The sequence below is a fragment of the Litoribacillus peritrichatus genome, assembly GCF_039537985.1.
Classification (GTDB): Bacteria; Pseudomonadota; Gammaproteobacteria; order Pseudomonadales; family Litoribrevibacteraceae; genus Litoribacillus; species Litoribacillus peritrichatus.
In genome coordinates this window covers 1-57,671 of the sequence record NZ_BAABBN010000006.1, presented here as the reverse complement: position 1 = coordinate 57,671, position 57,671 = coordinate 1, and the positions used below count along the sequence as shown (strand labels likewise).

The window sequence follows — 57,671 nt, the reverse complement described above, 5'->3', positions numbered from 1 at the left end:
TGATTCCTGAGCTGCAGAATAACCCCAGAGGTCGTTTGCGCATTGAAGCGCCTGGTGAGTTTGGCATCTATTTTATGGGCAGCGTGATTGGTGAATTTTCCATGCTGTATCCGGATATTGATATTCATTGCGAAACGGTGTTTGAAGAAGGCAACATCATCGAAGATAAAATTGATCTTGCCATCCGTGCGAGTCTTGGAAATTTACCTGACAGCAGTTTTATTGCCCGTAAAATTTCAGAACCGACCCGAGGCTTGTACGCGTCGCCACATTACTTGAACCGCCACGGGACCCCTAAAACGGTGGAAGATCTGGCGGATCACGATTTGATTGAAAATGCACAGGGGCCCACCTGGCGATTTGAAGGGGAAAATGGCCCCTTTGATATTCAGCTGAATTCCAGAATCCGCAGTAACAGTGTCACCATGAAGCGGGATGCCATGATCGCGGGTGCAGGCATCAGTATTCTTCCGGATTTAATGGCGCGCGAAGCGGTGCAGCTGGGGCAACTGGTTAAGGTGGAACTGGATTATAAACCCGTACGCAGTGAAATTTATGTCATTTATACCAGTCGTAGGCACATGCCGGTTAAGTTAAGGCTATTCTTGGATTTCTTTGCGAAAAAGATGGCTTCGGACAAACGGCTTTCTATTCCGAGTTTGGCCAGTTAGCCGCAAGCTGATTCACACTGGCGGTGCATGGGTCTTTATCAAGGTTGGTGGGTGGGTCTAGGTCTAGACGTTGATGGCTACTCTTTGGTGTTCCTCAGTAGCCGTTGAATGTGTTGCAGGCCTTGGTTGATCTGAGGTTCGTAAAGCTCGTACTTGGTTGAGCTTTGGTTCATAAGCCGCTCAAACAAACGGGTGGTTTGTTGCAGGTGTTTTTCAATTTCATCCATCAGGAGGCCGACTTCTTCGATTTCCCGAAAGACACCGGATACTTTTTCTTTCTGCACGTGCTGCAACCATCGGGCGTAGTTTTCATCTAAAAAGCCGGAACTGTAGGCGGAGCCGAGGATGTGCACGTAGGTCTGTTTAATGGTCAGCAGGCTACGGTCTTCTTGTTCATTCGCAAACGCCATGATCATTTCATCAATGTGCTGTATCCACTCTCTGAGTAATTGGTTTTTGGTTAAGATGCGGTCAATGTAAGCATCAATGGTGTGTTCACTGATTTGAGTAACGTGTGCATGCGCCCACTGACGACAGAGAATGGACGTCGTTTCGTAAACTTCGTATTTGTGTACCAGAGCATTCACCTGCAACGCGGGCAGCATATCGGCCAGGTGTTTCTGTTGGTGTGGTTCGTCTGGCATTTGATGATGAATCACCAGGCTGGCCATGGCGATGATCTGGCCGGTAATGCCCAGTTCATCCCGAAACTTACCGTAAGGAAAACCAGAACCATCACACCGCTCATGATGTTCCAGTACCGCTTTGGCGATCGCAGGGTCGAGCGTGTCAATGGTACTTAGGATCTGCCAGCTTAATATCGGGTGGTTGTCGGTTGCTTGAACGTTGCCATGCGTTTCTTCGTCTTGGATTGATGCCTGAGGGAGATGGAGGTAGCCAATGTCCATCGTTAAACCTGCGATAAAAGCAGACATTTGTTGGTGTTGACTTCGTTCTTGTCGGAGGGCAATGACCATCGATAACCAGCTGACAGCGATAGAAAACTCAAATCGTTGCGGCATGCGCAGCATTAAAACGGTGAGCTTTTGCGCAATCAGTGGATGTTGCAGCGTCTGAGCGACCATGGATTGCAGCGCGTCATCAAGCTCGAAGCCGCCATGCATTCGTTTAAATTGGGGGAACACCTCCAGAAAATACCGGTAATGCGCCAATAATGCCGGCTCGGTGAGTTCATTTTCGAGAGCAATGCAGTGATCAAGCGGAATAAGCAGTGGCTGTTGAGACAAGGCAGACAGCAGTGTTGATTTTGAACTCGGATCAATGTGGGCGTTCTGTTCCAGCAGCCGCGTTTTATGTTGGTCAAAAATATCCTGAGTAGCTCGAACGGTTTGCACCGGATGAATACTCACCAAGTGATCCAGATAAGGAATGTCATCCGGGTAGGGACGTTCTTTAGAAAATTTCTTTTCGAACATGATCTAAATACAGCCGCTCAGGGTTAAAAATCAGAGGGTGGGTTTATCTGATAAGTCTAGACAAAGATTTTTAAGGCAGAGGGGTTTTCTCAGGATGAACACAGCGTACCATGGGTGCGAGGAAGGTTTACGGTCAAAAAAGGTACACGGCTGAAAGGGGGAATCAGCGACCCTTATGGTGGCTCGCTGATTGATTTTGTTTATTCGTGGTTTTGATTCCAGTCGATGCACTCGTCGAGAGTGATGCCCTTGCCGCCAAAAATATCCAAGGCACTGCCGATGGTGAGGTCCACGTTGCCATTGGACAATTGATGCACCAGTTTCAAATCTTCCAGAGATCGCGCTCCGCCGGCGTACGTCACGGGAATGGAGGCAATACTGCCCAACAGCGTGACTAACTCCTGATCAATGCCGGCTTGCAGCCCTTCCACATCCGCAGCATGAATTAAGAATTCAGAGCAGTGACCGGCCAGCTCTGTCAGAGTGGCTTGGTCGATGTGGGTATTGGTGATGGTCTGCCAGCGGTCGGTGGCGATGCTCCATCCTGCATGGGTACGACGACAACTTAAATCCAGCACCAGGTGTTCGGAACCTGTTTCGCGTTTGATGGCTTCTAAACGGTCGGAAGACAGTTCGCCATGTTCAAACAAATAAGAGGTGACGATGACGTGGGATGCTCCGGCTTCGAGGAACTCAGCCGCGTTTTCCCGGTTAACTCCGCCGCCGAACTGAAGCCCTTTTGGCCAGGCATTCAAAGCTTTTAAGGCTTCTTCTTTATTGCCTGGGCCTAACGCAATGACATGACCGCCTTTAAGGTGGTTATCCCGGTACAGTTCGGCGTAATAGCGGGCATCGTATGGGCTGATGAAATTGGTATCGGCGCCATCGTCATTCAGGCTTCCGCCAACAATCTGTTTCACTTTACCTTGGTGCAGGTCAATGCACGGACGGAACTGAGTCAAAGAACACCTCATAAGCTAGCGTAAAAAATAAGCGGGCATTATAACTCAATGTGAATTTATGCACAGTAAGTGGTGTTGCCTGAGTGCAGCGGATCACGGAACTCTTTGCAATGGATTACGGATCTCTTTGCAATGGATCACGGATCTCTGTGCAAGAAGATGCCCGTTTCGGGCAGAACATCAAAAATGGCTGAACGTAGGGTTTCATAAATAAGGCGATGAACGGTATGTTCAAAGGATTTTCCAGCAGAATGATGATGTTATGATCATTGATCTGATGTTGATGGAGGGCAGTGTGAAAGAACACGGATCTTACAGTTTTGAATGGCGGGAAGACTTACTTATTTTGTCTTTGAGTGGCGCATTTAATGACATTGCTATTCGTACTTTTTTCAAGCAGGTTTTGGCATCGGTGGTGGGTTCCGGACGAACTCGGTGGGTATTGTTAAGCCGTCTGGACCGAAAGATGATCGGCACGCCTGCGGTGTTTGACATCATTAAAAACGCGTATTGTTGGGGCGAAGAAAACGGCTGTGTCGGCGCGGCCATTTCCGGTGCGAACGTGGTGGTGGATCGTATGTTTTCAGAGTTCTTTAAGGGGATTTCTTACCCAACGCAATTATTTGATTTTGAGCAGGATGCAATTCATTGGCTGAACGGGGTCTATGAAAATAATTTGGACACCGATCTGTTTGTAGAATAATGTTGTTCTGTCTAAATGGGAGTTAATCTCAAAAAAATCGCTCAATTCCTGTCTAAACCGTCATTTTATTGATTTATCTCAATCTTATTCCTCATTCTGAGAGTAGAGTGTCGCCCTTCATTTTGTATGGTTATTCGGTTAAGGAATAGCCCACTTATCATGGCAGGGATAGAGTATGAGTGTGTTTAAGTCTGGTTGCATCAGATTAACTGCGGCGTTCATTGGGTTGTTTGCTTTTACTGTTCAGGCGGATGTAAACAAACAATATCAGCTGTTGGATAAAATTCAGCAGGACGATCAATTGATCTCGTCTGCAATGAACAGTGGTGAAGCCCGCTCAGGGTTGTGCGGACGTTGTCATGGCTCGGATGGCAACAGCAAACGCAACTTTATTCCGAACCTTGCCAGTCAAAATGCCAAGTACCTGATTAACCAGTTTGAACAGTTTGCTAATGGTACTCGTAAAAACTACGTCATGAGTCAATTGGCAGGTAGCTTATCGTTGGAAGACCGGGTGAATCTTGCGGTTTTTTATTCCAACCAGACAGCCAAGCCATTTGTGGGCCGAAAGCCAAGAGAAATGAAACAAACCGACATCGATTTGGGCCAGGCAGAGTTTCAGGCGAAGTGTCAGATGTGTCATGGAGAAGAAGCACAAGGGTGGGATCAGTTACCGCGCTTGGCCAGTCAACCGGCTAACTATTTGGCAACCACCCTCAAGAAGTTCAAGAGCGATCATCGAGACCGTAACCAAACGCCAATGAGCGCCATTGCCAAACAACTGAGCGATGATCAGATTGACAACATCGCAATGTATTTGTCTACCTTAGACTAGCCGCTCTATTGATGAACGGAGAGCGGCTCTAAGGCTTCGTTTTCGCTGTGTATCCTAATATTAGTATTTCGCCATATAGGTTTCCATTAAGACGCTGTCGGTACGGACGGCGGTTAATGCATCCCAGATTTCATTACGGCTGGCTTCGTCCGTTGGCCTCTTTTTCGAAAAGGCCATGAAATAAGATTTAGACTTGTAGGCTCTTTTTTGAGTTTTGATTTTGCCTTTGAATAACCGGTGTTGTTCAAAGTGCTTTGCTACGGTGGCCAGGGTTACAACGCTGCCATTTTTCTCGCTGATTAAACGCAACAGCGTGCCGTGGTCGCCTTTGGATTTGGTGTTGACGTCACTGATGCCTTCATTTTTTAAGTCGTCTGCAACGGAATAGCCTCTTGGCACCCGAACCGGTTGTGGCAAGGTTGTTACGTTGCCATCAAACACGTAAGGTGAACTGGCGTTGTTGACGACCACATATTCCACCTGAGTCAGGCGCAAATCAGAGAACTTCTTAGTCTTAGCGTCAGCCGGGTACTCAAGGTATTCAGCACGTTTGTCTTTGTAAGAAACGCCGATGATGCCGTCGACTTTACCCGCACGGGCTTTGCGCAGACATTTTTTCCAGTCCATCGGACGAATGCTGACTTTCATATCCAAGCGGTCAGCGGCGTCGTTAAGCATATCAATATAAAGCCCTTTGGCTTCATAACCTTCGGTGAATACAAAGGGATACCAGTAACCTTTATCGGCACACACTACGAGCTTTTCAGGCGCGGCCTGGCTGATGGAAGATAAACTAAACAGCGTCAGGCTGAGCAGGATTGATAGTAGTTGAGTTGCGGATCTTATTGTTAGTTTAATCATAATATTTTGAGTATTCATAATCCCTTGAATGTCACAAAGTAACGTTTGCTGAATACGTTAGGCGGTCAGGTGTTCAACAAACATGCGTGATGAAATCATACTTTATTACTTGTTAAATGCTAGTACAGCGGTCAGCTTTTGCGTCAAAATTGTGAGGTAAGCGTTGTTTCAGAACACAGTTGTTTTAATTCGGCACGGTTTTTTCTGTGACAGTGAGTCGTCTTTTGATGCACATCAATGAAGTTTGTTTTGCTCATATTTTCACCTATCTATTTCTCTCTTAATAAATAGAATGCGAACTATTATCAATATCGATTACAAATGCAATGCATTTGTTAACGGATGATCTATGCAGTAATTGCCCATAGTGGTGGTTGGGGATAATGGATTCGGAGAATGTATGAAAAAGACAATGTTTAAGAATACCTTAAGTGTGGCGATATCCGCAGCGGTGCTTTCGTCGGCCGTGCTGTCGTCTGCAGTTCAGGCACAAGCTCAGGTTGATGTGTTGGATAAAACCCATTATCCGGCCGATAATTTTTTGGCATACACCGAGTTTGAATTGTCGGGTGAGCCCTTGGCCGAAGCGCTGGGGCTGGACTTGGATGTGCTGGACCCGGATCAGGTGAACTATCCTACCTTATTTGATTATGCCGCCGGTATTGAGAGTTATGAGTATTCGGAAGAAGCCATGTTTGCTCTTAATTATCAATCCGGAATGGGGCCGAATTTGGTTAATGGCCCGGTCAATGAGATGCGCGGTGGTACCCCAGAGAAACTGCAGCAACGTCTGAAAAGCCTGGCCGATGCGGTGGGTATGGATCAGGCTCGGATTAAATCCAATATGTATTTGATCTCCATGCCTTACGTGTCCGGATCGCCGGAATTTGGACAAGCGCCGGACATCTCCACCGAGCAAGGCGGTCGTGTCGAGCTGTTTACCTTTAAAGACGAAGCCAAGATTGTTCAGACGCTTAAACCCGGTTACAAAACGGATTTCTCAACCTTGCGTTGGAGTGCGGCATCGTTTGATAAAACCTTCAACCCCGCAGCCACCGGCGGCATCTTATTGAAAGAAGTGATGTGGGCGCAGGACTTTTTAGGCGGGATGCATGTGACGGAAAGCGATGAAGAGGTTGAGGCGGCTTCTTCGGTGATGGATCAGGATGGCAAACACAGCCTGGGTGTGTCGGCCACCGATGGCTTTAATGGCATGATGCTGACCGAACTGTCTGTGGATAAATTGCTGATCATGCAGCGCACTATGGGTTTTGATGGCAAAACGTTGGGTGTGGCTTTTGGCCCGGATTATAACCCTAAAAATGGCGCGGTCTGGTTTCCTCATCGGTTGGCGGTGAAGGAAGGCCAAAAGCATAACGTCACAAGTATTAAGGCATTGAAAGTCACGGACGGCAGCTCTTCATTAAGAGACACTTGGCAAATGTTATGGCCATTGGCGGAGCTTTTCGCGATGACCGACCAACGTGATGCCAATACTGCGCAGAACCCGGCATTCCGTGCGGTATTTGATGGTGCGCCATTTGCTGCGGCACCGAAAGCGAATATTGACGACTCGCTCACCAACGATGTCGTTGCGGATGATGCCTTCTCTTTGGCGAATAACTTGTCGAATCTGGTGTTTAAAAACCTGGAAGCCCTGCACTTTAATGAACAGGCCGGTACCTTTGTTACGGAATACGCCTTGAACGAAAAAGGCAAAGGGGTGCAAGGGAATCAAGTTTCCACCTTCGATGCAAATTACTCGATGGTTGCCTTATCCATTTATCAGCGTGCGAAAGATGCCTTGCCTGTGGGTTACGCTTCAGCAGAGGGCGGTGATGTGAATTTACAGAGTGCCGAAGGTAAAACTGCGTTGAAACTGATCACGCGACAGGCCGATTTTATTATTAATCACTTAATTAATAAGCAGGGCTTAGTGGTGGACGGTGCGACACTGAAAGGCACTGGCAATTTTGAATTGGTGTCAAACACCTCTTTGGATGCGCAATTCTCCACCATTCGTGGTTTAGTGGCGGCGTTCCTGGCGACCAAAGATGCCAAGTATCAGCAGGCTGCCCGCAACATTTATTTAGCGGTTGAAAAGCACATGTTTGATAAATCCATCGAAACTTGGGCACAAACACCGGGTAAAGCGACGATTCATACTCCGCATACCGCTGCCGCCATTTCGGGTGGGCTGCGTGAAGCCATGTTGCACTTAAAGAATGAGGAGGGTGAAAATCACCCGTCACTTGAGCTGGAAACCTTGACCCACCGCTACGAGCGTTGGTTCCGAACTGTGATCAATGGCGGCATGCAAATGGCTGAAGCATTGGGTGACAGCGGCGAACATGTGGTCAAAGGGCAAAAGGATGCGGACAATGATCAGGATGGCGTGCCTCAGGTAACTGCGGCGGGAGGCCCGTTTGGAACGTCGCAAGTGATGGCGGCGAAAGTTCGGGTGAAATAGCGTTCACAGAGTAAATAACGTTCCTAAAGAAAATAACTTCTGGTTCGTTTTTAAATTAAGGCCGCGTTTGCGGCCTTTTTTGTCTCAAGTCAGAAATAGCATCAACAATTTTCATTATCATTCGCATATTCTTTTGATTCATGAGGCGGCAGGCATGTCCGTGCCAATGACAGACACCGATGAAACCTCTTCTTTGACGGAACGACTCCATAAGCGTTGGTTCAGTATGGCTTTTCGTCATACCAAAGCGGAAAAGCTGATGTACATAATGTTTGTCAGTGGCCTGCTGCTTTGGGAACCGTTGCAATTGATCTGGCAAGTAAACCGTTGGGTTTTATTGATGCACATGGTAGTTGGAGCCACCGTGTTTACCGTGATCGTGGGTGCGTTTTGGTCGTCTCATCGCAGGCTGGTGGCGAAAGCCAAAAAGCCGTTTTTACGTTACACAGGCCAAGCCATTGAATGGTTGTTGTTGGCGTGTTCCATCAGTGGCTTTTATTTACTTTTTTTTGGTGTCACCGGCGATGACCAAAGTGTGTTGATTCAAAATGTGCATTTTTATTCGTCATGGTTGTTAGCGCCCTTGGTGTTTCGTCATGCATTCCGTTGGAGTGTGCTGAATGTAAAACAGCGCTTTCAACGCCGTAAAAAGTCGGCTTAGGGGCTGTGCTCAAGTCGCAGTAATCAGTTGTTGGAAATAAGGTGTGAGCGCAACGTGAAAAATCCGGTGCTGTGGTTATTGTCATTTGGTTTTGGGGTCATGAGTATCGTCATGGCTTCCGTGGTGAGTGCGGCAGATAAAAGTGCTTCATTGGTGTTCAGTGCGGATCAATCCCGTTTATACAGCGCGAATTTTGATGGTGGCAGTGTCAGTGTGATAGACAGGGCGTTGGGCGCATTATTAAACGAAGTAGTCATCGGTCGGGACATACGCCGAATTGCTTTGGGTCTTGATTCAGATAACGCAGACAAGATTCGGATACTTGCTACAGATTACTTGTCTGATCAGCTGATTCTATTAGAAGGGACGCGACAGGGTGCACCAACTCTGAAAGAGATTGAACGCATAGATGTGCCTTCCCGGCCGTTCGGTGTGGTGTTTGATGAACGTCATCAACAGTTTTATGTGACCAGTTTTGAGCGGGATAAACTGTTGGTGGTGAGCTTTGATGGTGACATCATTCAGGAACTGGCGACGGCATCGACGCCACGTGGGCTGGCTTTAACGGACGATGGTCGTTTGTTGGTGACTCATGCACTGACCGGTGAAATATCTGTTTACGATGTGGCTCAAGCCATTCCTCAGTTAATAAAAACCATTCAGCTGGAGGATACGCCGTTTGATGAAAAACAAACCACCCCGCAAGGTAAGCCACGTTTGCTGGATAATATCGCCATCGCGCCGGACGGAAAAACCGCCTGGTTGCCACACCTGCTTTGGTCGTTTGGTCATGACTTTCAGTTTCAGTCGACGGTATTTCCTGCTGTTTCCATCATTGATTTAACACCGGGTAATGAGCACGAACGGGTGGATGAGCGTAAGCAGTTATTCAAACAAATCAACGTGGTTGAAAGTGGCAATAAAACCCGGATTGTTTCCAACCCCCACGACATAACGTTTACCGAAGACGGCAACAAAGTCATCGTGACTTTGGCAGGCTCTGAAGACTTAATGGTGTTTGATTTATCTCGGGGCCAAGGCCGGAAAGTGAATAAGAAACGCCATCGTCGCAAAAAATTTCAGGGGGGCGCGAAAGTCACCCAGATTTACCGCAATGTACCGGGCAATAACCCTAAGGGGCTGGTTGTTGTTGGCCGGGATCTGTATGTGCAAAATGCCATGAGCCTTAATCTAGTGAAGCTTGATATTGGCAAACCCGGTCCGTTTTCGAAGGTGAAATTGGCGGAGGCCGAATTTGCTCGGTTAGTTCATCAGGACCCTTTATCACCGCAAATGCGTCTGGGTAAAACCTTATTTAATAACGCCAATGAAGCGGATTACCCCGGCTTGTCGATGGCCGGTGATTTTTGGATGAGTTGCAATTCGTGTCACCTGGATGGTTTTAATTTTACTAACCGTCAATTGATGGAAGACGGCAAGAAAGATCGTTTTGACAATGCCGTCACCGGTCACGTGGACACCCATAAGATGATCGCCGGTGATCCGGTGGTGGCTTACCTTGATATCATTCAGAAAACCCAAGGTGGTATGCCGGGCGTGTCGTTGGATCAACCGCCATTGGACGCGGTAAAAATGATGACTGCATTAAATGAATACGTTCGCGCCCCGGAAAATTTACCCTATTTGTCCACCTGGCTTCGGTTGGACGACGACAAACGATATACCCACCCGGAGGAATGGATCAATTCGGCCAAGTGCGGCGATTGCCATACCACGATTTATGATCAATGGGCGGATTCCAACCACGGCATGAACATGGATCATCCGTTTTATCGTTTTCATGAAGACGTGGCGGCGAAAGAAGAAGGTGAAGAATTCCGTGTGCTGTGTCGAGGTTGTCATGCCCCTCAGGCAATCATAAATAAGACATCCGGCGCCTTTACTGACTATGGCGACATGTATGAGCAACAGGGCGCGTCACTGAAGCATGCGTTGGCGAGCAATCAAGCGGTGAACGAACGTGGAACCGGGTGTTTGTTTTGTCATCGGATCACCAAGGCGGAAAATGCCGGCGGCAACACCGACCTTACCGTCAACTTAAAAGACCGGCAGCAGTACGTCTTTGAAGACGTTGCAAACCCAGTTACCCAATGGATGGCGGACCGTCAAATTAATGCCCAACCTCAGGCCCATAAAGATTCGTACTCGAACCCGGACTTGTACCAAAGTTCCTTGTATTGCGCGACCTGCCATAACGAATTCACCACCGGCATGGGTGCCAATATTAACGACAACTTTGGTGAATGGCTGGCGTCTCCGTTTAACCGGCCGGATGATCCGTCTCAGCATAAAACGTGCATAGATTGTCACATGACCCCGGATGCTACCAACTTTACGGCGGTAGCCGGTCAATCGACGGACGATGGGCCGACAAAGGCGAATATGCGTTCTCATCACTTTGCGGGTGGCAATTATTATTTTACGGGCATGAGAAACCCGGAACATAAAAAGTTAAGCATTGATATTTTAAAAACGGCGCTTACGTTAGACGTTGAAAAAGAGGGTGATCAATTCATCGCCAAAGTGACCAATCAGAATTCAGGCCATGACATGCCCGGTGGGGCCCGACGTCAGGTTTGGCTGGAAGTGATTGCCACAGACGCAGCCGGTAAACGAGTGTTTGAAAGCGGGGTGATGAAGAACGGTGTGATTCCGTCCGGCAGCCGAAGATTCATAAAGATCGGGGTGGATAAAGAAGGCGTACCCGTTGGTTTAAGGTTCTGGCGTTACGTTAAAATTGGTCAGGACACCCGAATTAAATCGGGCCAAACTCGGGAAGAGGTATTTGAACTGCCTGAAGATATTCAATACCCGCTGACCGTCTCCACGCGGGTACTGTATCAGGTGTTTGCTAAAAAACTGACGGATCAGGTGCGGGCGGCTTATCCAGAAGAAAGTATCCCGGAACCGGAAGTGATTGAGTTAACTACACAGCTTGTGCGTTACGAAGCGCAATAGTGACTTGGTTTCGGCCATTGTGCTTGGCTTGGTACAAGGCTTTATCGGCCTCTGCCAGGAAATGCTCAAGCCCGCCGATGTGTTCCGGCACTACGGTGTGCAGGCCAATGCTGGCGGTGATGGAAATTACCTGACCGTCCGGCAAGGCAATTTGTTTGGCTTGCAGTGCCCGGCGAAAACGGTCTGCCACCTGAACGGCCGCTTTGCCATCGGTATTGGGCAGAATGGCTAAAAACTCTTCGCCGCCATAACGGCCCACCAGATCCGTTTCCCTCAGGGTCTCTTTTAAGGTATCTGCTGCACTTTTCAGTGCTTCATCGCCTGACTGATGGCCATAGGCATCATTCACTTGTTTGAAGTGATCCAAATCCACTAAAAAAATGGAAATGGGCTGTTTGCTGCGCGCGGCTCGCAGATATTCCATTTTGAACAGATCCATCAACTGACGACGGTTTGAAATCTGGGTGAGCGGGTCGGTGGTGGATAAGAAGGTCACTTCCGCTTCTCGTTTTTTCCATCGTGAAATCGATGCGTTGCCGACCAATACCAGTAGGGCTAAGTGGGCACCCACAAACGCCATCATAGTGACCAGCCAAACCGGGTCGTGATAGGTCAGTTCTTTATCCATCACGATGGGCGCATAATCGAGCTGCTTCATTTGGATAAACACCGAAAACACCAACAAAATGAAGAGGCCACTGAACAAGCTGGAGAAAATCATACGACGGTTAAAAATGATCAGGCCGATGATGGGAGCGCCCGCTAATGCGATGCCGGTGCCGATGGAGAATACCCCGATGTAAAATAAGATGATGGCATTCACAATGACGTAGCTGTAGAGGCAAACCTGAGGATACCAGCGGTTGTTGGCCGACCGAATGTAATTCCCGACCATAAACAGGATCAGGCAATACAGCGAACTGATGCTCGAAATCTCAAGCAGCTCCTGATACCCCTGACGATCCATTGAGCCAGTGTTGCTGTCGGTGATTAATAGCGTACAAGACAACAAAATTGAGAAGCAGGCCGTCGCAAGCGCAATCAATACAAAGATGCACTGAGATTTCTCAACGTAGGAGCCTTCAAAAATTTTGGTACTTAAATGACGAACTATTTTAGTGATTTGATGCATTACAGCTTTTTAGTGTTATTTTTTTGATCAGTCTATCGTTTCTGACTTAGTTTGTATCGGCCAAATTATGAAAATATCCAGATAATGATGTAAGTGCTTGCTTATTCTAAAATAATTAATTTTTGTGCTAATGTAGTTCCCATTGAATAACGGAAATCACGTAATAAGGACATTGCTATGTCAAAGTATACCCGGCCATTCATGGCATCTTTTCTGACCTGTGCAGTTGCTTCTGTGTCGTTGCCTGTCTTGGCCAAAGATCGTTACGACACTAATTTTTCTGAGCTGGATCGCTCGGTGGCTTGCAGTGTTGAGAAGCAAGCTCAATTGATAGAAAGTAACTCGGCTTTAACGGCTTCCAACCAAGGATTAGAGAAAAAGCTGGCCAAGCTTCAGGGACGAGTTGCAGAACTTCAAAAGCGCATCGCTGCGTCAGACAATCAAAACAAAGGCACCTCCGCTCTGGTTGAAGAGAAACAACAACTTCAGGGCCAGTTGACCAAGCTTCAGGATCAAACGCGGGAGTACATCAGCGTATGCCGTGATTACAAAACCCGCCTGGATCAAATCACCGAACAAAACAAAATTCTGAAAGACAGCCTTGCGCTGAAACAGCAATCTTCGAATTCAAACCCGGCTCCGTCGGTCGCTGTGGACTGCCCAACCACGACACCCGTCGTGACGTCTTCTCCGGTCAACTGCCCGGACGTTGGCCCGGTAACGCACACTTCGAACGCAAGTATCCCGGCCATTCAGGCGCACCCGTTCTTGAGCCTGGACGGCGTGTTAAAACTGAATAACGACAAACGTGCCGATGCGGTTTTAAGTATTCGTAAGTTTTTACCCATGCCGTTGGATAAACCAACTTACTTTAAATTGGTGCACGAAGGCATCAGCGATGATAAATGGAACTGGGACGAACGTGCGGAAGTGGTGAAACACCTGATTCGCCATCGCCCACGGGACTTAACCGAAGAAGACCTGAAAACCTTGCTGGTGTCTTCCGTAAACGACAGACGAAATGACATTTTGAAAGCCTTATTGTCCGGTGCTCAATATCCGATTTCCTTCGACGGTGGGCTGGCGCTGATTTCCGGCTTTTATGATCAAACCGATTGGGCACAAGATCGCAAGGTGGAAGCGATCAGTATGCTTTCGTTTTATTTGCCTAGAAACCTGAGCGAAGACCAAGTCTTCCAATTGACCACAGGGTTAACGGGCAAACAACGGACACGCGCACTTCAAAACCTTACCTCAAAAATCCGTACCGATTTCTCCCACGAACAAAAGAAACGTTTACTGGATGGTTTTTATAGCCAATCCGATCACGGTAAGAAACAATGGAATCTGGGCTACGATGCCTTGTCGCCTGAAAAGCGGAGTTTTGTTTTTTAAATTCTCTGTTGACTATAAAAAGGGTTAGGTTTTAAAAATACCTAATCCTATTGTACTTCTATTTGACTCCTGAGGATTGGATGCCAATTTACTGTTTTAAAGCTGCGGTGTTGTTTGCTTCTCTGCTGCTTTCAGGTTGTTTATTGCCTATTCCAACTGGTGACCATGAAACAGTTAGAGTTACAAGGCAGATGCAAGCTTATGACAGGCAATGGTTTTCATATCGGCATGTAGTTAGAAGAGATTATTTTACGCTTGATAGTGATCTGTTTAAGTACTTGAAGTACGACTGGTACATTGAAGCGAAAGGAGGAGATTTTAAAACTCTTATTTCGGATTCAATTTATGTGCTTCAAAAAAGTGGTGAATTTAAGCAATACGTTCCCGAAGCAGGGCCGAGTGGGCATATATCTGTTTATGATGCTAACAATAAAATCTATTTGGTATTAGAGATGCAGAAAGAGTTAGTGACCGATTGTTATGGTTATTTTTCGGAGGTTTCTAACTTTAAAGACAGAAATCGAGTAATTGATTTCGTAGGCGAATATAATCTAAAAACTAGGCGTTTTTATTTAACACACTTCATGCCAAGTAACACCCATTTCAAACATGCATTGAGGGATAAAGGTACTAGTCATCTGGATATAATCAGGGAGATTTTACCCAAGGCATTACCTCTGATATGTTCTGAGGATGTAACAGAAGAGCAACTCAGAAAACAATATGATGCATTGTGGGACTAAGCGATTACTATCTTAATGAGATGGCGTTTAATGACGTCACGGTAGTCATCGCCTACTGGTGCAGTAGGAATTACTGTGGGGGTTGCCGTTCCTATGCCGGGTGTTGATGTTATTGCAGCGAAATCTACTGAAGTAGCTTTTACTTATGTTCTCGATGTCAATACAGCCAAGATACAGCAAGATATGAGCAATCTAGGTCTATCTAGACTGGAGGATGTAGACTTGTCAGATATTTCTATTGGTTTTTAAAATGAAAAATGATTTTGTCAAAAAATATGACATGCCGTTTTTTACATTTATTATGTTTGCATGGCTGCTTCTTCCTTTTTTCATGTCTATAAATATGCTTGTTCCGTCTGAAAGGATCGTAGTTGTATTTGTAATACCTATTTTTTTAATTTTAATTATGGCAACTACTTTATATCTCTTAAGAAAGTTAACTTCGGGAAATATTTCCATGATTGCTATATTAATGGGGTTTCACTTTGTGATCGACCCTGGTTTTTTAGTTAAGCCTTTTGGACTTTATTATCAAAATAAAATAACTACTTTTAATGGAGTTTGTATCGAAAGGTTCGGTGGCAGATTAATGACTGTCACGATAGATGATGTTGAAGGCTATTATAGAACAAGTGTTTCACAAGGTTTATTTATTGAAGATACTTGTAAAGTTGGTGAATTAGTAAAAATAGTTGGCGCCGAAAGTCTAATAGGGTTTCGAGTATTGGAATTAAAATCAATGGGGCCAGAGTAAATAGAAACGGGCATAGGCGCTGGGTTTAAGCTGGTTCATTTTTATTGGGCTCTTGCTCTGACCCCAATTGATTAATGGAGCAACCTATGAAGCCCAATTGTCGTCGGTGCTCAACAAGCTGACTTATCTGATTCTCGAAATTGGATTGATGCTGAAGATATTGGCACACTTCATGGCTTGTCTTTTACTGGATCTTGGGGCTCACAGCTCTGGGGAAAGAGGGAATAAAAAATAGGTCACTGGGTTGTTGTTGATGGGTTGGATGACGCAGGTCGTGTAATGATTCGAGATCCTTGGCAAGCAACTAAGTATAAAATGGATATGACCGAATTTCAGAATACTTAGGCCAGTTATTCAGTGTGGGGCAATAAATTATGAAGTTAACTATTCTGAATTGTGAAACTAAAAAGAAGGGCTCGTATTTATTGTCCTTGAAATATGGTGATCACGAACTGGTAGTTGAGAGTAATGTATGTGAAGGCGTTGTGCCTTATATGGAGTACAGAGATGTACTTCAAGAAATTTTGCATAAAGACGTTGGCGAGGCAAAGAATATGAACAGATTGATGTTCAAGATCTATAGAGAAGAATCTGTAGATTTTCCTGCTGAAGTGGGTGAATTTTAATTTGATAGGTGCCTTAAGCCTGGTTGTTAGCTGGACTTTTTGTTGTTCCATAAAATCAGTGAAGCCCTGGATTTTGCTTTAAACACGAGCGATTTATTTGGTGAAAGATAATGAAGTTATGGCGAAAACTACCTTTTATTGTTTTTGTGCTTATAGGGATAGTAATTGCTATTACTAAATTTAGTGATTCAGTCTTTGTTAACAAAGAGTACTCTCATCAAATTGAAATTAAGATTTACTCAGGGAATCTGAAATATCTTTATGGGATTCTTCAAGAGAAGCAGAATGAAGACTACGTTTCGTTCAATAATAAGAGTAATTATTTGTTAGTTAAACTAAGAAATTATGGAGAAAAAAGGGCTTGGGGAAAATTAAATGTAATGAGTAGTCAAAGGAAATTAGCAGTTATATTAGTGAATTCTTTAGAGGGACTTAGTGATGAATATTTTATTTATTTGGTTCCTATTGCCTCTGCTGATGTTAAGCCTGAAAGCAATATTTCTTTTGAATGGGAAGAGCTTTTTACGAAGTGAAGGGAATCAATGGACTTAGCCATTGATTCCTAAAAGTTGGAATGAAAAATTTCTGATCTAATAACTTATAAAATAGCGTCTTCCTACAGAAACAATTACCAATAAGACAAACAACACCAGACTAAAACTCCCCCCGCCGGCACTGGTGTCATCCCGTTTAACCCCACCAATGGTATTTCCTGTAATTGCAATGGAAGCAGACATTCGCTGATCATATTCCCCATCGATATCTCGCGAGCTGCCGTTGTAGCAGGTGATTTCCATGGTGTTTGGGTCAATCACTTTCCAATCCTCGGTGGGAAGCAGGGCGTATTTGCCGCTGCCTTGGGCTTCGATGCTATAGACCAAGGGTTTTTCTGGCAGTGGGGAAGAGAGGGTAAAGCGCACGGAGACGGCGTCCGAAGGGGGAAGTCCGTCGGGCAGAGAGGCGGTAAAGCTGATGTTTCCTAATGAATACTTTAAGCCTGGGTCTCCGAGCGTTGAGTCTTTATTAACAATGTCGTCTACGTCTTCGATGTTATCCACTTCCAGCTGCATACTGCCGACGGCAACGGCCGTTAGAACCCAATTATTTTCTGTTGATAGCGACAGCTCATCGCCGGAGATCAGTTTGATCCCTTCCGCCAACTGAGGGTTTTGGGCCGCATCGCCGTATTCCAAGGCATCAATAACGCCATCGCCATCAGTGTCTAATGGGTTGTTGAAGTCGTCGCCCAGTTCAATCGTGTCATTGATGCCGTCGCCGTCATTGTCATTGAGTTTAGGGTCCAGCCCCAGTGCTTGTGCTCTTTCGTCGGTCAGCCCGTCGTTGTTGCTGTCTGAACCTTCCAGCGTCGCAAAGCCACGGAAATCCGGTTCAATGGTGAGTGGGAAGACGCCGGGTATCTGAGTGCCGGGTATTCCATCCAATGGGCCTGTTTCGTCGTCCAGAGTAATGATGTCCAGATGATTGTCTGTCTTGGTGATACGGAAGGTGGTTGAGGTATTCGCCATTGGGTTGCCCAACCCTGGGTGGTAAATCTGCAACGCGTAATACAGGGTGTAAGTGCCATCGCCGTTGTCATTAAAGTGAAGCGTGTCGTTGTCCGGGTCGGTGTTGTTGAGGTCGTGTATGGCGTAGTTAAAGCCAACCGAGAGGGTCGTGCCTGACATGGTGGCCGTACCTGCATCAAAATCCCAGTGCCAGGTGACTGTTTGCACGCCTTCACCCAGAATGGCGCCGGTTGGTGCGGCCCGCATGGTAATGCCGTATTCGCCGGAGTAAACGCCGGTCAGGCCAGCGGTGCCTTCCGCCTGAAGTAAGCCAGAAAAGAGCAACAGGCACAGTATCAGCCAGTTTTTGAATCGTTTCTCGAAGTCCATAAGTCGGTAACTCTCATTTAATTAATCTTGGTGCCTGTTTATAAAAAGCCGATGTCATTACCAGCTGACCTTCATTCCGGTGGAGAAGTTAAAGCCTGCGCCTGGGATAAAGGTGGGCAGGTCGGGCGCGCCTTGCCCTCGGATCGCGTAGGAGGTCTGGTAGGTTTCATCGGTCACATTGTTCAGCTCAATAAACACATTGAGCAGATCACTGGGTTTGTAACTGGTTTTTAAACCCAATAGGAAAAACGCGTCCTGTTGAACGGATTCGGTATTCATGTGATCCACCCAGGTTTCTTCCGGTTGCCAACGAACATTGGCCCCTAAGTACCATTGATGGGTCGGTCTGTAGCCGAATTCGGCCTGAATTAGGTGGGTAGGAATGCCGGCGATTCGGTTGCCTTGGTAGGCACCGTCGTCAAATCGGAAGTCACTGTAGTTATAAACCAATTTCCCGATGATCTGGTCACCAGCCATGAATACGGATTCTTCTGCCGCGTTCAACCCGAATTCAATGCCTTGGTGAATGGTTCGACCGTCGTAGTTGATGGTTTTACCGTTGACTGCGAAATCGCCAACCACTGAAATAAGTTCGTCATCTACGAGGGAATAGTAATAAGACAACTCCCAACTCAGTCTCGACCATTGTTGCTGAGTGCCAACTTCAATGGTGTTGGCAGTCTGCATTTTTAAATCGTTGATGAACAGGTAGTTGTTCAGTGGATCATGAGGGGAGGCCGAGACGGTGGCCAGTTGCCAGAAGTTCGGGGCTTCCGAACTGGCGCTGTAGTTTGCGTAGTAACGTTGATCGAGTTCCGGTGACCAGATCAGGCCGACTTTGGGGTTCAGTTCAGAATAGGTGAGTTGGCTGTCCAAAACACCGGGGTTTTTACGGTCTTCAATTTCTCGGTCGTTGTATGCCCATTGAATCGAAGCCAGCGCTTTCCAGTTCAGGCCGATGTCCTGTGTGATCTGGCCGCCCGCGACTATGTTGGATGCCGTTAAGTCCACATCCGCAAATTGCTGCATCAGGCTGCCATTAACGGGGTTAATGGCGTGATACTCTCTGGGCATAGCGCCCTGATTAGCAGAAACAAACAGCAGATAGTTCGTTGCTAAATCACTTTCACTGATATGAGTGTAATCGGTCGAATAATCCAGGCCATAGTTATGCGTTGTGGTGTCGCTCTGGCTGAGTGGATTTCTGAATGTATCCTCTGTTTTTTCTGCGTAGACCCCAAGTGTGTGGGAGGCATTTAAACCGTGGTAGCTGGTTTTATTGGCCAGCCGATATTGCTGGCTGTCGCGGAAGGGTTCGCGAATCGGAATGTTCAGCAGTTCATCCATCGGTGTATCCCCTTCGCCCATGACGGATTCCGGGTTGTTTGTCGCTTCTTCTTTGGTCAACAGGAAGGGGATATCGAATCGGTTGTCGGTGATGTTGATGTAACTGCGGTTTTCCCATTCGAGGTTTTGGTAGCCGATGTTCAGCGCCAGGCTGTCGCGTTCGCCTTCGCTGTGATTGCGAAATCCGTCTTGCTGATAATGGCTGGCATTGAGGTAGTAGTCCCAATTGTTCCATTGATTGCTTAGGTCTAAGGCTGCTTTACGCAAGCCAAAAGATCCCGCTTCCACCTTGAGCGACCGTTCACTGTTGCTTGCATTGCGGGGATGCAAATTGATTGCCCCGCCCAGTGTTGTGGCTCCATAGCGCATGGCGTTAGCGCCCCGGTAAACCGAGATGTATTTGGCTTGTTCGGCGTCCAGTAAACCGATAATAAATGAGCCGTCTGGTTGGTTGAGCGACAGGCCGTCGTACAATAACTGAATGCCCCGGTTGACCGGATTGTCCTGGATGCCAGAGCCTCGGATATTGATTCTTGGCTGGTCGTTGCCACCAAAAAACTCCTGCACCACGATGCCGGGTTCATAATTCAGTACTTTTGCCAGCGAGGCCTGGCTGCCGTTCATCTCATCCAGATCAATGAGATTGGTGCCGCCCGGCACATTGGCCAGTGTTTCTGTGAGGCCGGTGAGTTCAATTTGGTTATTGTCCGTCTCACCGATTACTGTCATCGACTCCTGTACCACTGTTCTGTCATTCTGTGGTGCATCATTCTGTGGCGCATCACTCTGTGGTGCAGTATTCTCTTCGGCGCTGGCCAAGAGAGGCCAAGCCGAAAGAGATAGAGCGGTGCAAATGAGTCTGGTTAAAGCAGAACGCATTAACGACGCTCCTGTTGTTTGATCGACAGTTTTCGTCGGTTCAGAGTCAGCGCAGACAGGGCAAGGATGAACGACCAGCCGAAGCTACCGCCACCGGAGCCTGACCCAGATTTAGATCCGGCTTCTGATGCTGTGCCTGCATTGTCAGGGGTTTCATCCGGGGCGGGTTCTTGAGTGTGGCCAACGATCAGTTGCTTATCGCGAGAAAGCGTCATGTCATGAGGAATGACAAAATCAATGGCGTTCTCATTATTTGCGTTTTGAACCCAGGGAATGCTTGGGTAGCTAATGGTGTGCAGTGGCTGCATGGTTTCCATATCAAACCCGACAGTGAGCAGTTTTTGACTCAACTGCAGGCCTTCCGGGATACCCTCAGAAAACGTCAGGGTGAAGGCTAATTCATTGCCCTCAAACATCTGGCTGTCGGACAGGAAATTGATCATTGAATAGTGAAACGTTTTTCCATCTTCACTTTGAATCGGAGGTTCTTCACCATCAAGCACTTGCACCGCATCAAGCGTCAGATTCAGTGCCGTGACGGTCGAAAATGAAAATGCGATATCATCGCGTGATTCAACGGCGACGGTTTCACCTGTTATTAACTTGATGCCGCCAATGACGTCACTGAGCTCAGAAACGTCACCGGGTTCGTGAATATCAGCAATGCCGTCGTGGTCTGTGTCGGTGGGGCGAACGAAGACGCCGATTTCATCCGCATCGCTGAGGCCGTCGCCGTCGCTATCGAGTGTTGCTGCTTCTAAGCCTAATAAGTTGGCGGCCAGGTCGGTGATGCCGTCGTCATTGCTGTCGGTTCCAAGCTCTAGGTGCATTTCCGTGGAATCAAACTGAGGTTGAACAACGTACGGGAAAACCCCTTCAATTTGGGTGCCGGGCACACCATCCAACTCGCCGTCTTCATGGTCGATGGTGACAATGTCCAGCTTATCATCCGCTGTTTGGGTGATTCGGAACGTGGTGCTGGTTGCTGCCATGGGGTAGTTTTGCATGCTTAAATGAATTTTTTGAGCGTATTCAGCGGTGTAGGTGCCGTCCCCATTGTCGGTGAAGTCCATGGTCACTTCATTGATGTTATTGATGGTGGGGAAGGTTTCAAGGTTGCCTGTTTTGAGTGCGATGGTTTCCTGCGCATACGGCTGATAAGGGGTTTTCACCATGCCCATGGCGAACAGGTTATCTCCGCCCCAGGTGATTCTGTGGTTATCAAAATCCCATTGCCACAAGGCATCGGAGATACTGTTGCCCAGAACGATGTATTCAACGCCGTTCAAGTTCGTGCGAGGTAGCACAAGTGCGTTCATCGCATTCTCATCCATGGTGTTCATGGTGAGTGCGTGTTTTCCAAGATACACCCCGGTGATTCCCGGGGTACCTGCTGCTTGTGGTAGAGGGTCTTGTGCCATCGCAACCCCGATAGGGCTGATGAGCGCAGAAACAAATAAAAGTCGTGGTACAGATGCAGTGTTCATAAGAGTGCCATTAAAGAGTCAGATCATGTGTGAACGTTGAAGCGGTTGAATGACTATCCTGAATAATCAGGTTTCAATCCTCTGTTCTGCAATCTTCGAAAAAGTCTGAATAGCCGACGTCTTCAAAGATTGCGGAATGCTTCAAATCAATTGGTTACGCCAGCCCAGTCCAATTCAATGTCGAATGGGAAAATGCCGATGATCGGCGTTCCGGGTACGCCATTGTTGTTTGTATCCAGCGTCTTAATTTGTAGCCCTGAGCCTGTGTCGGTAATTTCAAAGGTAGTGCTGGTCGCAGCCTTTGGATTGCCGTAGAGGGGGTTATACGCTTGGAATTCGTAATCAGCGGTGTAGGTTCCATCGCCATTGTCAGTCAGCTCGATCGGAGTATGCGCTTTGTATGCCAGAGGGATGATGGAGTGCGGGCTTCTGATATAACCCCCGTCAAACGTGGCCGTTTGCGCATCAAAATCCCAGGTCCAGCTGTAACTCTTGTAGCTGATTGCTTTCAAAGCACCAGAGGTGGTTTTGACTTGTAAGTCATAGTTGCCTGTATGTATGCCTGTTAGTCCCGGCGTTCCTGCAAACGCGGAACCGGCAGAGCAAGCTAAGGCTAGAATGGAGGCTGAAAATATATGTGTTAGTTTCATCGTTACGCTCGTAATAAAGTTGATAGGCCGGTACACATTGGTACCTTCAATACGATAATCACCGACATTCTTAAATCTAAGTGATTATCATTTGTATTAGTCTATCGGAACTTTTTCAAACTCAAATGACATTTATCAAGTTGAGGTGTGAGTGATAAAAATAATGTGAAAACTTATGCGGCTAAGCTTTTGATGCTTACCATTGGATGTAATACATCCCCTTGGCCAGGAAAATAATCGCCAACATATGTGCAAAAACACTGAGGTGGGTGTACTTAAAGCGCTTAGAAGTCATGTCACCGCAGATGGAGTGTTTCATCGCAATAATGAAATGAACGAGCACACTGAGTGCTAGAAGAATCTTGACGGCCAGCAAGGTGCCAAAGCTGCTGTCAAACGGCCAGCCAATATTGCTGTAATGTTGATAGGCCATAGTGATGCCCGAAGCAAATAAGGTCACCACCACCCACGGCATGATTTTACGGCCCCGTAAATGAATGCCTTGTTCTACCAGTGCCATGGTTCTGGCGGGCAGATGAGGGCGTATGCCTTCGAGAATGAGCACTTCAAATGCCACGATGCCAATAAAAATAGAGCCGCACAATAAATGTAAGCCGACTAATACTCCGTAACTCATGAACTTTTACTCCAAATCAATAAGAGGCTTTTGCACGAAAGCAGCCATCGCTAGTGAACAGTAATGCATGCTATATGCAAATGATTCTCGATTATGATAATGTTCTTCGCCAGAATATAAATGACATTTGTCAATTGGGTGGAAAATATGGATCTGGTCATACAAGAATCATTGCAAAGTTCGTTGATCTTTAAGGATATTTCGGCTCAGTACCGTGCCCACCTGACGAATGGTATGCGGCGCCGTAAATTGAAAGCAGGTAAGCATTTATTTCATGAAGGGGAAGAGGCGGATTACTTTTACCAGCTGACCTCTGGAGTGATTAATTTGTACCGCTTGTCTCCTGAAGGGGATGAGAAGGTGTTCCAGCAAGTACGAAATGGCGATACGATTGCGGAATCGGCCATGTTCATGAAACCGAACGTTTATCCGGTCAGTGCGCGAGCCGAACAGGATTGTGAATTGCTGATTTTTTCGCGCTTAGCTTTGTTGGATCTTTGCAAAGATAACCCGGATTACGCCATGCAGTTGCTATCTGCCATGTCGACGCGACTGCATCAAACGGTCAATCGGATAGACCAGCTAACCCTAAAAAATGCCGGCCAGCGCTTGGTCGCTTATTTACTTGAGCAGCATCAGCTTCAACACAGTGAATGGCTAACTCTGCCCGTATCGCACTCTATTCTGGCCGGGCAATTGAATATTGCCCCGGAAACCCTGTCCCGGCTATTTCAACGGTTACGTCAGGCAGAAGCCATCAGTGGCAAAAGACAGACCGTAGTGTTATTGGATATCAAGAAAATGTGCGACCTTGTGAATTTGCCTTTAATTACTTCCGGCAATCTGATGATGGATCAATCCGGCGTTCAAAACACAAGTATGGCGGGTTGCTGTAACTTGGCGCCGAAATGGCTTTAAGGAATGTTTTCAGTGGAACGAAATGGATAAGCCGATTTTTTTGAGATGTTGATGCAGAAAGACTCCGTTTATTCCTCGCTGTTTTGTACTCGAAGCTTTTCTTTGAGTTTTTCTAATTTGAACATTAAGACGTTCCCCTGAATTAAAGTAATCAAGAAAACTGTATAGAAAGTGAGATCTTTCATTCCTTCACTCATGGTTCGCCATTGCCATATGACGAGTAAGAAGATGAGGATATACACTAAGATGTTTATCGTTCTATTCATATTAATAATCTATGGAGTTCTTCAATTTACTGCGGTTACTTCGCTTTGCAATCACTAAATATCCTTAGGCGGCTTCTAAGTGGGGTTTTGCGTGGCTGGCATCTCAGAGAAACAATAGGGTAGAAACGAAAAAAGCCTGCTTAAGAAAGCAGGCTTTTAAAATAAGTGGTAGCAACGGGCAGACTTGAACTGCCGACCCCAGCATTATGAGTGCTGTGCTCTAACCAGCTGAGCTACGTTGCCACTTCAGGCTGCGCATTATGGAGATCGACTCGGGTTCTGTCAATACATAATTCGAAGTTTTCTTAAAAATTTATACGTTGAAGCGGAAATGCACTACGTCACCGTCTTTGATGATGTAGTCTTTACCTTCCAAACGCCATTTACCGGCTTCTTTGGCTCCGCTTTCACCGTTGAACTCAATGAAATCGTCGTAACTGATGACTTCAGCACGGATGAAGCCTTTTTCGAAGTCGGTATGAATCACGCCAGCGCCTTGTGGTGCTGTTGCTCCCACTTTGACAGTCCAGGCGCGAACTTCTTTAACGCCGGCAGTGAAGTAGGTCTGAAGGCCCAGAAGCTCATAGCCTGCACGGATAACTCGGTCAAGGCCTGCTTCGTCCATGCCCATTTCTTCCAGGAACTCTTCTTTTTCTTCGTCTTCCAGTTCGGCTATGTCTGCTTCTAACTTATTGCAGATAGGAACCACCACAGCGCCTTCTTTGGCGGCGATTTCACGTACTGTGTCCAGGTGAGGGTTATTTTCGAAGCCTTCTTCGTCAACGTTGGCGATGTACATGGTTGGTTTGTTGGTAATCAGGTGGAACTGGCGAACGGTTTTCCAGTCGTCGTCTGAAAGCTCAAGGGTGCGTGCCGGTAAACCTGCTTCGAAGTGAGCAATGAGCTTTTCCAGCAGTTCTTTCTGCTTGATGGCGTCTTTGTTGCCGCTTTTGGCTGTTCGCTGAACTTTCTGATGTTGTTTCTCAACGCTTTCAAGATCGGCCAGAATCAGTTCCATGTTGATAACATCAACGTCATCGGCCGGATCAATACGGTTTTCAACGTGAATGACGTTTTCATCTTCAAAACAGCGCACAACGTGAGCAATGGCGTCGGTTTCACGGATGTTGGCCAGGAATTGGTTGCCTAATCCTTCACCCTTGGAAGCGCCTTTTACCAGGCCTGCAATGTCTACGAACTCCATTGTGGTCGGGATGACTTTTTCTGGGTTAACAATGGCTTCCAGTTTTTCCAGGCGTGGGTCGGGCATAGGTACAATGCCGGAGTTTGGCTCGATGGTGCAGAACGGAAAGTTAGCTGCGTCGATTTCTGCTTTGGTTAATGCATTGAACAGTGTTGATTTACCAACGTTTGGTAAGCCTACGATACCGCACTTAAAACCCATGAATTATACCTGTATACGTTGTGCGAGCGGGAGATAGCAACCCTGAAATCAGAAAGAAGCTAATCGATGTTGCTCGGATGAAAATTTTGAAAGGGGCTATTATAGGGGTTTTTACGTGCAGGTATAGTGGTTGAAAGCGTTGTTGGTGATTTTCTGAACAAAGGCGTGCGAGAGATGGATAAAAGTGGCTAAGGTGAGCGTTGTTCGCAACGGAAAGTTCTTAACGACAGGTTCTTAACGGCAAGTTCTTAACGACAAGTTCTTAAGAGAAATTGCGCAGCGGAAATTAACCTTTAAAACTGTGGAGCTGATTCATCGCTTTGCTGCTGTCGCCGTCTAAAAATAACGGAAGGACTCGCGCAGCTTCATCAATGGTTGCTTCGATGGATTGCATTTCAGCCAGAGGGGCTTTTTTTAGCACAAAATTTGCGACGAGTTTGCTGTCGCCTGGGTGGCCGATGCCAATGCGTAAACGATGAAATTCTTTGCTGTTGGCTAAACAACGAATGATGTCTTTCAGGCCATTATGTCCGCCGTGACCGCCGCCTTTTTTTAATTTGGCTGTGCCAGGAGGGATGTCCAGTTCATCGTGAACAACAAGGATTTGTTCCGGGGAGATCTTGTAGAAGTTAGCCAGAGGGCCAACGGCTTGACCACTTCGGTTCATGTAAGTCATAGGTTTGAGAAGGTGGACTTCTTCACCATTGATACGAACCTTGCAGTATTCGCCTGCGTATTTCTTTTCTGGTCGGAAGTTGCCGTTGTATTGGCGGGCAATTTCATCCAGAAACAAAAAACCGGCATTGTGACGGGTTTGATCATATTCACTGCCTGGGTTACCCAAGCCTACGATTAAACGAATGTCAGTCATGCCGGTTCCTTGTGTGCAGCGTTTTTAAATCCAGATTTTAAAATTCGAGTTTTAAAAACGATCTACATTACAGCGTGCAGAGAATTACTCAGCAGCTGCTTCGCCTTCTTCGTCGCTTGCAGTTGCTTTCTTAGCGATAGAAGCGATTGCTGCATCGTGGTCAGCGCCAAGAGCAAGCTGAACAGAAGAAACACCTTTAGGCAGTTTGATGTCAGAAAGGTGAACAGTTTGACCTGCTTCAACCGCTGCCATGTCTACTTCGATGAACTCAGGTAGAGTAGCGATAGTACACTTGATCTGAATGTCAGCTGCGTTATGAGAGATCTTACCGCCTTGCTGCTTAACACCAACACTTGTGTCTTCGTTGATGAAGTGAAGAGGAACAGTCTTAGTAAGAACAGTGCTCTTAGTTACACGTAGGAAGTCAGCGTGATAGATCACAGGCTTAGCCGGGTGACGCTGTAGGTCTTTAAGAACTACTTGCTCTTCTTTGTCGCCAACTTTCAAAGTCAGGACGTGAGAGAAGAACGCTTCGTTCATCAATGCTTTGTCCAGTTCGTTTGCAGCCAAAGTAATTGACTGTGGCTTACGGTTTTTAGCACCACCGTAAATGATAGCCGGAACTTTACCAGCTTCACGACGTAGGCGGCGGCTCGCACCTTTCCCCTGATCATCGCGAACTTCTGCGTTTAATACGAAATCAACCATTGTATTTACCTTCAATGTACCAATCTGCTTGCGACCAGCGAGACTGGAAGTTTTATATCGCTGAATCGTTCATGCGGATTCAGCGTCGAGTTATCAGGCAATGAATTAATAAAGAAGACGGAGTCTGCTGTATTAACGGAACATTGCGCTGATGGATTCTTCGTTGCTGATGCGGCGTACCGATTCAGCCAACAGGCCAGAAACACTCAATTGACGAATGCGTGGGCTGTTCGCCGCTACGCCTGTCAAAGGAATGGTGTCTGTTACTACCAATTCATCTACGTGCGATGAATTTAAACGTTCTACTGCCGGGCCGGAAAGTACAGGGTGTGTACAGTAAGCCACAACTTTTTCTGCACCATTGGCTTTCAATGCTGCAGCAGCCTGGCAAAGTGTGCCGGCTGTGTCGACCATGTCGTCGATCAATACACAAGTGCGACCTTCGACGTCACCGATGATGTGCATGATTTCCGCTTCGTTGGCGCGTGGGCGACGTTTATCAATGATCGCCAGCTCATCACCCAGCAGTTTTGCCAGTGCGCGAGCTCGAACTACACCGCCTACGTCAGGAGATACGACGGTAAGGTTGTCGTAGTTTTGACGTTCGATGTCGTCTAGCAAGACCGGTGAGCCATAAATGTTGTCTACCGGAATGCTGAAGAAACCTTGAATCTGGTCAGCGTGCAAGTCCATTGTAAGAACGCGGTCGATGCCGGATGTTTGCATCATATCTGCGACAACGCGAGCACTGATAGGTACACGGGCTGAACGAGGACGACGATCTTGGCGAGCATAGCCGAAATAAGGAACAACAGCGGTAATCCTTGCTGCTGAAGCACGACGCAGAGCATCGGCCATGATGATCAGTTCCATGATATTATCGTTTGTTGGTACGCAAGTTGATTGGACGATGAATACGTCCTTACCACGTACGTTTTCATTCAGTTCTACCTGAATTTCACCATCACTGAACTGACCAACTGTTGCATCACCCATAGTAATACAAAGCTGATCAACCACCTTTTTTGCGAGTTCCGGGTTAGCATTACCCGTAAAGACCATTAACTTGGACACTTCGCGACACCTTTTAGGGGAGCTGGTTGAATAATTGGGTTTAGTAGTAAGTGGCTGGGGTAGCTGGATTCGAACCAACGCATGACGAGATCAAAACCCGTTGCCTTACCGCTTGGCGATACCCCAACAAACTTTAAACAGGATAGGATCAACTGAGAGCGTTAGCCAGGTCAATCTGTTCCCGCAACGCTCTGTGTGCAGGATTGTCGTTGATGCCTTGCGCAACATACACACTGTCTTCAAAGGCTTTGCCTTGTTGACGGTACCGTTTTGCAATTTCATCCGCTTGTTGCTGTTCACTGAATTCAGCAAAGACACAAGCACCTGTACCGGTTAATTTTGCAGGACTGAACTGACTGAGCCAATTCATTGCAATATCGACATCCGGATACAGCTTTCTGACGACTTTTTCGCAGTCATTATGACCGCCTTGCTTCAGAGCGGCCGATATTGTGATCGGTGATGTGTTTCTAGTCAAGTCAGGATGCGAAAAAATTTCTGCGGTGCTGATGTGAGCATTGGGTTTAATGATAACGTACCAAGGTTCATTCACCTCTACTGCGGTGAGGTTTTCCCCCACGCCTTCGGCAAATGCGGCCTGACCATGAATGAATATCGGGACATCGGCCCCGAGCTTTAAACCGATTTCTTTGAGTTGGTCATTGGTGCGCTGGCAGTTCCAAAGTTCGTTTAACACCAAAAGCGTCGTGGCCGCATCTGAGCTGCCTCCACCGAGACCTGCCCCGGAGGGAATTTGTTTGTCGCATTCAATTTGAACGCCTGTTTGATTAGTCCGGAAGGGCAATAAGGCCTTTGCGGCTTTATATATCAGGTTGTCTTCTTGATGTATGTGCTCGGCGGCTTTATGGCTGAGTTTGCTGTTGCAGACGATGATGGTGTCATCCTGCAGAGGCTCAAAGGTCAGTTGATCGTGGAGCGTGATGAACTGAAAGAGCGTTTGCAGGTCGTGGTAGCCGTTGTCCCGTTGACCGGTGATGTGCAGGAATAAGTTTAATTTGGCTGGCGCCGGAACTGTAATTGGTGACATTGTTACTACGCTATTGAAAGGCCCAGTCAGACAATACAAGGCTTACTTTGTAGCCATTGCTGCGGGCTATGATTTTATGTGGAAGAAAGACGTCGTTGTGCTTTTCATAGTTCAGTAAGCGAATGTCCCAGCCTTGTTGAATCAGTCGCGATAGCAACCCGTGCTGATTGAATTGTTGGGATTGGACCGTTTGATTAGGGGCTGGAATCCCTTTGATCCAGAATTTTAACGAATTGATGGGGAACTCCCAGTCAAGATAGCGTTCCAGAGCAATGTCGGTTGGCAGGGTGCGTTGGTTGTTTTCATCCACTTTGATGGTCACCCAGTCCTGATCTCCACTGAGATCTAAACCGCCAAAGCCCAGCGTGCCCCGTATATTAATGTCAAAAACGGCGGATTGCTGTTGCCAGTCAATGTAGCCGGTTTGGCTTTGCTTGGGGGTGACGACGCCGACTTTGCCTGAAATCTTCCAGTCGTTCAGTTGCTGGATTGCGTCCAGGTGTTGAGCCCAGTGGGAAGGTGTTTGAGTGCTTAATGGTTCGGTTTGTGTGGGCATGTCGTGCAGTGTTGAGCAGCCCTGCAGCATCAGCAGGGCGATCATCACTATGGAAAGGAGACGTGTCATTAAGGTGTGGCCTGATCGAACGGGTTAGTAATCCAAAGTTTTTTCTGAAGTCGGAAACTCAAGCACTATTGATTCTGTTCGTTTTGATCCGCATGGTCGACCTCGTCTTTTTTCAGGTTCACGTCAATGTTGAAGCGCTTCATGGTACTGATCAGCTTTGCGCCCGTTGGATTGCGACGCAGGCCGTCAATCCAGACTTTAAGCGCTTGTTCTTTTTTGCCCTGAACCCACAATACTTCGCCCAGATGAGCGGCAACTTCCTGATCTTTGAATAAGGTATAGGCTTGGGCAAGTAATAGTTCGGCTTTTTGGACATCGCCCAGGCGGAAATAAATCCAGCCTAGACTATCAATAATGGCCGGGTCTTTCGGGTTTAGCGTGAAGGCGCGTTCAATGTAATCTTTGGCTTCTTCTAAGCGATCGGTTTTGTCGGCCAGTGTGTAACCCAGTGCATTCAGGGCGATGGCATTGTTCGGATTGTTATTAATGATGGTTTTTAAATCCGCTTCCATGCTGACGATATCATTACTGAGGTCGAACACCATGGCTCTGCCGTAAAGCAGGTTACTGTCGTTTGGTTCAAGTTCCAGCGCTTCGTTATAGAGCGTCAGCGCTTCCGACAATTCGTTGGCATCTCTTAGAAATTCGGCTTCAATCTGGATGAGTCGAGGTGTTTGATCCGGGATGGTTTGGTGCAGGCCCCGCAAATATTCACGGGCTAGATCAAGGCCTTGAGTGTCTTTGATGATGGTGGTTGCACGGGTTACCGCTGAAATCAGGTTCTTACCTTCACCAACCTGACTGTAGGCATGAATGGCTTGCTCATGCTTGTTTTGCTGCTCGTATAATTGGCCTAAAAAGTACCAGCTGTTGTTCTTTTGTTTGGTGTCTGTGGTTTGCAAAAGCAGCGCTTCTGACTCGTCAAAATAGCCAAGTTCTGCTTTAAGTAATGCGGAAGTCAAGATGACTTCGTCGTCGGACGGGTGTTCTTCGAGTAAGTCGTCAAGTACTTTGACTGCGGCTTTGGTTTGCTTATCGTCAGCCAGGGCCTGACCATATAAAAGCCCCAGAGTTTTATCGCCAGTGTAATTATTCCAGCCTGTACTTAGAGTGTTAAGGGATGCTTTTTCGTCGTTGGCTTTGCTGTACAGTTTGGCAAGCATGATGTAATGCGGCGGCGTCATTTCCCCTGCTTGTTGCAGTGTTTTAATTGCAGCGATGGCTTCTTCGTTACGGTTGTAATCATCCAGCAGCAAGGCTTTGGTGAAGTGTAAGCGAATGTGTTTCGGGTAGATGGCGAGCAGCTCGTCAATACCATCTAACATGGGTTGCTGGAATGCCTGAGGTAGCTCTTTTCCGGTCAGGTAAACTTGTTCAAGGCTGATTGAGTCGGTAATTGCTAATGCGTCTTTCAGTGCGCTAATGGCGTTTGGAATCTGGTGCTGCTTCAACCAGTTGGTGGCAGCGGTGACGTGTGCGTGAATGTTCTTTTTGTCGGTTTTACGCCAAATGTCAGCGGCTTCTGCGGCGGCCTGAGGTTCGTTTAAATATTGGGCGATTCGAGAAGCGCGGGCAGCCACCCATGGGTCCTGGGTGTTTTTGGCTTCAATAAGGTAGTGTTCCAGCGCTAAGTCGTATTGACTCCTTTGGCCTGCGATTTCTGCGACCAGCAGATTGTATAGCGTATCGGTTTCAAAAGGACGAGTCGGGTAATCTTTGCTTTCTTGGGGGCTGACGCTGGACGCTGTCTTTTGCTGATTATCCGTCTCTGTTGTTTTGCCGCCCAGCGATGCACAACCGCTGACTGAAATGATGGCAATCCAAAGCAGCAATTTCATGTGTTGTCCTTATTGATAGATTCTTTTTTGATTTAAATCTAATAGCTGAAGTTTAAATCAATTACTATGGTGACCGTTATTGAACAAGATAAAGCGGTAGATAAACAGTCTGAATGGCTAACACTACCAGCTTAGTACTATTAAAAAAAGCACAAAAAAAGGTACATTAACCCTGCAAAACCGTGGATAATATCCGGTTTTTATGGTTTTGGTACTTTGTTTTTGGGGACATAAGTCGGCAACGCATGGCGCTAGGTATATTTGGCATTAATCATAAGACCGCGACAGTTGAGGTTCGGGAGAAAGTTTCTTTCAGTCCTGAGCTAGTTGTTGATGCTCTTCATCGTCTGAAAAAACAAGTCGGCATGAGCGAAGTGGCTATCTTATCCACGTGCAACCGAACGGAAATTTACTTTTCGTCGGAAAGCGACGTGGAAACTTCTTTGCTTGATTGGATGTCGCATTATCATCAGGTCAACCGAGGCGATCTGGAACGGGCGATTTACCACCACACAGAGGGCGAAGCCTGCCGTCATATTATGCGGGTGGCTTGTGGATTGGACTCTTTGGTGCTGGGTGAACCTCAGATTCTGGGGCAGTTAAAGTCCAGCTACAGTGTGGCGAGAGAAGCCGCGACAGCCAGTTCTTTATTATCGCGCTTGTTTGAATCTTCTTTTTCTGTGGCTAAGCAGGTTCGCACTGAAACCGCGATTGGTGAAAACCCGGTGTCAGTGGCATATGCCGCTGTGAGTTTGTCGAAGCACATTTTCTCAGACCTTTCTAAATGTAAGGTGTTGTTGATCGGGGCCGGTGAAACCATTGACTTGGTGACCCGTCATATTAAAGAACAGGGTGTTCAGGAAATTGTGGTGGCGAACCGCACGCTTACCCGTGCCGAAGAGTTGGCCAAACGCTTTTCGGCTAAAGCCATTATGTTGCCAGACATTCCTGAGCATCTTGCGGATGCCGATATCGTGATTTCATCCACCGCCAGCCAGCTCCCTATCCTTGGGAAGGGGATGGTCGAGGAGGCGATGAAGAAGCGTCGTTTTAAGCCGGTGTTTATGGCTGATATTGCTGTCCCTCGTGACATTGAACCTCAGGTGGCCGATCTTGAGGATGTGTATTTATATACCGTTGATGATCTTCACGAAGTGGTCGAAGAAAACAGAAAAAGCCGTCAGAAAGCGGCGGAACATGCCGAATTGCTGGTTGGTCGCGGTGTTGATAAGTTTAATCAACAGTTAAGAAGCCTGGATGCGGTTTCCACGTTAACAGAGTTCCGGCAGCAGGCGGCCGATATCACAGAAACCGAATTAGAAAAATCATTACAGCAGCTTTCTAAGGGGACAAACCCTGAGAAAGTGATTGCTCAGCTGGCTCGGACCTTAACCAATAAGCTGATTCACGAGCCGACGGTGAACATTCGTCGTGCCAGTTCAGAAGGTCGTTTGGAGCTGATTGACGCCGCCAGAGAGTTGTACGGCTTGAGTGAGCTGACCCGGAATGAATCCGAAGATTAGAGTTTTGGCTGAAAGTCGATAAACTCAATCCCACTAATTAGAGTGTATTAAGTAATTATTTATGAAAGCGTCCATATTAGAAAAACTGGATAACCTGGTAGACCGCTATGAAGAAGTGGGTGCCTTGTTGAGTGATCCGGAAATTATTTCAGATCAGAATAAATTCCGTTCGTTGTCCGTTGAGTATTCTGAAATTGAACCTGTGGTTAAATGCTTCGGTCGGTACAAGCAGGCGTTGGAAGATCTCGAAGAAGCGAAAGTGCTGATGAGCGATTCCGACCCTGAAATGAAAGCGATGGGTCAGGAAGAATACAATGCTTGTCAGGAAGCGATTGAATCGCTTGAACTGGAACTTCAGAAACTGCTGCTGCCAAAAGATCCGAACGATGGCAAAAACGTGTATCTTGAAATTCGTGCCGGAACCGGTGGTGACGAAGCGGCGATTTTCTCGGGCGACCTGTTCAGAATGTATTCCCGGTACGCTGAAACCTTGGGTTGGCGCATCGAAATTATCAGCCAGAACGATGGCGAGCACGGTGGCTTTAAAGAAATCATCACCCGTGTTGTTGGTCAGGATGTGTATTCTCGTCTGAAGTTTGAGTCGGGTGCGCATCGTGTACAGCGAGTGCCTGAGACGGAGTCCCAGGGGCGGGTTCATACGTCGGCTTGTACGGTTGCGGTTATGCCTGAAGCGGATGAGTTGGAAGACATCGACATCAATAAGAACGATTTGCGTATTGATACCTATCGAGCGTCTGGCGCAGGTGGTCAGCACGTCAACAAAACTGATTCGGCCATTCGTATTACCCATATTCCAACTGGTGTGGTTGTTGAATGTCAGGACGAGCGTTCGCAGCATAAGAATCGCGCCAAAGCGATGTCTTTGTTGGCATCGCGCCTGAAGCAGGCTCAGGAAGATTCGGCTCAGAAAGAAGCGGCGGATCAACGCAAGAGTTTGGTCGGCAGTGGTGACCGTTCGGAGCGAATTCGAACTTACAACTACCCTCAAGGGCGAGTAAGTGATCATCGAATCAACCTGACGTTGTATAAGTTGGCCGAGGTGATGGAAGGTGATCTGGACAGCTTGATTCAGCCGTTAGTGAATGAACATCAGGCAGAGATGCTGACCGAGTTAGCTAACTGATTTTTATTCGGGTAAGAAATGTCCCATTTATTCCCCGCACTAACAACGCCTATCCAGTCTTGGTTGACGATGGCAAGTGAGCTTTTACCTGACTCGCCGTCTGCAAAACTGGATATGGAAGTTTTGTTATGTCATGTCCTTCAGGTCAATCGTACCTATCTTTATACTTGGCCAGAAAAATCTCTTACGGAAGCGCAATACTCCAAATTGACTGGGTTATTGCGTGAACGCCAGCAAGGTCACCCGGTGGCGCACTTAACCGGTGTGCGAGAGTTTTGGTCTTTGCCGTTTAAAGTATCTCCCACCACCTTAATTCCCCGCCCGGATACCGAAGTATTAATTGAGTGGATTCTTGATCGCTATGCAGAGAAGAGCCTCTTGTCTGTTCTGGATTTGGGCACAGGCACCGGTGCGATAGCGCTTGCTTTGGCGTACGAAAAACCACAATGGTCGGTGGTTGCATGCGATCGGGTATCTGAGGCGGTGCAGTTGGCTCGGGAAAATGCAGAAGCATTGGGTCTGCAGCGCGTGACTGTGGTGGAAAGTGATTGGTTTTCGGCGTTGGGTCAGGCGTCGTTTGACTTGATTGTCAGTAATCCGCCTTACATTCCTGCGTCTGATCCGCATTTGTCGGAAGGCGATGTGGTGTTTGAGCCGAGCAGTGCTTTGGTGTCCGGAGAGGATGGATTACAGGACATTCGTAAGATTGTTTCCGAATCACGGCGGCATTTGGCTGAACAAGGGTGTTTGATTATTGAGCATGGCTATGATCAGGCTGAAGCGGTTCAGGCTATCTTCACCGCGCAAGGTTTTGTTAAAGTAGCTTCCGGTAAGGACTACGGATCTCAGGATCGTTTTACATTTGGTTGGGTCTACGGAGAAGAGCATGGATGATTTTTTGGACGATGATCAGTTATTAAGATACAGCCGACAAATTATGTTGCCACAAGTCGATATCGCTGGCCAGGCCGCCATTTCTGCGGCATCCGTGTTGATTATTGGGGCGGGCGGTCTGGGCAATCCTGCTGCTATGTACTTGGCGGCCGCCGGGATCGGCCGGCTGACATTGGTAGATGATGACTCGGTGGACCTGACCAATCTTCAGAGGCAGGTGGCATTTACAACCGATCAGGTCGGCGAAGCCAAGGTTCAGGCGCTTCGGGATCAGCTGCTTAAAAATAATGATTCGATCCAGATAGATGTAATTACTCAACGTCTGACGGAAGCGGCATTAATCAAGCAAATTGAAAGTGCTTCTGTGGTTCTGGATTGTACTGATAACTTCGACAGTCGTTTTTTGATTAACCGTTGTTGTTGGCAGGCTGGCAAGCCTTTGGTGTCGGCGGCGGCGATTGGTTTTGAAGGGCAGTTGTCTGTTTATCACCCTGAAAAGGCAGATTCGCCTTGTTATCAGTGTTTGTATGGCGACGTTGAGTCCCATGAGCTTACTTGTTCTGAAAATGGTGTGCTTGGCCCGGTTGTTGGTGTGATGGGGGTTTTGCAGGCCTTAGAGGCAATAAAACTGGAGGCCGGAATTGGGCAGCCTTTGGTGGGTAAGTTGCAAGTCTTCGATGCGCTAAGCCATGAATGGCGCTCTATAAAATTAAAAAAAGACCCTAAGTGTTCGGTGTGTTCTTAGCACGCGGATATTGTGATCAAATGCATGGTTGGTTCCATACGATTTTGTGCTTGTAAGAGTAAGTAAATTTGCTCATCAGGTTGTACAGAAAGCCAATTCAAATCAATAATTGAAATAAGAGTCTTAAACTTTATTTGGCCTTGAGGGATCAGGGTTGAGATTCAGTTGAGTCAGAAGGTTGTTTATGAATCATTTTCCTGTCTTTCCTTTGAACGCAGTCGTTTATCCGGGAATGGCACTGGAGTTGAAAATTTTTGAGCCTCGTTATCTGGATATGGTGGCGGAGTGCTTTAAAGGCGGTTATGGCTTCATTGTTGCTCTCAACTCCGAGGATAAATCGGATGTGTTGTCTGAGGGTTTTGAGCCAGTGGGTACTTTGGTTCGCATCATTGATTTTACTCAATTAAAAAACGGGATGCTGGGCATCACGGTTGAGGGGGTGGAGCGGGCAAGGCTGGATTCGCCGTTCACGGATTCTGCCGGGCTGATCCGGGCCGATATGGAGCAGATGAATGCCGAGTTGAAAATATCCACCGAGATGGAGCATGAAGAGTTAGTGGTTATGCTTAAACACCTGGAACAGCATCCGGCCATTAAACCAAGGGACATTGAGTACGATGACGCCTCGTCCGTCAGTTGGCGGCTGGCTGAGTTGTTGCCGTTTGATGCGGGTGAAAAGCAACTGTTGCTGGAGATGAATCATCCTTACGACCGACTGGATGAAATATACAGGTTGCTGGACAAGTACCAAAGTTAGCGGCTGAAGATGTCCAGCCAGGCGTATTTCGTCAATTGATTTGTATATTCGTACCCGTAGTAACCCAGGTATGTCGTTACCAAAGCTATGGGTAGCCAGATGTCGGTTTTATTGTGCTTGATGGAGTGTTGGTTGAACGGGCTGTAGATGACCCTGGCCAGCGCGACAATCATAAAACCAAGCAATAGCCCTCCGAGCACATCACTGAACCAGTGAACGCCTAAAAATATTCGACTGAAACCCACTACAATGGCCAGTGTTAAGCCGATGGCGTAGATTGGCCATCGTTTGTGTTGTTCTGTTTCCTGAGCGATGAACGCGGCAATCAAACCAAAATAAACGGTGGCGCCAGTAGTATGGCCGCTTGGAAAGGCAAAGCTGTTAAGTGGCTCGATCAGGAGCTCAGGCCTTGGATGGCCGAATGCTTCCTTGAGAAAGTGGACGGAAAAGTAGCTCACAGCCGTGACGCAGCCAATCAGTATCATGGCGCTGTATTGTCGTTTTACGGTTAGATAGATTGCAAACCAGCCCGCGCAAAAATACAGCAGGTTGGGGTCGCCGAGCATAGTGATGGCGACAAATACCTTCTGCGATGACTCGTTGTAAACTTGCTTGGAAAGTTCGAGCAATGCGTTGTCCGTAAGTAGCGGGTGTGGGGCGTAATCCACCCAGAATATCCAGCTTAGGAAAAACAGGGTGCAAACCACAAACGTCAGTAAGGAGGTCAGAGGAAAGGTGGGTTCGTCGGTTCTAGGTGCGGATAAGCGGTGCCAGACGGTGGCCAGTGTGCGATTGCTTTTAAACACGTATTGCATGTGTTGGTAAGCGGAGCGTTCAGGGTGAAGGTTTTGATACGCCCAGATGGTCAGGGCAATAAAACAAATGACAAGAATCACGGTAGTAAAGAAGACCGTTCTGAAATTTTCAGGCAAATCTATGTCCAGGCGCATGGCGGAACCAATGATGTAGCCCGGCAAAACATAACAAATGGCCCAGCCGATGGCAGAAATCACGTTGACCGCCAGAAAACGACCGCTGGGCATGGACAGCATGCCGGCGACCATCGGGATCAGCGGTCTTACCGGGCCAACAAAGCGACCGATGAAGATGCTTTTGCCGCCATGTTTGTTGAAGAATGCTTTGCTTTGTTCGAGCCACTCCGGTTTTTTGGAGAATGGCCAGGTGTTCGGAATTTTGTTTTTGAAAACTCGCCCGAAATAAAAACTGATGGCGTCACCCAGTACGGCGCCAATAAAAGACCAAACCAGTACGCTCATCAGAGGGAATTCTTGATTGCCTGCCATCACCATGAGCGCAAACATAAGAAAGGCGCCGGGCATAATTAAGCCAACGACGGCAAGCGACTCGCTGAATGCAGTTAAAAAGACGGTGAATAAAAACCATTCTGGGTTTTGGTTGAGCCAATCAAGGACTTGATCTAGGGACATAGAGTGAGGGCTTGTTCTCAAATTTTGCCAAGTTTAAGCCCTGTTGTATGAATTTCCAATGACGGTTTTGATTTTATTGGCTTAATTTGCTGGCCATCCGTTTATGGCAGCGGCCAATCAGGTGGATCGGTGCTTGGTCGTTGCTGTTTAATGTTGCGGTGGTGGTGCGCACATTAACGGAGCTGATCAGCCCCCAGTTTTCTTCTCTGACCATGCGAACCACTTTTTCGTCGATCACAACAACGCCGTCTTGCCCTGTGTTCGGTAATATCATCCAGAACTGATGATCGGAGGCGTGAAAAATCATGTCTCCGGTTCGGGTGATTCTGTTTAAGAAGGCGCTGAGTTTGATTAATACGGACGCCGCGCCTTCTTTGCCTTCCAGTTCTTTCAGTTTGTGATAATCGTCAATTTCGATCAGCATGATGGATAGCGCGTTTTTGGATACCTTGGCGCGCTCGATTTCTTCTTGCAGCTGTTGCTGGAACACTGAAAAATCGGCCAGTTTGGTTGATGGGTGTGCTTTTGCGGCTTTGAATAATTGCCTGGAGTGTATCTTGCGGTGGTAGGCAAACAGACCTGAGAATAAAAACATAAAACTTAACCCGGAAAGGGCCTGGTGTTGCATGTTGAGAAGACCGGCGCTGCTGCTGGCTGAAATTAACCAAATTACAAACACACTGGCTGCAATGGTGGCGGTGGCCAACGGCTGGGTTAAAAATAACAGCATGGGCAGGCAGTACATCCAAACCATGGTGGTTGAGTGAATGTATTCGATTTCAGTGATCAGGATGACAGCAATTAAAATATAACCGATCAGGCTGAAGCGGTCACTGCCCTGCTCGGATCGACTTAACCAGCGAATGGCGGCCAGCAGAGAGAAGAGTAAACCGGCAGGGACGTTAATAGATAACGCCGCGATGTAGCCTGCCAGAAACTGGTGGATACTGATGGTGATTAATGTAATGCCGAGCAGACTGTATATGATGGCGGTAATTCTGTTTTGAACAGAGCGGTCGAATAACTCAGGCTTCATGGCTGCTTACTCTTTGTTCTGGCGTGCAACACAAAAGGGCTGCGCGAGCCTTGCGGGTCAGATCTGAACTGCAGTCATCGATGTTGAGGCTGGCAATGCCTGCTTTAAACGGGATGTGTTTGTTTGCTTCCAGAGCCCCTTCAAATAATGCTTTGACTTCTTCGGTGGTGGCGTAGGGGTGGATGATGGTGATTTTGCTGGCGCTGTGATGAAACACCTGATCAAACGGCCTTACGGTGGTTTCAATCAGTGTTTTGATGTTGACCCAGTCTAACTCTGCAATGCTGTGTTGTTCATTCTGAAAGTCAAGCATGCTGTAACTCAGGCCGCTGCCTTCTCGTTCCGCGCGCTGGATTTCCCGCTCCAATGCTGGCTTTAACTCCTGACGAACATGCCAGCCAGTCTTGGGGTGAATGATGTCTAGCGCAGCAAGGCGAATCATCATCTGGTCTTTCAAAAACGCCATGAGTAAACACAAGGCCGTTACCAGAATAAAAGAGAGGGAGGTGGGTATGGCGTTGACGCTGGTTGGCATCATCCAGATCATTGTGAAAACGCATGCGCAATAAATGCTGATGGATATCAGGTTGAGATTAAACGTCATGAAGTTGATTAATAAAATCGGAATTAAGAATATCCAGGGCGATAGCTGGGAGCGCAGCGCAAACGGCGCAACCACAGTTAGCACAAATAGCGCAATCACAATGGTGACGCCACTGACCTCTCGGCCTTTGGAAGGCTTTTGAAAGCTCAATAACAATAAGATGGCAGTCAGCGGTATGGTCAGAAATATGGACTGACTACTAAGTAAGTTATCCGCTCTGATTAATAAAATAATTGAGAAGACGGTGATAATTATTGTCAAAGCAATGAAGGTCTCCAGCTTTCTGCTGGAAAAAACTAATGTGTCGAATCCGGGCGTTTTCATTATTTTTAATATTTGCTTAAAGGATTATGACTACTGAACGTACAATCGTGAGCATAATACCGTATAATGGTAGTATTTTCTGATGAACGCCAGTTAGGTGTTATAAAATGTCAGTCGCAGATCACATCAGCAACGGAACATGAATGGACATTAAAGCATATATGATTGAGCTTGGGCAGAGTGCCCGAGCAGCTTCACGAGTAATTGCAGCCGCAACTACTGATCAAAAAAATAAAGCGCTATTGGCAATGGCAGAGGCTCTTGAAGCGTCTCGAGCTGAGCTGATGGCTGCCAACCGTAAAGATCTTGAACGTGGTGAACAAAACGGCCTGGATGCGGCTTTGTTGGATCGTCTTGAGTTGAACGATGCTCGTATCGATACCATGATCGAAGGTTTGCGTCAGGTTGCAGGTTTACAAGATCCTGTGGGTGAGATCACCGATATGGCTTACCGCCCGTCGGGTATTCAGATTGGTAAAATGCGCGTTCCTCTAGGGGTCATCGGTATTATTTACGAGTCTCGTCCTAATGTTACGGTAGAAGCGGCCAGCTTGTGTCTGAAATCAGGCAATGCCACTATTTTACGTGGTGGCTCCGAAGCGATTGAGTCAAATCAGGCGGTGGCCAAATGCATTCGTCAGGGGTTAGCTGCGGTTGGTTTACCGGATACGGCCGTTCAGGTGGTGGAAACAACCGACAGAGCGGCGGTGGGTGAACTCATTACTATGCCGGAGTTTGTTGATGTAATTGTACCGCGTGGTGGCAAAGGCCTGATTGAACGTATCAGCCGGGATGCCAAGGTCACAGTGATTAAACACCTGGATGGCATATGTCATGTTTATATTGATGACGATGCTGATTTAACCAAAGCGATCAATATTTCGGTGAATGCCAAAACACATCGCTATGGTACGTGCAATACTATGGAAACGTTGTTGATTGCAAAGAGCCGTGCGGAAGAAATGTTGCCTGAATTGGTCTCTGCGTATCAGAGTGCAGGTGTAGAACTGCGCGGATGTGAACAAACGTGTGATTTGTCGGCAGCCTTTATTGCTGCGACGGAAGAGGATTGGGCAACGGAGTATCTGGCGCCTATTCTTTCTGTAAAAATTGTTTCTGCTATGAGCGAGGCGATTGCGCATATTAACCAATATGGCTCTCATCATACGGACGCCATCATTACTGAGAACTACACCAAAAGTCGTCAGTTTTTGATTGAGGTTGATTCCAGTTCGGTGATGGTGAATGCGTCTACTCGATTTGCTGATGGCTTTGAATATGGATTGGGTGCTGAAATTGGCATTTCAACGGATAAGATCCATGCGAGAGGCCCTGTCGGTTTAGAGGGGCTGACCTCTCAGAAATATGTTGTGCTAGGTGACGGACATATCCGTCGTTAATTCATTATTGATTGAAGTGAACTATGGACTCCCAGAGTTTAAAAGATAAAGTATTAGATTTATTAGAATCCATCAAAGCAAAAGACATTGTTTGTATGGATGTGAAAGAGCAGACCAGCGTAACTGATTACATGATCGTTGCTTCGGGGACGTCTTCTCGCCATGTTAAGTCTATTGCTGGCTACGTGGCTGAAGAGGCCAAAAAGGTGGGGGTAAACCCTATCGGCACTGAAGGTGAGCAGTCCGCTGAGTGGGTGTTAATTGACTTTGGCGATGTGGTGGTTCATGTCATGATGCCAACGGCGAGAGAATTTTATGACCTGGAAAAACTTTGGTCTGGTTTGACGCCGACGTCTGAACAAAATCAGACAGTAAGTTAATTTCTACTGGGCTTGAATAATACGACTGGCTGCCGAAAGTGGCTGGTCGTTTTATATAAAGGGATTTATGAAGATACGACTGATCGCTGTTGGGACTAAAATGCCTTCCTGGGTGACCGAAGGTTATAAGGAATTCGCCCGTCGAATGCCGTCAGAAATGACCCTGGAGTTGTGCGAAATTCAGCCCGGTCAGCGAGGGAAAGGTCGTGATGTTGCGCGCGCCATGCAGAAGGAAGGCGACGCCATGCTTGCGGCCATTGCCTCTTCGGATTACGTGGTAGCCTTAGAAGTTAAGGGGAAAGCCTGGACGACCGAACAGCTTTCTACTCAAATGGAGGGCTGGCGAATGAATGGCTGTGATGTCGCTTTGCTTGTCGGCGGGCCTGAAGGGCTGGATCGGCGCTGTGTGGAGCGTGCAGACATCAAATGGTCTTTGTCTCCTCTTACTTTGCCTCACCCAATGGTTCGGTTATTGGTATCAGAGCAGTTATACCGAGGTTGGTCGATCATGACTAACCACCCTTACCATCGTGCCTAGTCAGGATTAACCGCTTATGGATGGGCACTCTCTTCATGATCACTCCAAATACTCGACCATCTTTTTTTGGCGAGTGATTGTTGCTGTCTGTGTGGTATTGATGCTGTTGGGCGTGTTGTTAACCCGAATGTATCAACTGCAGGTGGTTGAGTTTCAAAAGTATCAAATAGCGTCCGAGAAAAACCGGGTGCAAGTGGAGCCTATTGCTCCGACCCGAGGGTTGATCTTTGACCGCAACGGGGTATTGCTTGCTAAAAATCTCCCTAATTTCAGTTTAGGCATTGTTCCTGAGAAAGTGGATGATCGGGATGCCCTGATTGAAGATCTGCGAAAAATCCTGCCCATTTCAGATCGGGACATTACACGCTTCAAACGGCGGCTCAAAGAACGTCGTCGACCTCTGGAACCAGTGGCCTTAAAAGATCGTTTAACAGAAGAAGAAATAGCCAGGGTGGCAGTGGAGTTCCATAATTATCCGGCCGTATCTGTGGATGCAAAACTGGTTCGTTCTTACCCGTTGGGAGCGCCTTTTGCTCACGTGATCGGTTACGTTGCCCGTATTAATGAAAGAGAATTAGAACGCGTAGATCCGATAAATTACCAGGCTACCAATCATATCGGTAAGCTGGGTATAGAGAAATTTTATGAAACGTCCTTACACGGCAAAGTAGGGCTTCAGAAAGTCGAAGCGGATGCCCGTGGTCAAATATTAAATGTGATTGATCGGGTGCCGCCTGCGCCGGGTAAAAACCTGAGATTGTCTTTAGACAGCCGACTGCAGATTACGGCCAGTAAATTATTGGATGGTCGGCGAGGCGCCATTGTGGCGATAGAGCCTTCGACGGGTGGAATCTTAGCCTTGGTGAGTGAACCGGGCTTTGATCCGAACTTGTTTGTTTTGGGTATTGATCACCAGTCTTACAACGAATTAAGGGACTCAAAAGCCAAACCGTTATTTAACCGTGCATTAAAAGGCCAGTATCCGCCAGGATCAACACTGAAACCTATGTTGGGCATTGCTGCGGTGGAGGCGAAAGTGATGGATTGGAAGTTTTCCATCATGGACTACGGAACCTATCAGTTGAAAAATGACGATCGAGTTTACCGGGACTGGAAGCGGGGGGGGCATGGCCGGATGAACCTCCATTCTTCGATTGTGCAATCTTGCGATATTTATTTTTATGAGTTGGCGTATCGGTTAGGTGTGGATCGTATGTCTGCGTTTTTGGCCAAGTTCGGCTTTGGTGATTTAACCAGTCTTGACATTGCGGAAGCGAGGCGAGGCTTGCTTCCGACTCGCCAGTGGAAAAAAGGCGCGAAAGGTTTGCCTTGGTTTCCGGGCGACAGTCTTAACATGGGGTTGGGGCAAGGGTTTACTTTGGTGACTCCGCTGCAGTTGGCCGCAGGTACTGCAATTTTGGCAAATAAGGGCAAATGGGTTCGTCCCCGTCTCACCATGGACAGCGACTTGGCAGAAGTGACAGAAAAAATTCAAGAGGATAACCTGCATGCGGATGATCGTAATATTCAACTGAATGACCCCAAGAATTGGGATTTGATGTTTGATGCGATGAAAGATGTGATGCATGGCCCCAGAGGAACGGCACGACGCTCCGGCTATAAAGCAAAATATAAAATTGCCGGTAAAACCGGAACTGCGCAGGTGGTCGGGATTGCGCAGGACGAAGAGTACGACGAAACCAAACTCTCTAAGTGGCATCGTGACCATGCGTGGTTTATGGGTTTTGCGCCGTTGGATGACCCGAAAATTGCAATCGCGATACTGGTTGAAAACGGGGGGGGAGGGAGCTCTATGGCAGCCCCGATAGGCAGAAAAATCTTTGATGCGCATTTATTGGGAGAATACATTTTGGAGGCGCCGGAATCGTGAAAGATTTCTCTCGAACATTACCCGATGCTGAGGCGCACTTCAGTCGCAAGGCCAGTATTTGGGTGCGTCTGCACATTGATATGCCGTTGTTGTTTTTGTTGGTTGTATTATCCACTTGCGGTTTATTTGTTCTGTACAGCGGCAGTGGAGGCAGTTTGGATGACGTTTATAAGCAGGGTGTCCGTTTAGGGTTGGGGTTGATTGTGATGCTGTTTATCGCCCAGTTTGATGCATCGACCATGCGGCGTTGGTCGCCGTATTTTTACGTCGTGGGTATAGGTTTGTTGGTCGCAGTGCTGTTGGTGGGTGTGGGTGCAAAAGGCGCTCAGCGTTGGCTGAGCTTAGGCTCCATTCGTTTTCAACCGTCTGAAATCATGAAGTTGGTGGTGCCAATGATGGTGGCTTGGTATCTCGCCGGGAGAAAATTACCGCCACGATTTAAATACGTGATGATTTCTTTAGTAATCATTTTGGTACCGGTGGGACTTATTGCAAAACAGCCGGATTTAGGCACTTCTTTGCTTATCGGTGCTTCCGGTATATTTATTTTGCTGCTTTCTGGCCTACGTTGGCGAATTATTTTCGGATTTGTTGGTCTAGTATTAGCGCTCTTATATCCTTTTTGGCAATTCGTGATGCGTGATTACCAAAAACAACGGGTGTTGACTTTGTTCAATCCAGAGAGCGATCCACTGGGTGCGGGCTGGAATATTATTCAATCCAAAATTGCCATTGGTTCTGGCGGTTTGTGGGGGAAAGGGTGGCTGAATGGCACGCAAAGCCATTTGGATTTTTTACCGGAGAGCCACACAGACTTTATTATTGCCGTTTTTGCTGAAGAATTTGGCTTTTTTGGGGTACTGGCTTTGCTGGGTTTGTATCTGTTGATTATTTTTCGTGGACTTTATATTGCAGTGAAAGCACAGGACTCCTACAGCCGACTGTTGGCCGGGAGTATTACGCTCACATTTTTTGTCTATATTTTCGTTAATATCGGCATGGTGAGTGGCATTCTGCCAGTGGTTGGCGTCCCTCTGCCATTGGTCAGTTACGGTGGAACATCTATCTTGACGCTTATGGCAGGATTTGGAGTGCTGATGTCGGTGCATACGCATCGCAAGTTATTGACGAAATAAAGTTTTATTGGTGGTTGGTTTATGAAACTGAGTGATTAAACCGACACAATGTAGCGTTAAGCTCATGGTATGTTTGAGTATCAGAAAGGATTATTCGATGGAACGTTTAGGTTATATCTTGTCTTTACTTGTCGCTCTTGGTGGTACTTTGTTGTCTGGGGCCGTTTTTGCAGGCAATGCAGGGGATTATTCGGAGCGTAAAGAAGCCAAAGCATTTATTGTGGAAATGGTGAATAAGCATCAGTTTGATCAAGCGAAACTTGAGAAAATTATTGCCAATGCAAAAAAGAAACAATCCATCTTAGACGCTATTTCCAGGCCGGCTGAACGAACCAAAACATGGCAGGAATATCGCCCGATGTTCGTCAATAAAACCCGGATAAAGCGTGGCGTTGAGTTCTGGAACAAAAATAAAGATACCCTGGAACGGGCAGAAAAAGTGTATGGTGTACCCGCCAAAATCGTGGTGGCAATCATTGGTGTCGAAACCATGTATGGTCGTCAAGGTGGCAGCTATCGTGTGATTGATGCTTTGTCGACGCTGGCATTTGACTACCCTAAACGGCCGTTGTTCAAACGCGAACTTGAGTCGTACCTGATCATGACGCGCCAATATAAATTAGATCCGCTTAAGATTAAGGGGTCTTATGCTGGGGCGATGGGTTATGGCCAATTCATTCCGAGCAGCTATTTATCTTATGCTGTGGACTTCGACGGCGACGGTTTGAAAGATATATGGTCTAATCCGGTGGATGCCATTGGCAGTGTTGCCAATTATCTGCACCAGCACGGCTGGCAGAAAGGAGAGTTGCCTGTCAGTCGCGCAAGGGTTACGGGTGATCACTATCAGGAATATATCAACAAAGCTTTGCAACCTGAGTTGACCTTGGCCGAGTTGGCGGTAAAAGGTGTGTTGCCTGCCAGCTCCGATGCTCTTCCTCAGGAAAGCAAAGCGGCCTTGTTTAAGTATAAAGGCCGTTTAGGAGCGGAATTTTGGTTAGGGTTTAATAACTTTTATGCCGTAACGCGTTACAATCACAGTCGGCTTTACGCCATGTCTGTGATTCAATTGGGTAATGAAGTTGAACGAGTGTTTGAAGAAAAGAAATCATAATAATTTCGTTTTTAAATGGACGGCGCTGTCATTGGTCATTGTGGTGGCAGGCTGTACCGCCCCTTCTCGTTATCACGTTGATAAGGATTACGGGCCTGCGGTTGACTTGGATATGACTCAAGTACCGGATGCCGTGCCTAAGTGGGAACCGTATTCGCCGGGTGGAAATAAGTCGCCTTATACCGTTTTGGGTGAAACCTATCATGTGTTGCCGAGCTCCAATGGGTTTCAGGAAACGGGCATTGGTTCTTGGTATGGCCATAAATTTCATGGGCACTTAACCTCAAATGGTGAGACCTATGACATGTATGCTATGTCTGCTGCCCACAAAACGTTACCGATTCCTAGTTATGTCAAAGTAACGAACCTGGATAATGGCCGACAGGTGGTTGTTCGTGTGAATGACCGAGGCCCTTTTCATGAAGGTAGAATCATTGATTTGTCTTATGCGGCGGCGTCCAAACTGGGCTATCACCACCAAGGAACGGCGAATGTCAAAGTTGAGGCAATTGATTTTGATGAGCCGGACCGTTATGTGCAGGCAGGTGCTTTTTCCAGTTTGGATAATGCCCGAGGCTTAGGTGCAAAAGTTGCTGAGTGGGGAACCTTGAAATTCAGGATAAAACCTGAGAACGGAATCTATAAAGTGCAAGTAGGGCCTTTAAAAACGGTCGGTCAGTCTCAAGAGGTTGTATCCTTATTAGAGAGTAATGGCATCATTAACCCAATCGTGGTATTTGATCGAATGCAGTAGGTGGAATATTCAATTTAATCGTGAGTTAATTCATTTTATTTTAATCAATCTATTATTTATGTGGCTATGAAAAAAATCGTACGTAATTCTATTTTATCTTTATTTTCTTCGTTTTTAATTGCTTCTCAATCGTTTGCGGAAGAGCCGTTGATTCCGGCTCCACCTCAATTGGCTGCAAGCGCGTATATTTTGTTGGATTCTACCAGCGGTAAGGTATTGGTGGAAAAAAACTCCGATGAACGTGTGCCTCCTGCAAGTCTGACCAAAATGATGACCAGTTACATTGCTGTTGAGGAAATTCAGCGTGGAAATGTGGCTCTGGAAGATGAGGTGCTGGTGAGCGAAAAAGCCTGGCGGATGCCGGGTTCAAGAATGTTTATTGAAGTTGGCAAGAAGGTCAAAGTGGAAGACCTGCTGCGTGGCATTATCATTCAATCCGGGAACGATGCCAGTGTGGCCATGGCTGAACACGTTGCCGGCTCAGAGTCTGGTTTTGCAGATTTAATGAATCAGTACGTTTCTCAAATGGGTATGAAAGATACCCATTTTATGAATGCGACCGGCCTACCTGATGCAGACCACTATGCATCCGCTCGGGATTTAGCTTTATTGGCTGAAAGAACGATCAATGACCACCCGGATTATTATGGCATTTATTCTGAGAAAACTTTCAAATATAACGGCATCGATCAGCCGAACCGAAACCGCTTGTTATGGCGTGATGCAACCGTGGACGGCTTAAAAACCGGCCATACCAATGAAGCCGGTTATTGTTTGGTTGCGTCGGCTAAGAAAGACGGTATGCGTTTGATTTCGGTTGTGTTGGGAACTCGAAGTGAAGAGGCCCGTGCACGTGAAACACAGAAACTGCTGAACTATGGCTTTAGGTACTTTGAAACCATGTCTTTGTACGAAGCCGGCGCTGAGTTAACCCGCAATCGTGTATGGAAAGGCGAGCAAGATCAAGTGTCACTGGGCGTACTGGAAGATATCGTGATTACCGTACCTCGTGGCAGCAGAAAGCAAGTTGAAGCTAAACTTGAGGTCGATAACATCATTGAGGCGCCGATTGAGCAAGGTCAGGAATTAGGTGTTCTAAAAATTATCTTGAACGGTGAAACTTTGGTTGAGCAGCCATTAGTGGCTCTTAAGCCAATTGAAGAATCCGGTTTCTTTGCCCGTCTATGGGATGCGATTAAATTGTTCTTCATTGGCCTGTTTGGTGGTTAATGACTAGCACGGTTTACCTGAACGGTGAATGGTTGCCTGCCGATCAAGCCGCAGTGTCTGTGTTTGATCGGGGGTTTTTGTTTGGCGATGCGGTCTATGAAGTTATTATCGCATATAACCGTCAGTTATTCCGTTTAGAGCAGCATCTGGCTCGTTTAACCAGAAGCTTGAGTGAAACGGGCATCCAAAATCCTTTTGGCATTCATGAGTGGCGATTTTTAATTGAACGCCTGATTGAGTTAAATGAGGGGGATAATCAGTCGGTTTACCTCCAGGTTTCCCGAGGTGTATCTCAACCTCGTCGGCACAATTATCCTCTTAATCTTACTCCCACCGTTTTTTTATCCAGCAATCCGCTGCTCTTGAAATCGCAACGCTCATCTCAGATTAAGGCTTGTTCCGCAGTCACCTTGGAAGATATCCGGTGGTCCCGAGGTGATATCAAGTCGACCTCATTATTAGGCAGTGTCTTACTGAAAAAACAAGTGTTTGAGTCAGGCGCGGATGAAGGCATTTTAATTCGCGATGGTTGGGTCGCGGAAGGCACGGCGAGCAATGTATTTCTTGTTAAAGAGTCAAAAATTATTACGCCTAAAATCAGTGATTGGATTCTGACGGGCGTCACCCGGGATTTTATTTTCGAACTTTGCTTTCGATATGGCCTTGTCATTGAAGAGCGTGATGTCTCTCTCCCGGAGTTAGTGGACGCCGACGAAATCTGGTTAACCAGTACGACGGCTGAAATACGACCGGTTACTGAATTGAATGCCTGCCCCGTAGGAACGGGGAACATAGGTCCGTTGTGGAAAAAAATGGCGGCTTATTACGATCGACATAAAGCGGAGTTGTTTTCTTGTGGCTCATAGGGGGCGATACTTTCGTTCAGTCGGCGTATAATTGGCGGAATCAGATAGAGGTAGGATATATGCAGCAAAAAGAACCGCCTAAGATTGAATTCCCGTGTGAAGGCTACCCAATTAAAGTGTTGGGTGATAATGAAAATAATTTTCATGATTTTGTGATTGAGATGTTAAGGTTGCACTCTGAAGAGCAGCACATTGATTTTCTGAGTATTAAGGCTTCCGAAAGCAGAAATGGTAAGTTTGTTTCTGTCACCGTAAAAATCGTAGCTCAAAGCGAACAACAGCTTTCTGATATTCATAAGGCTTTCATGGCCACCGGTCGAGTTAAGATGGTGATGTGATGGAGTCATTGGTAGTTCGTACGTTGCCCGGTCATCAAGATTATTCATCGATAAGTGATGCTATGCATGCCTTTACCGATGGCCGAGATGAATCTACTGCCGATGAAATCTGGCTCTTAGAGCACACGCCTGTATTTACCCAAGGCCAGGCTGGCAAGCCGGAACATCTGTTGTTTACCGGTGATATCCCTGTTGTTCAGAGTGATCGTGGTGGGCAGGTAACCTATCATGGTCCTGGCCAGCTGGTCGCCTATTGCATGATTGACCTGGCTCGTAAAAAATTAGGTGCCCGGGCACTTGTTACTGCGATAGAAGAGGCTTTGGTCAGTTTATTGAACCGCTATGGTGTGGAGGCTTACCCAAAAGTGGATGCACCCGGGGTGTATGTGAAAGAGCAAAAAATTGCTTCACTGGGGTTGCGGATTCGAAAAGGTAAGTCGTTTCATGGCTTAGCGTTAAACGTGAATATGGATTTAGAACCTTTTCGCCGAATTAACCCATGCGGATATGCCGGTATGACAATGACCCAGTTGGGCGCTTTTGTCGAAGATGTATCAGTGTCTGACGTTTTAGAAAAAATTGTTACAGAACTGATGGAAAAATTAAATTATTCTGGTTGCCAGTTTAAAACGGGCCTGTCGGATACTTGAGGTAAAAATGGCGGACGAAATACAAGCAGTGAATGCAGCGAAAGAACGGCCTGTACGTAAAAGAGCTGTGCAAGGTGAAAAACTTCGGGGTGCTGATAAAACGTCTCGTATTCCGGTCAAGATCATTCCGACAGATAAAATGCCTCGTAAACCAGACTGGATTCGTGTTCGTGTGCCAGCGTCTCCGGAAATCAGTCGTATTAAGCAAAAACTGCGTGATCACAAATTACACTCGGTCTGTGAAGAGGCTTCTTGTCCGAACCTGGGGGAGTGTTTCAGCAACGGCACAGCCACTTTTATGATCATGGGCGATATATGCACTCGTCGTTGTCCGTTTTGCGACGTGGCTCATGGTCGACCTAACCCGTTGGATGAAAATGAACCGACCCACCTGGCGGAAGCCATCGCGGATATGAAGTTGAGGTATGTGGTGATTACTTCGGTGGACCGTGATGATTTACGAGACGGCGGAGCGGCTCACTTTGTGGCGTGTATAGATGAAACTCGACAACGTTCCCCAGATATTGAAATTGAAACATTGGTGCCTGATTTCAGGGGCCGTATGGATGTCGCTTTGGACATTATGGAAAAAAGCCCGCCGGATGTATTCAATCATAACCTGGAGACGGTTCCTCGTTTGTATAAACAGTCACGACCTGGATCAGACTATCAATGGTCACTGGATTTATTGAAAAAATTCAAAGCGCGACGTCCTGATGTATTAACTAAATCGGGTTTAATGCTTGGCTTAGGTGAATCTTTTGATGAAGTGGTCGAAGTCATGAAGGACATGAGAGCGCATGACATAGATATGATTACTTTGGGGCAATATCTCCAGCCGAGTAAAGATCATTTACCTGTTGATCGTTTTGTGACGCCAGAAGAGTTCGATGAGCTTGGGCAAATAGCCACTGAAATGGGCTTTAAGCGTGTTGCAAGTGGGCCTCTGGTCAGATCTTCCTATCATGCAGACAAACAAGCCAAGGGTGAAGAGGTTAGGTAAGACATCTCTGAATCCGTACATGGTACGTATCTTGTAGTTGTTTTAATCCGCCAATTCTGTTTTATTTTGCATAAAGCGTCAGGACTTCCCTGACGTTTGGCGTATAAAATCAAGAAAATTTCTAAAATGGGGAAAGTGTCACACTACTTTCTTCTCTCTCCGTCTAAACTTTGTTCCATATGTTGAATTCTGTAATCTGTATTGCGGAAAAATAAGATTGCGCTAAAATGACACTTGCGCGTCATACAAACACAATAAAAATAAATAGCGAACCTATGCAAAAACTACTAAAGAACAGCTTTACGTTGGTTTTGTCTTTAACAGTAGCGTCTACGACGTTAGCTGAATTAGTTTCTGTTGAAGATTCAGAACTGGCTAATTTCTCCGGTCAGGCCATGATCGGCATTGATGATTATCAGGTAGTTCAGGATGATTCCAGCTCTGTTGACTTCATGAGAGTTACCTTAGGTTCGACCATAGAAACGAATACAACAATTGATAATTTAGAATTAGGCACAATGGATCGGGCCGGTTATTCTGCCGCTTCAGACATTGATATTGATAATCTTCGCTTAGGCCATATTGATCCGAATACCGGCGAATATGTGCCTTTTGTATTGAAAAACCCTTACATGGAGTTTGCATTTGCAGAAGACGGTAATGGTGTTAGGGAAGCCGTTGGTATCCGAGTCGGTGCAGGCGAATCCAGTGGTTCATTAACTGCGAATATCAACGCTCTGACGGGTAATTTCGAAATCATGTTGGATCATGATAATGACCCCGGTACCGCGCCTGTGGCTGCTCAGCTTTTGGATTCCACCGGGGCTGCGACCAATATTAGAGCCACCAATATCGGTGTCGCCGGCGATTGCTCAAGCAACTGCATTTCACTGAATAATCTTGCGACAGTTAACATTGATGATAGTGCGTCTGTTAGTGACATGTTCCTGTCGTATCAGAACATTGATCTAAAATGGGCTTCAACGCTTAATGATACATCTGCGATTGATACGAATAGTCTAATAAAAACAACACAAGGCGCTTTTATCAATCTGCCAACGAATCTGACAACGACAACCGATGCTTTGGTTGGGATTCCTGGTGCGGGCGGTAATATCTTACCAACTCGTTACACCGATGCAGCTTTAGGATTGTTCTAATAATCCATAGGAATAATAATTATGAAAAGACCTGTGGCTCTATTTTCTGGCTTGTTTATAAGTGCATCTCTTTGCGCTGATATGGCTCCATTGACTGATGACGATATGTCTCAAGTGGAAGGTTCTGGTTTGGGCGTGGTTTTGGAAGATTTTTCTTTTCATGCCGGAGCCGAAACAGATAATGAATCTGTTTTCAGAATAACAGGGATCAAGACCTCGGATGGGCGAGACGTTAATATTGAAGTAGACAACTTCTTTATTGGCGGTAAAGACAGTGCCAGCTTTGTGGATAATGGTGATGGCACTACTTCGTTTATTGTAAACCCTACCGGTGTGAATATCGGCCGTTTGAATAACCCAATTTCGATTAACCAGCGCGATGGTGACGATATTGATGTTCGAGCGCCTAATAAAGGGGTTTTGGAAATAGCTCAGCCTGAATTGAAAGCCATTAATGGTGATCCTGTTTGGATTGGCGCAACCATGGACCCTTGTTTAAAAGCTGGTGCAGCGGAGTGTTCTAAGTTTCAGAGTCGAGAAGCGACAGCTGATTACATTGGTGAGCGTATTGATATTGGCCTGGAGCTAAATGCCGAAATTATAAATGGTTCCGGTGATCCTGAAGACTCCCCTTTAACAATCTACATGAAAGAAGCTGTGTTTGATGGCAGTTATATGCGTTTGTGGGGTGATGAAACGGCGACGGGAAGCGAAATAGAAGCTGACCAGAGGCACATTACGTTAGCTAATATAAGATTGAACATGTACACACCTGAAATTTATATTGCAAGTTGTGGTGTGGATGGAACCAAGTGTGGTGATGCGGTACATATCAAGCACTTTGCCTTGGATCTGATTGTTGGTGTTGGAGAAATACAGCCTGCATCTTTGAGTGTTACCAGTGACGGTAACTTTCAGCTAGAAGTTGAGGCGTTGCCAAATCCGACAACATCGGAAGGCAGTCGCCGTTTGGAATTAATCCGTAATGACCAGTCCGATGGAATGACCTGGGCTGCAACGGATAAAGAGTTTTATGAGAATTATTACAATGACACGATTCCAGGTGTCAAAACCAAAAGTAATTTGTATATCGGCGACCCAACAATCAGTAATCCGACATTTGAAACAGCGGGCGGCTTAAAGGTGGGTGATACGTATTTAGGTACGTCCAGAATTGAAGGTCTTCAAATACAGTATTTGAAAATGACCACTCATGACATTGGCGGTTAAGAGGAAGACAGTGATGAAAATAACAATAAAAAGCATCGTATCTGTATTCATTATCGTGGGATTGCATTCCATGTCGGCAAGAGCTGAGTTGGCGCCGATTGATGACGAAGAGTTATCCAACTCAGTCGGGCAAGGAGGTTTGTACCTTTCCGGTGAGTTTAGTTTGAACGAAGAAGGCGGCCCAATCCAAGATGCGACTTATGGTGACTGTACTGATGGGAAGAATTGTGGCGCAAGGTTTTCTTATCGATTAGGTGGTAATGAGGGTAATGGCTGGTACGTGATTGATGACTGGAAAGGTGGTGCGTCTTTCGAAGGGTTGACTATCCGAACCCGTAAGATTGACGGAAACCAACGAGACGTTACTGGACAATTGGTTGATAACGATGGTAACCCTGTTACAGAAGCAAATGCGATAGCTTTGGGCGCGAATGATGGCTTTGGTGGTGATGGCGCGTCGTTCAATAAAGAAGTGTTAGAAATTGGCTTACCTTCCACGGTTAAGTTTGATAAATATCAATATACCTTGGGCTTTGCCTCTCATGCGTCTCCCACAGGTGTGCCTGCGGACACATACAAGCAGACCAATATCTATGGCGTGTATATTAACGGTCAGGTCAATATGACCGGCAATATGCTGATTTTCCCAACGGCGGATAAATAGGAGGACGTGAGAATGAAATATGTTTCTGTTTTGGCGTTATGCTCCGTGTCTTTTGGCTCGTATGCTGAAATGCAGTTGTTGGATGAAGCTGCTTTGTCTGGTGTGACGGGGCAAGCCGGGATTACAGTAGATATCAAGGCCAAAGTTGAAATTGATGAATTAAGGTATACCGATGATGGTCACCCACTTTCGTTAGAAGGTATTAGTATTCATCAAACGGGCGATGATACTGAAACTGCTCAGAGTTATGTCATGGTTGATGTAACGGAGGGTGGAGAATTGCAGTTGCGCCAGATTTCTGAAAATACCCATATTCAGGTGGATGAGATTCGCGTTGACTCTCTTAATACTGCGCCGGATAGTTTTGGTACTTTTGCAATTGATTTTGATATGGAAAACTATTTCCAGCTCAAGGGCGGCGGTCTATTTAGCTCCGATGCTGGGATGACGATTTCTCAGTATAACAGTCGTATTTTTGGTATAGAAAGAGATGCAGACGGTGAACCTTTACTTGATGGTGAGGGTAATGTAATCACCAAAGGTGCTGAGCTTTTCTATCGAGACAACGGAAATGATCTCATGGTCTCATTTGATTATGAGACCTGGGGAACCGACTGGACATTGGATGTCGTAGCTGACCCTTATAAGCCAGGCCAGCAGGCAATCTTGATTACTAATCCGGATCATCATTTTAATTTGGTGATTGATCGGATTAAATTTAAGACTAGAGATACTGTCGGTAATAACTTTACTTCTGACCCAAATAACTCAGGTCTGGATAATCAGGCGAATGTTGGGATGATCACGGCATCTGCTGATATGTCTGGCGAGTTATATATCAGTGCTGGGGGTAAAGATCCGGTCGAAGGTTTGACGTTCAATTTCCAGCAGTCATTAACAAATGGCGATTTCCGATATATAGATACGAATAATAATGGTGATAAGTACGAATTAGCGCTTACCGGTGTCGATCATTCGGTTCAAGTTACTAATCTGACATTTGATGTGATCGATGACTATTTGCAATTATCAACTGAGCGCCTGGAAGGCACGGTTGATATTGAGAATATTTTTATCGGAACGCCATATGGTGTGGATGACACAAGTAAAGTGAGCATGGGTAGCGTTCATGTTGACTATTTGTTTGAAGATCAAGTTGCTAACGGCCAAACTTATACAAATACCTTGAAGCTGAATCCAAAAGGAAATCAATACGGGGGTGATCAGGGGATCACAATTGATACTTCTTGGAGCCTGGTGAATGCAGATATTGGTTATACCGATAATGGAAATACAGTCTGGGTTTCAGGCATTCAGAGTTATGGTTCTGGTGTGTTAACGTTTGACTTGATTAATGCAAGTTACCTTTATGCAAATAACATTGTGGATGCGAATGCGGACCCATTCTTTGATGGGGTAAGGATTGGTTTTGAGGATGTGGTAGGGCACTACAGTATTGATGGATTAAGGGTTGGCGCTGAAGGAGAGGATAAGAATTCGTTGGCGCTTCAGGGCGGAACAGAGCTGCTGCTTCCGTTACAGATATTTCAAGAAGCTGATTTTACTTTAAATGGCAATGTGACAATTTTACCTGGTAGTCTTGAGGTTGAGGAAGGTACCTATATTCCTGGTGAAGGTGAACAGAATGAAAGTACTTATAGTACAGGCTTAACAATCAACGGAGATTTACACTTTACGGACACAACCTTTGGTATCTCTGTTGATAGTGATGGTTCAGGTTTGTGGCTTGATGATGTTACTTATGATATCTCGATGAGAAATTCGACCCTGAATGTTGATGATAGGGGCGTGATTTTAGATAGTGGCTTATATGTTTCGAATATGGATATTGGAAATGTTCGTTTAGGTGAAAAAAATACGGGTGAATCTCTTGGCCGAGTGGTTATTTCAACGTTGGAAAATAACTCTCTTACCTATATTCGTTCTGGTGGCGCTGGTGGTGTTTGTATTGGGGCGTCTGGTGGGCAGAGTTCATGTGTCAATAACGGAGGGCGTTGGGAAGACAGGGGTGATGAAGGTGTTACCATCGGAATTAATGCTAAGTTTATTGATAAAGATAAAGTTGAAAGTGACTCTTCGGATCAGACTTTAACTCAAGCGGAAAGACATAATGCCGGTAAGTTACTCGATAAAATCAACTCTATTGACCCGAATGCGGATACCAAGCTTGGCTGGTATCGTTCAGACGGAAAAGTTGGGATAGAAGCTGTTGGTATTTCTACTGATGACGAAGGGTTGACCGTTGAATTAGCTGTGGATGTGGCTGAGACTGCAGTGAAGGGCATTGATACAAATGATGGGTTGCTGAAACGTGTGTTGATTGATGGTGGAGGCCAGGAAGTGTTTGTAAATGATGGTGATGTAGAAGCCCGCTTGTTAGCTGGTTATACGAACCCATTAGGCTTTGCGGTGGATACCAAAGTTGAATTTAAACAATTAAATATCGACAGCATAAATATGAACCATCATGTTGGTGGGGCTCAACCAATTTTTTATGGTGCTCAGTTCGAGAATGTGAGTTTAAGAGCTAACATTACAGCGACACCGATTCGTTAGATTATTGTTTAACTTAAAAGGAGGCGAGCTAAGCTCGCCTTTTTTGTGTCTGGTAGATTTGTGTTTCGGAATTAAGGTGAAGTTTTGAATTGGATTGGTTAAGTTTTGTACATTTGTACTGGCTTTTGTGTGTATTTTGATCGCTGCTGGGCGGTTTTTAACCGCTTTGAAATTAAATTCAAAATAAGTGCAGAAAGGGGTTGTGTTGTGTGTGGGGATGCCTATAATGCGCTCCACGTTCTGAGAGTGGCAAGCGGGAAAGCTGGTTAAGCTGCGGTTTAATTGGAAGTTTCGCGATTCAGGTTTGAATCACTTCTCCAGAAAGTTGAAAGAAAAAGGTTGACACAGAGATTTAAATCGTTAGAATGTGCGTCCTCTTTCGAGATAAC

General features: G+C 46.5%; 54 protein-coding genes and 2 tRNA genes (1 of these 56 running past the window's edge). 35 read left to right on the top strand and 21 right to left on the bottom strand.

What is annotated here, in order from left to right; genetic code table 11:
• Positions 1-671, top strand: partial view of a LysR family transcriptional regulator gene (locus ABD744_RS09450; RefSeq protein ID WP_344797858.1) — the 3' portion only. It extends 241 nt beyond the left edge of the window; only the last 671 of its 912 coding nucleotides appear in the window; the start codon falls outside the window, past its left edge; it ends in the stop codon at positions 669-671.
• Between the two features lie 77 nt (positions 672-748).
• Here the strand turns inward: ABD744_RS09450 and ABD744_RS09445 are convergent, their stop codons facing one another.
• Together ABD744_RS09445 and hisA are read right to left on the bottom strand one after the other, a co-directional pair.
• Positions 749-2,107, bottom strand: a complete 1,359-nt coding sequence (locus tag ABD744_RS09445) for an HD-GYP domain-containing protein (protein WP_344797855.1) — start codon at positions 2,105-2,107, stop codon at positions 749-751.
• Positions 2,108-2,307: 200 nt separating this feature from the next.
• The gene (hisA, locus tag ABD744_RS09440) at positions 2,308-3,069 is read right to left on the bottom strand and encodes a phosphoribosylformimino-5-aminoimidazole carboxamide ribotide isomerase (RefSeq protein ID WP_344797853.1); all 762 of its coding nucleotides are present in this window, start codon (positions 3,067-3,069) and stop codon (positions 2,308-2,310) included.
• Between the two features lie 262 nt (positions 3,070-3,331).
• Between hisA and ABD744_RS09435 the strand changes: the two genes are divergently transcribed.
• Both ABD744_RS09435 and ABD744_RS09430 read left to right on the top strand, forming a co-directional pair.
• A complete protein-coding gene (locus tag ABD744_RS09435; RefSeq protein WP_344797851.1) occupies positions 3,332-3,772 on the top strand; it encodes a hypothetical protein in 441 nt (146 codons plus the stop codon).
• A 175-nt stretch (positions 3,773-3,947) separates the two neighbouring features.
• Positions 3,948-4,607, top strand: coding sequence for a c-type cytochrome (locus tag ABD744_RS09430; RefSeq protein WP_344797849.1), 660 nt, complete (start codon positions 3,948-3,950; stop codon positions 4,605-4,607).
• Between the two features lie 60 nt (positions 4,608-4,667).
• Here ABD744_RS09430 and ABD744_RS09425 read toward each other — a convergent pair whose 3' ends face one another.
• Positions 4,668-5,468 carry a transporter substrate-binding domain-containing protein gene (locus tag ABD744_RS09425; protein ID WP_344797847.1) on the bottom strand — a complete coding sequence of 267 codons (801 nt, stop codon included), beginning with the start codon at positions 5,466-5,468 and terminating at the stop codon, positions 4,668-4,670.
• A 400-nt stretch (positions 5,469-5,868) separates the two neighbouring features.
• On the opposite strand from ABD744_RS09425, the gene ABD744_RS09420 reads away from it, so the two are divergent.
• The 3 genes from ABD744_RS09420 to ABD744_RS09410 all read left to right on the top strand — a co-directional run bounded on the left by ABD744_RS09420 (position 5,869) and on the right by ABD744_RS09410 (position 11,578).
• Complete coding sequence (locus ABD744_RS09420; RefSeq protein WP_344797845.1) at positions 5,869-7,938, top strand: hypothetical protein; 2,070 nt, start codon at positions 5,869-5,871, stop codon at positions 7,936-7,938.
• Between the two features lie 154 nt (positions 7,939-8,092).
• Entirely contained in the window at positions 8,093-8,599 is a 507-nt protein-coding gene (locus tag ABD744_RS09415; RefSeq protein WP_344797843.1) for a hypothetical protein, read from the top strand.
• A 54-nt stretch (positions 8,600-8,653) separates the two neighbouring features.
• Positions 8,654-11,578, top strand: a complete 2,925-nt coding sequence (locus ABD744_RS09410) for a multiheme c-type cytochrome (protein ID WP_344797841.1) — start codon at positions 8,654-8,656, stop codon at positions 11,576-11,578.
• On the opposite strand, the gene ABD744_RS09405 is transcribed toward ABD744_RS09410, so the two are convergent.
• On the bottom strand, positions 11,547-12,710 hold the full coding sequence (locus ABD744_RS09405; protein WP_344797839.1) for a GGDEF domain-containing protein: 1,164 nt from the start codon (positions 12,708-12,710) through the stop codon (positions 11,547-11,549). The two genes, ABD744_RS09410 and ABD744_RS09405, sit on opposite strands and share 32 nt — an antisense overlap.
• Before the next feature lie 177 nt (positions 12,711-12,887).
• Between ABD744_RS09405 and ABD744_RS09400 the strand changes: the two genes are divergently transcribed.
• The 7 genes from ABD744_RS09400 (at position 12,888) to ABD744_RS09375 (ending at position 16,761) form a co-directional block, all read left to right on the top strand.
• Positions 12,888-14,105: a hypothetical protein gene (locus tag ABD744_RS09400; RefSeq protein WP_344797837.1), complete on the top strand. Its 1,218-nt coding sequence runs from the start codon at positions 12,888-12,890 to the stop codon at positions 14,103-14,105.
• An 80-nt stretch (positions 14,106-14,185) separates the two neighbouring features.
• The gene (locus ABD744_RS09395) at positions 14,186-14,848 is read left to right on the top strand and encodes a hypothetical protein (RefSeq protein WP_344797835.1); all 663 of its coding nucleotides are present in this window, start codon (positions 14,186-14,188) and stop codon (positions 14,846-14,848) included.
• A 75-nt stretch (positions 14,849-14,923) separates the two neighbouring features.
• Positions 14,924-15,097 (top strand): hypothetical protein, encoded by a 174-nt coding sequence (locus ABD744_RS09390; RefSeq protein ID WP_344797833.1) that lies wholly within the window; start codon positions 14,924-14,926, stop codon positions 15,095-15,097.
• Position 15,098: 1 nt separating this feature from the next.
• On the top strand, positions 15,099-15,602 hold the full coding sequence (locus ABD744_RS09385; protein WP_344797831.1) for a hypothetical protein: 504 nt from the start codon (positions 15,099-15,101) through the stop codon (positions 15,600-15,602).
• Between the two features lie 231 nt (positions 15,603-15,833).
• Complete coding sequence (locus tag ABD744_RS23170) at positions 15,834-15,947, top strand: papain-like cysteine protease family protein (protein ID WP_425562158.1); 114 nt, start codon at positions 15,834-15,836, stop codon at positions 15,945-15,947.
• A gap of 29 nt (positions 15,948-15,976) precedes the next feature.
• Positions 15,977-16,228, top strand: a complete 252-nt coding sequence (locus ABD744_RS09380) for a hypothetical protein (protein ID WP_344797829.1) — start codon at positions 15,977-15,979, stop codon at positions 16,226-16,228.
• A gap of 110 nt (positions 16,229-16,338) precedes the next feature.
• Positions 16,339-16,761, top strand: a complete 423-nt coding sequence (locus ABD744_RS09375; protein ID WP_344797827.1) for a hypothetical protein — start codon at positions 16,339-16,341, stop codon at positions 16,759-16,761.
• A 57-nt stretch (positions 16,762-16,818) separates the two neighbouring features.
• Here the strand turns inward: ABD744_RS09375 and ABD744_RS09370 are convergent, their stop codons facing one another.
• From ABD744_RS09370 to ABD744_RS09350, 5 genes are all read right to left on the bottom strand, one after another.
• Positions 16,819-18,123: a hypothetical protein gene (locus ABD744_RS09370; RefSeq protein WP_344797825.1), complete on the bottom strand. Its 1,305-nt coding sequence runs from the start codon at positions 18,121-18,123 to the stop codon at positions 16,819-16,821.
• 57 nt (positions 18,124-18,180) lie between these two features.
• Positions 18,181-20,349 carry a TonB-dependent receptor family protein gene (locus ABD744_RS09365; protein ID WP_344797823.1) on the bottom strand — a complete coding sequence of 723 codons (2,169 nt, stop codon included), beginning with the start codon at positions 20,347-20,349 and terminating at the stop codon, positions 18,181-18,183.
• Positions 20,349-21,836, bottom strand: coding sequence for a hypothetical protein (locus tag ABD744_RS09360; protein ID WP_344797821.1), 1,488 nt, complete (start codon positions 21,834-21,836; stop codon positions 20,349-20,351). Before ABD744_RS09360 ends, ABD744_RS09365 begins: the two co-directional genes overlap by 1 nt.
• Positions 21,837-21,982: 146 nt before the next feature.
• Entirely contained in the window at positions 21,983-22,486 is a 504-nt protein-coding gene (locus tag ABD744_RS09355; protein ID WP_344797819.1) for a hypothetical protein, read from the bottom strand.
• 196 nt (positions 22,487-22,682) lie between these two features.
• The gene (locus ABD744_RS09350) at positions 22,683-23,123 is read right to left on the bottom strand and encodes a CopD family copper resistance protein (RefSeq protein WP_344797817.1); all 441 of its coding nucleotides are present in this window, start codon (positions 23,121-23,123) and stop codon (positions 22,683-22,685) included.
• A 147-nt stretch (positions 23,124-23,270) separates the two neighbouring features.
• Between ABD744_RS09350 and ABD744_RS09345 the strand changes: the two genes are divergently transcribed.
• The gene (locus tag ABD744_RS09345; protein WP_344797815.1) at positions 23,271-24,041 is read left to right on the top strand and encodes a Crp/Fnr family transcriptional regulator; all 771 of its coding nucleotides are present in this window, start codon (positions 23,271-23,273) and stop codon (positions 24,039-24,041) included.
• A 432-nt stretch (positions 24,042-24,473) separates the two neighbouring features.
• On the opposite strand, the gene ABD744_RS09340 is transcribed toward ABD744_RS09345, so the two are convergent.
• The 9 genes from ABD744_RS09340 to ABD744_RS09300 all read right to left on the bottom strand — a co-directional run bounded on the left by ABD744_RS09340 (position 24,474) and on the right by ABD744_RS09300 (position 31,876).
• Positions 24,474-24,550: transfer RNA gene (locus tag ABD744_RS09340), tRNA-Met, on the bottom strand.
• A gap of 70 nt (positions 24,551-24,620) precedes the next feature.
• The gene (ychF, locus tag ABD744_RS09335) at positions 24,621-25,712 is read right to left on the bottom strand and encodes a redox-regulated ATPase YchF (RefSeq protein WP_344797813.1); all 1,092 of its coding nucleotides are present in this window, start codon (positions 25,710-25,712) and stop codon (positions 24,621-24,623) included.
• A 286-nt stretch (positions 25,713-25,998) separates the two neighbouring features.
• On the bottom strand, positions 25,999-26,583 hold the full coding sequence (gene pth, locus ABD744_RS09330; protein WP_344797811.1) for an aminoacyl-tRNA hydrolase: 585 nt from the start codon (positions 26,581-26,583) through the stop codon (positions 25,999-26,001).
• Positions 26,584-26,667: 84 nt separating this feature from the next.
• Positions 26,668-27,291 carry a 50S ribosomal protein L25/general stress protein Ctc gene (locus ABD744_RS09325; protein WP_344797809.1) on the bottom strand — a complete coding sequence of 208 codons (624 nt, stop codon included), beginning with the start codon at positions 27,289-27,291 and terminating at the stop codon, positions 26,668-26,670.
• 132 nt (positions 27,292-27,423) lie between these two features.
• Positions 27,424-28,365 carry a ribose-phosphate pyrophosphokinase gene (locus ABD744_RS09320; RefSeq protein ID WP_344797807.1) on the bottom strand — a complete coding sequence of 314 codons (942 nt, stop codon included), beginning with the start codon at positions 28,363-28,365 and terminating at the stop codon, positions 27,424-27,426.
• 51 nt (positions 28,366-28,416) lie between these two features.
• Positions 28,417-28,491, bottom strand: a tRNA-Gln gene (locus tag ABD744_RS09315).
• 22 nt (positions 28,492-28,513) lie between these two features.
• The gene (gene ispE / locus ABD744_RS09310; RefSeq protein WP_344797805.1) at positions 28,514-29,413 is read right to left on the bottom strand and encodes a 4-(cytidine 5'-diphospho)-2-C-methyl-D-erythritol kinase; all 900 of its coding nucleotides are present in this window, start codon (positions 29,411-29,413) and stop codon (positions 28,514-28,516) included.
• Positions 29,414-29,423: 10 nt separating this feature from the next.
• Positions 29,424-30,038 carry a lipoprotein insertase outer membrane protein LolB gene (gene lolB / locus ABD744_RS09305; protein ID WP_344797803.1) on the bottom strand — a complete coding sequence of 205 codons (615 nt, stop codon included), beginning with the start codon at positions 30,036-30,038 and terminating at the stop codon, positions 29,424-29,426.
• 65 nt (positions 30,039-30,103) lie between these two features.
• Positions 30,104-31,876: a tetratricopeptide repeat protein gene (locus ABD744_RS09300; protein WP_344797801.1), complete on the bottom strand. Its 1,773-nt coding sequence runs from the start codon at positions 31,874-31,876 to the stop codon at positions 30,104-30,106.
• A gap of 245 nt (positions 31,877-32,121) precedes the next feature.
• On the opposite strand from ABD744_RS09300, the gene hemA reads away from it, so the two are divergent.
• The 5 genes from hemA to ABD744_RS09275 all read left to right on the top strand — a co-directional run bounded on the left by hemA (position 32,122) and on the right by ABD744_RS09275 (position 36,939).
• Positions 32,122-33,399: a glutamyl-tRNA reductase gene (gene hemA / locus ABD744_RS09295; RefSeq protein ID WP_344797799.1), complete on the top strand. Its 1,278-nt coding sequence runs from the start codon at positions 32,122-32,124 to the stop codon at positions 33,397-33,399.
• A 61-nt stretch (positions 33,400-33,460) separates the two neighbouring features.
• Positions 33,461-34,543: a peptide chain release factor 1 gene (prfA, locus tag ABD744_RS09290; RefSeq protein ID WP_344797797.1), complete on the top strand. Its 1,083-nt coding sequence runs from the start codon at positions 33,461-33,463 to the stop codon at positions 34,541-34,543.
• An 18-nt stretch (positions 34,544-34,561) separates the two neighbouring features.
• Positions 34,562-35,437 carry a peptide chain release factor N(5)-glutamine methyltransferase gene (gene prmC / locus ABD744_RS09285; protein ID WP_344797796.1) on the top strand — a complete coding sequence of 292 codons (876 nt, stop codon included), beginning with the start codon at positions 34,562-34,564 and terminating at the stop codon, positions 35,435-35,437.
• Positions 35,430-36,182 carry a HesA/MoeB/ThiF family protein gene (locus ABD744_RS09280; RefSeq protein ID WP_344797794.1) on the top strand — a complete coding sequence of 251 codons (753 nt, stop codon included), beginning with the start codon at positions 35,430-35,432 and terminating at the stop codon, positions 36,180-36,182. The genes prmC and ABD744_RS09280 overlap by 8 nt, the downstream gene beginning before the upstream one ends.
• Positions 36,183-36,366: 184 nt before the next feature.
• Positions 36,367-36,939: an LON peptidase substrate-binding domain-containing protein gene (locus tag ABD744_RS09275; protein ID WP_344797792.1), complete on the top strand. Its 573-nt coding sequence runs from the start codon at positions 36,367-36,369 to the stop codon at positions 36,937-36,939.
• Here ABD744_RS09275 and ABD744_RS09270 read toward each other — a convergent pair.
• From ABD744_RS09270 to ABD744_RS09260, 3 genes are all read right to left on the bottom strand, one after another.
• Positions 36,936-38,387, bottom strand: a complete 1,452-nt coding sequence (locus ABD744_RS09270; RefSeq protein ID WP_344797790.1) for a bifunctional DedA family/phosphatase PAP2 family protein — start codon at positions 38,385-38,387, stop codon at positions 36,936-36,938. The two genes, ABD744_RS09275 and ABD744_RS09270, sit on opposite strands and share 4 nt — an antisense overlap.
• A 73-nt stretch (positions 38,388-38,460) precedes the next feature.
• Entirely contained in the window at positions 38,461-39,423 is a 963-nt protein-coding gene (locus ABD744_RS09265; protein WP_344797788.1) for a diguanylate cyclase domain-containing protein, read from the bottom strand.
• Positions 39,413-40,288, bottom strand: a complete 876-nt coding sequence (locus ABD744_RS09260; protein WP_344797786.1) for a hypothetical protein — start codon at positions 40,286-40,288, stop codon at positions 39,413-39,415. The genes ABD744_RS09265 and ABD744_RS09260 overlap by 11 nt, the downstream gene beginning before the upstream one ends.
• A gap of 206 nt (positions 40,289-40,494) precedes the next feature.
• Between ABD744_RS09260 and ABD744_RS09255 the strand changes: the two genes are divergently transcribed.
• The 16 genes from ABD744_RS09255 to ABD744_RS09180 all read left to right on the top strand — a co-directional run bounded on the left by ABD744_RS09255 (position 40,495) and on the right by ABD744_RS09180 (position 57,282).
• Positions 40,495-41,751 (top strand): glutamate-5-semialdehyde dehydrogenase, encoded by a 1,257-nt coding sequence (locus ABD744_RS09255; RefSeq protein WP_344797784.1) that lies wholly within the window; start codon positions 40,495-40,497, stop codon positions 41,749-41,751.
• Between the two features lie 23 nt (positions 41,752-41,774).
• Positions 41,775-42,131, top strand: a complete 357-nt coding sequence (rsfS, locus tag ABD744_RS09250; protein ID WP_344797782.1) for a ribosome silencing factor — start codon at positions 41,775-41,777, stop codon at positions 42,129-42,131.
• A gap of 67 nt (positions 42,132-42,198) precedes the next feature.
• Positions 42,199-42,669, top strand: coding sequence for a 23S rRNA (pseudouridine(1915)-N(3))-methyltransferase RlmH (rlmH, locus tag ABD744_RS09245; RefSeq protein ID WP_344797780.1), 471 nt, complete (start codon positions 42,199-42,201; stop codon positions 42,667-42,669).
• 16 nt (positions 42,670-42,685) lie between these two features.
• Positions 42,686-44,560: a penicillin-binding protein 2 gene (gene mrdA / locus ABD744_RS09240; protein WP_344797777.1), complete on the top strand. Its 1,875-nt coding sequence runs from the start codon at positions 42,686-42,688 to the stop codon at positions 44,558-44,560.
• Positions 44,554-45,696, top strand: a complete 1,143-nt coding sequence (gene rodA / locus ABD744_RS09235; RefSeq protein ID WP_425562157.1) for a rod shape-determining protein RodA — start codon at positions 44,554-44,556, stop codon at positions 45,694-45,696. Before mrdA ends, rodA begins: the two co-directional genes overlap by 7 nt.
• Positions 45,697-45,793: 97 nt before the next feature.
• The gene (gene mltB / locus ABD744_RS09230) at positions 45,794-46,810 is read left to right on the top strand and encodes a lytic murein transglycosylase B (protein ID WP_344797773.1); all 1,017 of its coding nucleotides are present in this window, start codon (positions 45,794-45,796) and stop codon (positions 46,808-46,810) included.
• Positions 46,791-47,564: a septal ring lytic transglycosylase RlpA family protein gene (locus tag ABD744_RS09225; protein ID WP_344797771.1), complete on the top strand. Its 774-nt coding sequence runs from the start codon at positions 46,791-46,793 to the stop codon at positions 47,562-47,564. Before mltB ends, ABD744_RS09225 begins: the two co-directional genes overlap by 20 nt.
• A gap of 66 nt (positions 47,565-47,630) precedes the next feature.
• The gene (locus tag ABD744_RS09220; RefSeq protein ID WP_344797769.1) at positions 47,631-48,794 is read left to right on the top strand and encodes a D-alanyl-D-alanine carboxypeptidase family protein; all 1,164 of its coding nucleotides are present in this window, start codon (positions 47,631-47,633) and stop codon (positions 48,792-48,794) included.
• Positions 48,794-49,660: an aminotransferase class IV gene (locus ABD744_RS09215; RefSeq protein WP_344797767.1), complete on the top strand. Its 867-nt coding sequence runs from the start codon at positions 48,794-48,796 to the stop codon at positions 49,658-49,660. Before ABD744_RS09220 ends, ABD744_RS09215 begins: the two co-directional genes overlap by 1 nt.
• A gap of 59 nt (positions 49,661-49,719) precedes the next feature.
• Positions 49,720-49,998: an HP0495 family protein gene (locus ABD744_RS09210; RefSeq protein WP_344797765.1), complete on the top strand. Its 279-nt coding sequence runs from the start codon at positions 49,720-49,722 to the stop codon at positions 49,996-49,998.
• Complete coding sequence (gene lipB, locus ABD744_RS09205) at positions 49,998-50,648, top strand: lipoyl(octanoyl) transferase LipB (protein ID WP_344797763.1); 651 nt, start codon at positions 49,998-50,000, stop codon at positions 50,646-50,648. The genes ABD744_RS09210 and lipB overlap by 1 nt, the downstream gene beginning before the upstream one ends.
• Positions 50,649-50,655: 7 nt before the next feature.
• Positions 50,656-51,651, top strand: coding sequence for a lipoyl synthase (lipA, locus tag ABD744_RS09200; RefSeq protein ID WP_344797761.1), 996 nt, complete (start codon positions 50,656-50,658; stop codon positions 51,649-51,651).
• A gap of 275 nt (positions 51,652-51,926) precedes the next feature.
• Positions 51,927-52,811 (top strand): hypothetical protein, encoded by an 885-nt coding sequence (locus ABD744_RS09195; RefSeq protein WP_344797759.1) that lies wholly within the window; start codon positions 51,927-51,929, stop codon positions 52,809-52,811.
• 21 nt (positions 52,812-52,832) lie between these two features.
• Positions 52,833-54,041, top strand: coding sequence for a hypothetical protein (locus ABD744_RS09190; protein WP_344797757.1), 1,209 nt, complete (start codon positions 52,833-52,835; stop codon positions 54,039-54,041).
• A gap of 13 nt (positions 54,042-54,054) precedes the next feature.
• Complete coding sequence (locus tag ABD744_RS09185; protein ID WP_344797755.1) at positions 54,055-54,705, top strand: hypothetical protein; 651 nt, start codon at positions 54,055-54,057, stop codon at positions 54,703-54,705.
• A 12-nt stretch (positions 54,706-54,717) separates the two neighbouring features.
• Positions 54,718-57,282, top strand: coding sequence for a DUF6160 family protein (locus ABD744_RS09180; protein ID WP_344797753.1), 2,565 nt, complete (start codon positions 54,718-54,720; stop codon positions 57,280-57,282).
• Positions 57,283-57,671: the final 389 nt, after the last annotated feature.

Excerpts from the sequence above, each read along its gene's own strand:
- ABD744_RS09445 (WP_344797855.1), bottom strand. The coding sequence starts at position 2,107 with ATGTTCGAAAAGAAATTTTCTAAAGAACGTCCCTACCCGGATGACATT.
- ABD744_RS09435 (WP_344797851.1), top strand. The coding sequence starts at position 3,332 with ATGATCATTGATCTGATGTTGATGGAGGGCAGTGTGAAAGAACACGGA.
- ABD744_RS09430 (WP_344797849.1), top strand. The coding sequence starts at position 3,948 with ATGAGTGTGTTTAAGTCTGGTTGCATCAGATTAACTGCGGCGTTCATT.
- ABD744_RS09425 (WP_344797847.1), bottom strand. The coding sequence starts at position 5,468 with ATGATTAAACTAACAATAAGATCCGCAACTCAACTACTATCAATCCTG.
- ABD744_RS09420 (WP_344797845.1), top strand. The coding sequence starts at position 5,869 with ATGAAAAAGACAATGTTTAAGAATACCTTAAGTGTGGCGATATCCGCA.
- ABD744_RS09415 (WP_344797843.1), top strand. The coding sequence starts at position 8,093 with ATGTCCGTGCCAATGACAGACACCGATGAAACCTCTTCTTTGACGGAA.
- ABD744_RS09405 (WP_344797839.1), bottom strand. The coding sequence starts at position 12,710 with ATGCATCAAATCACTAAAATAGTTCGTCATTTAAGTACCAAAATTTTT.
- ABD744_RS09400 (WP_344797837.1), top strand. The coding sequence starts at position 12,888 with ATGTCAAAGTATACCCGGCCATTCATGGCATCTTTTCTGACCTGTGCA.
- ABD744_RS09395 (WP_344797835.1), top strand. The coding sequence starts at position 14,186 with ATGCCAATTTACTGTTTTAAAGCTGCGGTGTTGTTTGCTTCTCTGCTG.
- ABD744_RS09385 (WP_344797831.1), top strand. The coding sequence starts at position 15,099 with ATGAAAAATGATTTTGTCAAAAAATATGACATGCCGTTTTTTACATTT.
- ABD744_RS09380 (WP_344797829.1), top strand. The coding sequence starts at position 15,977 with ATGAAGTTAACTATTCTGAATTGTGAAACTAAAAAGAAGGGCTCGTAT.
- ABD744_RS09375 (WP_344797827.1), top strand. The coding sequence starts at position 16,339 with ATGAAGTTATGGCGAAAACTACCTTTTATTGTTTTTGTGCTTATAGGG.
- ABD744_RS09370 (WP_344797825.1), bottom strand. The coding sequence starts at position 18,123 with ATGGACTTCGAGAAACGATTCAAAAACTGGCTGATACTGTGCCTGTTG.
- ABD744_RS09365 (WP_344797823.1), bottom strand. The coding sequence starts at position 20,349 with ATGCGTTCTGCTTTAACCAGACTCATTTGCACCGCTCTATCTCTTTCG.
- ABD744_RS09360 (WP_344797821.1), bottom strand. The coding sequence starts at position 21,836 with ATGAACACTGCATCTGTACCACGACTTTTATTTGTTTCTGCGCTCATC.
- ABD744_RS09355 (WP_344797819.1), bottom strand. The coding sequence starts at position 22,486 with ATGAAACTAACACATATATTTTCAGCCTCCATTCTAGCCTTAGCTTGC.
- ABD744_RS09350 (WP_344797817.1), bottom strand. The coding sequence starts at position 23,123 with ATGAGTTACGGAGTATTAGTCGGCTTACATTTATTGTGCGGCTCTATT.
- ABD744_RS09345 (WP_344797815.1), top strand. The coding sequence starts at position 23,271 with ATGGATCTGGTCATACAAGAATCATTGCAAAGTTCGTTGATCTTTAAG.
- ychF (WP_344797813.1), bottom strand. The coding sequence starts at position 25,712 with ATGGGTTTTAAGTGCGGTATCGTAGGCTTACCAAACGTTGGTAAATCA.
- pth (WP_344797811.1), bottom strand. The coding sequence starts at position 26,583 with ATGACTGACATTCGTTTAATCGTAGGCTTGGGTAACCCAGGCAGTGAA.
- ABD744_RS09325 (WP_344797809.1), bottom strand. The coding sequence starts at position 27,291 with ATGGTTGATTTCGTATTAAACGCAGAAGTTCGCGATGATCAGGGGAAA.
- ispE (WP_344797805.1), bottom strand. The coding sequence starts at position 29,413 with ATGTCACCAATTACAGTTCCGGCGCCAGCCAAATTAAACTTATTCCTG.
- lolB (WP_344797803.1), bottom strand. The coding sequence starts at position 30,038 with ATGACACGTCTCCTTTCCATAGTGATGATCGCCCTGCTGATGCTGCAG.
- ABD744_RS09300 (WP_344797801.1), bottom strand. The coding sequence starts at position 31,876 with ATGAAATTGCTGCTTTGGATTGCCATCATTTCAGTCAGCGGTTGTGCA.
- hemA (WP_344797799.1), top strand. The coding sequence starts at position 32,122 with ATGGCGCTAGGTATATTTGGCATTAATCATAAGACCGCGACAGTTGAG.
- prfA (WP_344797797.1), top strand. The coding sequence starts at position 33,461 with ATGAAAGCGTCCATATTAGAAAAACTGGATAACCTGGTAGACCGCTAT.
- prmC (WP_344797796.1), top strand. The coding sequence starts at position 34,562 with ATGTCCCATTTATTCCCCGCACTAACAACGCCTATCCAGTCTTGGTTG.
- ABD744_RS09280 (WP_344797794.1), top strand. The coding sequence starts at position 35,430 with ATGGATGATTTTTTGGACGATGATCAGTTATTAAGATACAGCCGACAA.
- ABD744_RS09275 (WP_344797792.1), top strand. The coding sequence starts at position 36,367 with ATGAATCATTTTCCTGTCTTTCCTTTGAACGCAGTCGTTTATCCGGGA.
- ABD744_RS09270 (WP_344797790.1), bottom strand. The coding sequence starts at position 38,387 with ATGTCCCTAGATCAAGTCCTTGATTGGCTCAACCAAAACCCAGAATGG.
- ABD744_RS09265 (WP_344797788.1), bottom strand. The coding sequence starts at position 39,423 with ATGAAGCCTGAGTTATTCGACCGCTCTGTTCAAAACAGAATTACCGCC.
- ABD744_RS09255 (WP_344797784.1), top strand. The coding sequence starts at position 40,495 with ATGGACATTAAAGCATATATGATTGAGCTTGGGCAGAGTGCCCGAGCA.
- rsfS (WP_344797782.1), top strand. The coding sequence starts at position 41,775 with ATGGACTCCCAGAGTTTAAAAGATAAAGTATTAGATTTATTAGAATCC.
- rlmH (WP_344797780.1), top strand. The coding sequence starts at position 42,199 with ATGAAGATACGACTGATCGCTGTTGGGACTAAAATGCCTTCCTGGGTG.
- mrdA (WP_344797777.1), top strand. The coding sequence starts at position 42,686 with ATGGATGGGCACTCTCTTCATGATCACTCCAAATACTCGACCATCTTT.
- mltB (WP_344797773.1), top strand. The coding sequence starts at position 45,794 with ATGGAACGTTTAGGTTATATCTTGTCTTTACTTGTCGCTCTTGGTGGT.
- ABD744_RS09220 (WP_344797769.1), top strand. The coding sequence starts at position 47,631 with ATGAAAAAAATCGTACGTAATTCTATTTTATCTTTATTTTCTTCGTTT.
- ABD744_RS09215 (WP_344797767.1), top strand. The coding sequence starts at position 48,794 with ATGACTAGCACGGTTTACCTGAACGGTGAATGGTTGCCTGCCGATCAA.
- ABD744_RS09210 (WP_344797765.1), top strand. The coding sequence starts at position 49,720 with ATGCAGCAAAAAGAACCGCCTAAGATTGAATTCCCGTGTGAAGGCTAC.
- lipB (WP_344797763.1), top strand. The coding sequence starts at position 49,998 with ATGGAGTCATTGGTAGTTCGTACGTTGCCCGGTCATCAAGATTATTCA.
- lipA (WP_344797761.1), top strand. The coding sequence starts at position 50,656 with ATGGCGGACGAAATACAAGCAGTGAATGCAGCGAAAGAACGGCCTGTA.
- ABD744_RS09195 (WP_344797759.1), top strand. The coding sequence starts at position 51,927 with ATGCAAAAACTACTAAAGAACAGCTTTACGTTGGTTTTGTCTTTAACA.
- ABD744_RS09190 (WP_344797757.1), top strand. The coding sequence starts at position 52,833 with ATGAAAAGACCTGTGGCTCTATTTTCTGGCTTGTTTATAAGTGCATCT.
- ABD744_RS09185 (WP_344797755.1), top strand. The coding sequence starts at position 54,055 with ATGAAAATAACAATAAAAAGCATCGTATCTGTATTCATTATCGTGGGA.
- ABD744_RS09180 (WP_344797753.1), top strand. The coding sequence starts at position 54,718 with ATGAAATATGTTTCTGTTTTGGCGTTATGCTCCGTGTCTTTTGGCTCG.